This is a genomic window from Variovorax sp. 22077, from assembly GCF_052044195.1.
GTDB classification, from domain to species: domain Bacteria; phylum Pseudomonadota; class Gammaproteobacteria; order Burkholderiales; family Burkholderiaceae_C; genus Variovorax; species Variovorax atrisoli.
In genome coordinates, this window is the sequence record NZ_JBQEQC010000030.1 from 32686 (window position 1) to 74483 (window position 41798).

General features: G+C 67.0%; 34 protein-coding genes and 8 tRNA genes. 32 read left to right on the forward strand and 10 right to left on the reverse strand.

Annotated features, from left to right (window positions below):
* The 3 genes from ACTJLF_RS30685 to ACTJLF_RS30695 form a co-directional block, all read right to left on the reverse strand.
* On the reverse strand, positions 1-836 hold an 836-nt coding region (locus tag ACTJLF_RS30685), incomplete at its 3' end, for a hypothetical protein (RefSeq protein WP_440884556.1).
* 172 nt (positions 837-1008) lie between these two features.
* On the reverse strand, positions 1009-1539 hold the full coding sequence (locus ACTJLF_RS30690; protein WP_019658215.1) for an Lrp/AsnC family transcriptional regulator: 531 nt from the start codon (positions 1537-1539) through the stop codon (positions 1009-1011).
* Positions 1540-1669: 130 nt separating this feature from the next.
* Entirely contained in the window at positions 1670-2458 is a 789-nt protein-coding gene (locus ACTJLF_RS30695; RefSeq protein ID WP_354328094.1) for a DeoR/GlpR family DNA-binding transcription regulator, read from the reverse strand.
* A gap of 232 nt (positions 2459-2690) precedes the next feature.
* Between ACTJLF_RS30695 and deoC the strand changes: the two genes are divergently transcribed.
* From deoC to ACTJLF_RS30745, 10 genes are all read left to right on the forward strand, one after another.
* Positions 2691-3749 (forward strand): deoxyribose-phosphate aldolase, encoded by a 1059-nt coding sequence (gene deoC, locus ACTJLF_RS30700; protein ID WP_440884557.1) that lies wholly within the window; start codon positions 2691-2693, stop codon positions 3747-3749.
* A gap of 8 nt (positions 3750-3757) precedes the next feature.
* Positions 3758-6187: an aldehyde dehydrogenase family protein gene (locus tag ACTJLF_RS30705; RefSeq protein WP_440884558.1), complete on the forward strand. Its 2430-nt coding sequence runs from the start codon at positions 3758-3760 to the stop codon at positions 6185-6187.
* A gap of 121 nt (positions 6188-6308) precedes the next feature.
* The gene (locus tag ACTJLF_RS30710) at positions 6309-6761 is read left to right on the forward strand and encodes an RbsD/FucU family protein (protein WP_019658219.1); all 453 of its coding nucleotides are present in this window, start codon (positions 6309-6311) and stop codon (positions 6759-6761) included.
* A 5-nt stretch (positions 6762-6766) separates the two neighbouring features.
* Entirely contained in the window at positions 6767-7729 is a 963-nt protein-coding gene (locus ACTJLF_RS30715; protein ID WP_132756318.1) for a ribokinase, read from the forward strand.
* 26 nt (positions 7730-7755) lie between these two features.
* Positions 7756-8808 (forward strand): ABC transporter permease, encoded by a 1053-nt coding sequence (locus ACTJLF_RS30720; protein WP_019658221.1) that lies wholly within the window; start codon positions 7756-7758, stop codon positions 8806-8808.
* A 13-nt stretch (positions 8809-8821) separates the two neighbouring features.
* Positions 8822-9826, forward strand: coding sequence for a substrate-binding domain-containing protein (locus tag ACTJLF_RS30725; RefSeq protein WP_019658222.1), 1005 nt, complete (start codon positions 8822-8824; stop codon positions 9824-9826).
* A 13-nt stretch (positions 9827-9839) separates the two neighbouring features.
* Positions 9840-11429 (forward strand): sugar ABC transporter ATP-binding protein, encoded by a 1590-nt coding sequence (locus tag ACTJLF_RS30730; RefSeq protein WP_019658223.1) that lies wholly within the window; start codon positions 9840-9842, stop codon positions 11427-11429.
* Positions 11426-12478, forward strand: coding sequence for an ABC transporter permease (locus ACTJLF_RS30735; protein WP_440884559.1), 1053 nt, complete (start codon positions 11426-11428; stop codon positions 12476-12478). The genes ACTJLF_RS30730 and ACTJLF_RS30735 overlap by 4 nt, the downstream gene beginning before the upstream one ends.
* Before the next feature lie 69 nt (positions 12479-12547).
* Complete coding sequence (locus ACTJLF_RS30740) at positions 12548-13399, forward strand: helix-turn-helix domain-containing protein (RefSeq protein WP_440884560.1); 852 nt, start codon at positions 12548-12550, stop codon at positions 13397-13399.
* A gap of 157 nt (positions 13400-13556) precedes the next feature.
* Complete coding sequence (locus tag ACTJLF_RS30745; protein ID WP_440884561.1) at positions 13557-17165, forward strand: indolepyruvate ferredoxin oxidoreductase family protein; 3609 nt, start codon at positions 13557-13559, stop codon at positions 17163-17165.
* 10 nt (positions 17166-17175) lie between these two features.
* Here ACTJLF_RS30745 and ACTJLF_RS30750 read toward each other — a convergent pair whose 3' ends face one another.
* Complete coding sequence (locus ACTJLF_RS30750) at positions 17176-18129, reverse strand: phosphate acetyltransferase (protein ID WP_440884562.1); 954 nt, start codon at positions 18127-18129, stop codon at positions 17176-17178.
* A gap of 397 nt (positions 18130-18526) precedes the next feature.
* On the opposite strand from ACTJLF_RS30750, the gene ACTJLF_RS30755 reads away from it, so the two are divergent.
* The 18 genes from ACTJLF_RS30755 to ACTJLF_RS30840 all read left to right on the forward strand — a co-directional run bounded on the left by ACTJLF_RS30755 (position 18527) and on the right by ACTJLF_RS30840 (position 31729).
* A complete protein-coding gene (locus ACTJLF_RS30755) occupies positions 18527-19009 on the forward strand; it encodes an Hcp family type VI secretion system effector (RefSeq protein ID WP_019658228.1) in 483 nt (160 codons plus the stop codon).
* Positions 19010-19084: 75 nt separating this feature from the next.
* Positions 19085-22258 (forward strand): type VI secretion system Vgr family protein, encoded by a 3174-nt coding sequence (locus ACTJLF_RS30760; RefSeq protein ID WP_440884563.1) that lies wholly within the window; start codon positions 19085-19087, stop codon positions 22256-22258.
* A 3-nt stretch (positions 22259-22261) separates the two neighbouring features.
* Entirely contained in the window at positions 22262-22708 is a 447-nt protein-coding gene (locus ACTJLF_RS30765; protein ID WP_440884564.1) for a hypothetical protein, read from the forward strand.
* Between the two features lie 35 nt (positions 22709-22743).
* A complete protein-coding gene (locus ACTJLF_RS30770) occupies positions 22744-23187 on the forward strand; it encodes a DcrB-related protein (RefSeq protein WP_440884565.1) in 444 nt (147 codons plus the stop codon).
* A 6-nt stretch (positions 23188-23193) separates the two neighbouring features.
* Positions 23194-27618 (forward strand): RHS repeat-associated core domain-containing protein, encoded by a 4425-nt coding sequence (locus ACTJLF_RS30775; protein ID WP_440884566.1) that lies wholly within the window; start codon positions 23194-23196, stop codon positions 27616-27618.
* Between the two features lie 12 nt (positions 27619-27630).
* Positions 27631-28095, forward strand: a complete 465-nt coding sequence (locus tag ACTJLF_RS30780; protein ID WP_440884567.1) for a hypothetical protein — start codon at positions 27631-27633, stop codon at positions 28093-28095.
* On the forward strand, positions 28092-28430 hold the full coding sequence (locus ACTJLF_RS30785) for a hypothetical protein (RefSeq protein WP_440884568.1): 339 nt from the start codon (positions 28092-28094) through the stop codon (positions 28428-28430). The genes ACTJLF_RS30780 and ACTJLF_RS30785 overlap by 4 nt, the downstream gene beginning before the upstream one ends.
* Positions 28431-28559: 129 nt before the next feature.
* The gene (locus ACTJLF_RS30790) at positions 28560-28763 is read left to right on the forward strand and encodes a hypothetical protein (RefSeq protein ID WP_440884569.1); all 204 of its coding nucleotides are present in this window, start codon (positions 28560-28562) and stop codon (positions 28761-28763) included.
* A gap of 227 nt (positions 28764-28990) precedes the next feature.
* A complete protein-coding gene (locus ACTJLF_RS30795) occupies positions 28991-29200 on the forward strand; it encodes a hypothetical protein (protein WP_440884570.1) in 210 nt (69 codons plus the stop codon).
* Positions 29201-29372: 172 nt separating this feature from the next.
* Positions 29373-29449, forward strand: a tRNA-Leu gene (locus ACTJLF_RS30800).
* A gap of 6 nt (positions 29450-29455) precedes the next feature.
* Positions 29456-29533: transfer RNA gene (locus tag ACTJLF_RS30805), tRNA-Pro, on the forward strand.
* Between the two features lie 25 nt (positions 29534-29558).
* Positions 29559-29634, forward strand: a tRNA-Trp gene (locus ACTJLF_RS30810).
* A 12-nt stretch (positions 29635-29646) separates the two neighbouring features.
* A tRNA-Gln gene (locus ACTJLF_RS30815) sits at positions 29647-29722 on the forward strand.
* A 21-nt stretch (positions 29723-29743) separates the two neighbouring features.
* A tRNA-Asp gene (locus tag ACTJLF_RS30820) sits at positions 29744-29819 on the forward strand.
* 138 nt (positions 29820-29957) lie between these two features.
* Positions 29958-30031, forward strand: a tRNA-Arg gene (locus ACTJLF_RS30825).
* Between the two features lie 22 nt (positions 30032-30053).
* Positions 30054-30130, forward strand: a tRNA-Asn gene (locus tag ACTJLF_RS30830).
* A gap of 37 nt (positions 30131-30167) precedes the next feature.
* Positions 30168-30878, forward strand: a complete 711-nt coding sequence (locus ACTJLF_RS30835; RefSeq protein ID WP_440884571.1) for an SIR2 family NAD-dependent protein deacylase — start codon at positions 30168-30170, stop codon at positions 30876-30878.
* A 368-nt stretch (positions 30879-31246) separates the two neighbouring features.
* The gene (locus ACTJLF_RS30840; protein ID WP_126183392.1) at positions 31247-31729 is read left to right on the forward strand and encodes an Hcp family type VI secretion system effector; all 483 of its coding nucleotides are present in this window, start codon (positions 31247-31249) and stop codon (positions 31727-31729) included.
* Positions 31730-31926: 197 nt separating this feature from the next.
* On the opposite strand, the gene ACTJLF_RS30845 is transcribed toward ACTJLF_RS30840, so the two are convergent.
* The 6 genes from ACTJLF_RS30845 to ACTJLF_RS30870 all read right to left on the reverse strand — a co-directional run bounded on the left by ACTJLF_RS30845 (position 31927) and on the right by ACTJLF_RS30870 (position 38656).
* A tRNA-Thr gene (locus ACTJLF_RS30845) sits at positions 31927-32002 on the reverse strand.
* Positions 32003-32026: 24 nt separating this feature from the next.
* Positions 32027-33037 carry a class 1 fructose-bisphosphatase gene (locus tag ACTJLF_RS30850; RefSeq protein ID WP_019658239.1) on the reverse strand — a complete coding sequence of 337 codons (1011 nt, stop codon included), beginning with the start codon at positions 33035-33037 and terminating at the stop codon, positions 32027-32029.
* A gap of 130 nt (positions 33038-33167) precedes the next feature.
* Entirely contained in the window at positions 33168-35861 is a 2694-nt protein-coding gene (gene pepN / locus ACTJLF_RS30855) for an aminopeptidase N (RefSeq protein ID WP_132756294.1), read from the reverse strand.
* Positions 35848-36543: an HAD family hydrolase gene (locus ACTJLF_RS30860; RefSeq protein WP_440884572.1), complete on the reverse strand. Its 696-nt coding sequence runs from the start codon at positions 36541-36543 to the stop codon at positions 35848-35850. Before ACTJLF_RS30860 ends, pepN begins: the two co-directional genes overlap by 14 nt.
* Before the next feature lie 5 nt (positions 36544-36548).
* A protein-coding gene (gene prfB, locus ACTJLF_RS30865; RefSeq protein ID WP_099047499.1) for a peptide chain release factor 2 occupies positions 36549-37653 on the reverse strand; the annotation gives its coding sequence in 2 pieces (ribosomal slippage) (positions 36549-37571 and positions 37573-37653; 1104 coding nt in all).
* Positions 37654-37843: 190 nt separating this feature from the next.
* Positions 37844-38656: a MetQ/NlpA family ABC transporter substrate-binding protein gene (locus ACTJLF_RS30870; protein WP_440884573.1), complete on the reverse strand. Its 813-nt coding sequence runs from the start codon at positions 38654-38656 to the stop codon at positions 37844-37846.
* 250 nt (positions 38657-38906) lie between these two features.
* On the opposite strand from ACTJLF_RS30870, the gene ACTJLF_RS30875 reads away from it, so the two are divergent.
* From ACTJLF_RS30875 to ACTJLF_RS30890, 4 genes are read left to right on the forward strand one after another with little or no spacing between them, the layout of a single operon-like run.
* A complete protein-coding gene (locus tag ACTJLF_RS30875; RefSeq protein ID WP_019658243.1) occupies positions 38907-39779 on the forward strand; it encodes a methionine ABC transporter ATP-binding protein in 873 nt (290 codons plus the stop codon).
* On the forward strand, positions 39772-40434 hold the full coding sequence (locus ACTJLF_RS30880; protein ID WP_019658244.1) for a methionine ABC transporter permease: 663 nt from the start codon (positions 39772-39774) through the stop codon (positions 40432-40434). Before ACTJLF_RS30875 ends, ACTJLF_RS30880 begins: the two co-directional genes overlap by 8 nt.
* A 34-nt stretch (positions 40435-40468) precedes the next feature.
* The gene (locus ACTJLF_RS30885; RefSeq protein WP_440884574.1) at positions 40469-41296 is read left to right on the forward strand and encodes a MetQ/NlpA family ABC transporter substrate-binding protein; all 828 of its coding nucleotides are present in this window, start codon (positions 40469-40471) and stop codon (positions 41294-41296) included.
* Positions 41297-41320: 24 nt separating this feature from the next.
* Positions 41321-41671 (forward strand): hypothetical protein, encoded by a 351-nt coding sequence (locus tag ACTJLF_RS30890; RefSeq protein WP_354415579.1) that lies wholly within the window; start codon positions 41321-41323, stop codon positions 41669-41671.
* The last annotated feature ends 127 nt before the right edge of the window (positions 41672-41798 follow it).

Here is a 41798-nt window from a genome sequence, read left to right on the forward strand (position 1 = left end):
CGCTCTCCCCCCCCCCCCCTTGCTCTCCCCCCCCCCCCCCCCCCCCCCCCCCCCCACGCTGCGAACAGGAATGCCAGCGGCAGCACCACTGTCTGCAGAACGAACAGTGCAATGAGCTTCACGATCCGCTCGGCCCAGTCGGAGGCGGACTTCAGGATCTGTTCGTAGGTGGCCTTCAGGTCCGGCAGCTTGGGCAGCCAGCGTTCGATGCGGTCGCGCCAGCCTTCCTGCGCGGCCGGTGCCTCTTTCGTTGCATCCACCACGGCGGCGGGCGACTGCTCGATGCCCGACAGCGCGGCCTGGTAGTCGCTGGCCATGAACGTACGGTAGAGACCTTCATTGGCCACCGCGGCAAGCGGTACGGCGAAACGCACCAGCAGCAGGCCGATCAGCGCCGACTGCAGCCAGCGCGGCGAGCTGCCGCGCCGCCAGCGCCATGCGATCCAGGCCAGCGCCACGGCGCAGACCAGGTACGACATCAGATGGTGTGCGCCGATGTTCAGCAGCACCAGCTGGATGCCGAATGACACGCTGGCCGCGAGCATCACCGCCGCGAACTGCTCGATCAGTTCGTTCAGCGGCTTCAGTGCCTGACCCGGCGCGAAACTCACGCCCACGCCGCCCGGCGTGGCATCGACCTGCGTGCCCTGCGCAACCGACACCACTGCCCCGAGCGCGCGTGCTGCAGCGAAGGTGGTCAGTGCGCGCTTCAGTCCGTCGTTGACCTGGGCCCGCGCGGGCGCGTCGATCGGCGCGATCCAGCAGCCGGCGAACACCAGCACGGCGATGAGCAGGAGATAGGCGCGTTGCAGCAGAAGGGGCTTGGGCAGGGGCATGGTCGGTGTGCGATCGGGGCGGAGGATGCGGTCATTCTCCACACGACCCTCGGCACACGGTGCCGATGCCCTTGGGCGGCATCAGGGTCTGTCCACACCATTTCCGGGGGCGCGTTGGTGCCCCAACGCTCCTTGCTGCCCTTCGCGGCCCCGGGGATGGTTTGAACAGTCCCTAGCTTCTGCGCAAACCCGCGGCGCGGGGCTTGCCTGGCGTGCCCGGCAGCAGGTGGTCCAGCGGCAGCGCCGTCTCGGACTTGATCTCGCGCAGCACGATGCTCGAGCGCACGTGGGTCACGCCGGGCAGGCTGAACAGCACCTCGTGCAGGAAGCGCTCGTAGTGCTTCATGTCGGGCACGGTCACGTTGAGGATGTAGTCGGCGGGGCCGGTGGCCGAGACGCAGCGGATGATCTGCGGACTGGCGGCCACGGCCTCCTCGAAGCGCTGCACCATCGTCTCGCTGTGGCGATCGAGGTTCACCTCGGCCACGGCCGAGACGTGCAGGCCGACCAGCTCAGGATCGACCAGCGTGGTGTAGCCGCGGATGACGCCCGCGGCCTCCATGTCCTTGATGCGCTTCCAGCAGGGCGTGGGCGAGAGGCCGACGGCCTCGGAGATCTGCTGCACGGTCTGGCGTCCGTCGTGCTGCAGCGCGGAGAGGATCTTGAGGCAGTGCTCGTCGAGGGAAACGGTGCCGGTGTTCATCGCGGGATCGCAGGATCGCGGGTAGTGGGTGGGGTGCGCGGACCGGATGCCGGTCCGCGCCATCGTCGCGATTCTCCTTGATCGATGCGGCGGGGCAATGTCGTGCTTTGGCCGCTGCAGGGTGCTCGTTCTACGCGTCGGCTGCGCGCGCGAATTCCAGCGGCAGGTCCTTGAACTGCTTCTTCAGCGAAGGCTCCGGCGAGCCGCCGACCACGATGCGAGCGAAGGCATCGAGCGGGCTGAAGAAGGCGGGGCGCAGCGTGCCGAGCTTGCTTTCGTCGATGACCAGGAAGCTCTGCGACGCACTGCGGATGGCCGCCTGCTTCACCGGCACCTCGTGGAAGTTGGAGCAGCTCGCGCCGCGTTCCACGTCGATGCCGCCCGCCGAGATGAAGGCCTTGTTCACGCCCAGCCTGGCGAGGTACTGCAGCCCCTCGTCGGAGAAGAAGGTGGCGGAGGAGGGGTGGTACAGCCCGCCGAGCAGCATCAGCTGCGTGTTCGGGCGGCGGCTGAGCACCTGCGCGATGTTCGTGGAGTAACACACCACGCTCAGCGGCATCTCGGGCGGCAGCGCTTCCGCGAAATGGACCATGGTGGTGCCGCAGTCGATGAACAGGCTGTCGTGCGGCTGCACGAGTTCGGCGGCGCGCTCGCAGGCCAGGCGCTTGTTGGCGGCGTGCTGGTCGCTGGCTTCGTCGAGCGAGTAGCGCTCGGCGCCCGGCAGCGTCGTCGCAAGCACATAGCCGCCGAGTGCGGAGAGCGGAGATTCGGCCGACGCCAGGTCGCGGCGGATCGTCATCTCCGTCACGTCGAGCTGCTGCGCCGCCTGCTTGATCGGCAGCGGGCCGCCGGCCTCGACGAGTTCCTGCATCCTGGCCAGGCGCACGGCCCGGGCTTCGGCTCCGGCGGTTCTTCTCATGTTCGGTTTCCTCAGGTCCACCTGCCGGAGTATCGGGCATCGCATGTGGTTTCAATGTTGTTTGAAAAACATATTGCGCGGATAAATGTTGTTGTAATAACATTTGCGCCAACACGAACACCAAGGCCCGCCGCGATCCGATTCGATGCGACGAGGCTCGGAGACAAAAAGACATGCCCCCTGCCGTCCCGCCGCACCTGCGGCCCTTGCGCGCCACGGCGCCCGCCCATTCATGACTTCCACTTCCCTCGTTCGCCCCAGCGGCGCGGTGCGTTCGCGCCCGGCTTCGCCGACGGCCGCGCCCCGGACGCCCGCCGAGACGCCCGCGCCGACCCACACCGCTGCCGCGCGCAACTCCGCCCAGCCTTTCGATCTCGGCTGGATCGACGGCATCCGCTTCAACCTGTCAGCCGCCGAGCGCCGCGTGGCCACGCTGCCGGGCCGCCGCTCGGTCAAGAAGGACGCGCAGGCCGGCTGGCTGTTGAAGGCCATCACCTGCATCGACCTCACCACGCTCAGCGGCGACGACACCGCCGAACGCGTGAAGCGCCTCTGCGCCAAGGCCGTGACGCCGGTTCGGCCCGACCTGCTGGCCGCACTCGGTTTTGCCGATCGCAAGCTGCACACAGGCGCGGTGTGCGTCTATCACCGCTTCGTCTCCACGGCGGTCGAGGCACTGGCTGGCACCGGCATCCCGGTGGCGGCGGTGTCCACGGGCTTTCCGGCGGGGCTGATCCCGCATGAGCTCAAGCTCAAGGAGATCGAGGCCTCGGTGCGCGACGGCGCTTCGGAGATCGACATCGTCATCACCCGCGAGCACGTGCTCGCCGGCCAGTGGAAGAAGCTCTACGACGAGATGCTCGACTTCCGCCGCGCGGCGGGCGAGGCGCATGTGAAGGCGATCCTTGCGACCGGCGAGCTCAAGACGCTGCGCAACGTCGCGAAGGCCTCGATGGTCTGCATGATGGCCGGCGCCGATTTCATCAAGACCTCCACCGGCAAGGAGGGCGTGAACGCCACGCCGCTGGTCACGCTCGCGATGCTGCGGATGATCCGCCAGTACGAGGCCCGAACCGGCCTGCGCGTGGGCTACAAGCCCGCAGGCGGCGTCTCCACCGCGAAGACCGCGCTCGACTACCAGGTGCTCATGAAGGAGGAGCTGGGCCGCGACTGGCTCGAGCCCGACCTGTTCCGCATCGGCGCCTCCACGCTGCTGGCCGACATCGAGCGCCAGCTGGAGCACCACGTCACCGGCCGCTACTCGGCCTACAACCGCCACCCGATCGGATGAGCAGCCCGATGAGCAACAACAACAGCAGCAGCAACGTCGCACGCTACTTCGACACCATGGACTACGGCCCCGCGCCCGAGAGCGACACCGACGCGCGCGAATGGCTCGCGCGCCATGCCGAAGGCTTCGGCCATTTCATCGACGGGCGATTCACCCCCGCATCCGAAGGCGCGCATTTCGACACGGCCGAGCCGGCCACCGGCCAGCGCCTTGCAGGCATTGCGCAAGGTTCCGCGAAGGACGTGGATGCCGCGGTGGCTGCAGCGCGTGCCGCGCAGCCTGGCTGGTTCGCGCTCGGCGGCCATGGCCGCGCGCGGCATCTGTACGCGCTTGCCCGCATGGTGCAGCGCCATGCGCGCCTGCTGGCGGTGGTCGAGGCACTCGACAACGGCAAGCCGATCCGCGAGACGCGCGACCTCGACGTGCCCCTGGCCGCGCGCCACTTCTATCACCACGCCGGCTGGGCGCAGCTGCAGGAGCGCGAGTTCGCCGACCAGATGCCGTTGGGTGTTGTCGGCCAGATCATCCCGTGGAACTTCCCGCTGCTGATGCTCGCGTGGAAGATCGCGCCCGCGCTCGCGCTGGGCAACACCGTGGTGCTGAAGCCCGCCGAGTTCACGCCGCTGAGCGCACTGCTGTTCGCCGAACTCGCTGCGCAGGCGGGCCTGCCGCGCGGCGTGCTCAACGTGGTGACGGGCGACGGTGCCACCGGCGCTGCGCTGGTCGCGCACGAGGGCGTGGACAAGATCGCATTCACCGGCTCTACGGAAGTGGGGCGGCTCATCCGCACCGCCACGGCGGGCACGGGCAAGTCGCTCACGCTGGAGCTGGGCGGCAAGTCGCCGTTCATCGTGTTCGACGACGCGGACATCGACGCGGCGGTGGAGGGCGTGGTCGATGCGATCTGGTTCAACCAGGGCCAGGTGTGCTGCGCCGGTTCGCGGCTGCTGCTGCAGGAAGGCATCGCCGAAGAGTTCATCGTGCGGCTCAAGCGCCGCATGCAGACCCTGCGCGTGGGCTCGCCGCTGGACAAGGCGGTCGACATGGGCAGCCTGATCGACCCCACGCAGCTGGAGCGCGTGCGCTCGCTCGTGGCCACCGGCGTGCGCGAGGGCGCAAGCTGCTACCAGGCGCCGGGCGCGCTGCCGCCGGGCGGCAGCTTCTTTCCGCCGACGCTGCTGACGGGCGTGCAGCCGGCATCCACCGTCGCGACCGAGGAGATCTTCGGCCCCGTGCTGGTGACGATGACCTTCCGCACGCCCGACGAAGCCGTCGCGCTGGCCAACAACACGCGCTACGGCCTCGCAGCCAGCGTGTGGAGCGAGACCATCGGTCTCGCGCTGGGCATCGCGCCGCAGCTGCAGGCGGGCGTGGTGTGGGTCAACGCGACCAACCTGTTCGACGCGGGGGTGGGCTTCGGCGGTTATCGCGAATCGGGCTACGGCCGCGAGGGCGGAAGGGAGGGCTGCTACGAATACCTGAAGCCGCGCGCCTGGGCGCAGCGCAAGCCGCGCGCTGATGTCGATGCCGTGGCCGTCGTAGCGGCGAACGAAGCGGCAGATGCCAAGGATGAAACTCCGCTCGCATTGCCTGCCATCGACCGCACCGCCAAGCTCTTCATCGGCGGCAAGCAGGTTCGGCCCGACGGCGAACTCTCCAGCAGCGTCTTCGCCGCCAACGGCCAGCGCGCCGGCGAGGTGGGCACGGGCAACCGCAAGGACATCCGCAACGCGGTCGCCGCGGCACGCTCGGCTGCAAGCTGGTCGAGCGCGACGCCGCATCGGCGTGCGCAGGCGCTTTACTACCTCGCGGAGAACCTCTCGGCGCGCGCAGGCGAGTTCGCCGCGCGCATCGCGAGCCTGACCGGCGTTGCAGCGAAGGCCGCGCAGGCAGAGGTCGATGCATCGGTGAGCCGCCTCTTCGCCTACGGTGCCTGGGCCGACAAGTACGAAGGCACGGTGCATGTGCCGCCGCTGCGCGGCGTGGCGCTGGCCACGGTCGAGGCGATCGGCGTGGTGGGCGTGGTGTGCCCCGACGAGGCGCCGCTGCTGTCCTTCGTGAGCCTGCTGGCGCCCAACCTGGCCATGGGCAACCGCACGGTGATCGTGCCGGGCGAGAAGCACGCGCTGGTCGCCACCGACTTCTACCAGGTGCTCGAGACCTCCGACCTGCCGGGCGGCGTCGTCAACATCGTGACCGGCCCGGCCACGAGCCTCGTGCGCACGCTGGCGGAGCACGACGACGTCGACGCGCTCTGGGTCTTCGGTGACAAGGCACTGTCGCGCGATGCCGAGCGGCTGTCGGTCGGCAACCTCAAGCGCACCCTGGTCGACCACGGCCTGGCCACCGACTGGAGCGACCCGGCATCGGGCGAAGGCCCGGCGTTCCTGCGGCACGCCACGCAGGTCAAGAACATCTGGATTCCCTATGGCGAATGAGCGGGCAGCCGTCGTTCCTGTTATCGAAACCGAGGGAAATCCCCGAGAAGCAAACGTTTGCGCAAACGTTTTCTTTATCTAAGATCGCAACCGCGAAAGCCATACCAAATCAGGAGACCGCATGCTGAAGTCCATCCATCCGCTGCTCAACGCCGACGTGCTCTACGCCCTGCGCGCGATGGGTCACGGCGACGAGCTGGTGCTGTGCGACGCCAATTTCCCGGCCGACTCGGTCGCCCGCCAGACCTCGCTGGGCCGGCTGCTGCGCATCGACGGCGTGGGCACCACTGAGGCGGCGCGCGCCATCCTGTCGGTGCTGCCGCTGGACAACGCGGTGGACGATCCCGCGCGGCGCATGGAGATCATGGGCGCGCCCCATGAGATTCCGCCGGTGCAGCAGGAGATGCAGCGAGAGATCGACGCGGCGGAAGGGCGCCCGCGTCCGATGGGCTCCATCGAGCGCTTCGCTTTCTATGAAGCCGCGCGCCGCGCGTACTGCGTGATCGCCACCGGCGAGCGCCGCTTCTACGGCTGCTTCGTGTTCAAGAAGGGCGTGATCGCCCCCGAGGCCTGATCGCGATGAGCGCCGTTTCCTCGCATCAGAACCAGCGTCGGCAGCACGGCGTCGCCGTGCTCGGCATCTTCGTGGCCGACCTCGCCTTCCGCGCGGCCGACCTTCCGGGCGTGGGCCAGACCATCGCAGGCTCCGGCTTCGCGATGGGGCCCGGCGGCAAGGGCTCGAACCAGTCCGTGGCCGCCGCACGCGCCGGGGCGCAGGTGACCTTCATCTCCAAGCTCGGGCAGGACGCCTTCGGCGCCAACGCGCTCGAACTGTGGGCGCAGGAAGGCATCACGCCGCGCGTGCCGCAGGTGACCACGCAGCCGACCGGCGCGGCCTTCATCTACGTGCACGAGGTCACGGGCGACAACGCCATCATCGTGGTGCCCGGCGCCGCGGCGCTCATCGATTCGGCCGACGTCGATGCGGCCGCCGACGCCATCAGCGGTGCGCGCGTGTTCGTCACGCAGCTGGAGCAGCCGGCCGGCGCCGCGCAGCGCGGCCTGGAGCTCGCTCGGGCCGCGGGCACGGTGACGGTGTTCAACCCCGCGCCTGCGCTGCCCTTCGACGATGCGGTGTATGCGCTGTGCGACTACATCACGCCGAACGAGCACGAGGCGGCGGCGCTCAGCGGCATTGCCGTCGAGACCGTCGACGACGCACGGCGCGCAGGCGACTTCTTCCTCTCCAAGGGGGTGGGCTGTGCGCTCATCACGCTCGGCGAGAAGGGCGCGCTGCTGCACAGCGCGAAGGAATCGGTGCACCTGCCCGTGTTCCATGCCGGCGCGGTGAAGGAAACGGCCGGCGCGGGCGATGCCTTCAACGGCGGCTTCGCAGCCGCGCTGGCCGAGGGCGCGTCGCCGCTGGAAGCCGCACGCTTCGGCTCGGCCGTGGCCGCCATCTCCGTGACGCGCGCCGGTACCGCGCCCTCGATGCCCACGCGCGCCGAGGTGGATGCGCTGCTGAACCGCGCGGCGGCCTAAGCCGCAAGCCGCAAAGGAGCCTTTCCGTGAAATTCAGGTTTTCAGACCGCGAGCTCAACTTCCTGGTCGGCATCAACGTCGCGATCCTCGTGGTCGCCACGGTGCTGTCGAAGGGCGACTTCCTCGACGTCTACAACTTCCAGTCGATGGGCGGCCAGCTGCCCGAGCTCGGCCTGCTGGCCATGGGCGTGGCGCTGTCGATGATCTCCGGCAACGGCGGCATCGACCTCTCGGGCGTGGCGCTGGCCAATCTCTCGGGCGTGGTGGCGGCCACGCTGGCGCCGATGCTGGTCGATGCCGATGCGTCGCCGTGGCTCTACACCGGCACCTTCGCCGTGACCGCGCTCGCGGTCGGGCTCGCGGGCGGGCTGCTCAACGGCGTGCTGATCGCGCGTGCAGGCCTCACACCCATCCTGTGCACGCTGGGCACGCAGCTGCTCTACACCGGCTTCGCAGTGGTTCTCACTGGTGGCTCCAGCCTTCGCGTGGGCAATGCGGAGCCGCTCTCGGCCATCGGCAACGAGAACGTGCTGGGCGTGCCCATTCCGTTCGCGATCTTCATCGCGATGCTGCTGGCCGTGGCCTGGCTGCTCAAGCAGAGCCCCTTCGGCATCCGGCTCTTCCTGCTGGGCACCAACGCCAAGGCCGCGCGCTACGCGGGCATTCCGCAGGGGCGCATGCTGATCGCCACCTATGCGCTGTGCGGCGTGCTGGCGGCGGTGGCGGGCGTGATCATCGCTGGCCGCACGGCCAGCGTGAAGTCGGACTACGGCAACTCGTACCTGCTGATCGCCATCCTCATCACCGTGATGGCCGGCGTGCGGCCGCAGGGCGGCTACGGGCGCATGGTGTGCCTGTTCTTCTCGGCCGTGGCGCTGCAGCTGCTGTCGAGCACCTTCAACCTGCTGGGCATTTCCAACTTCTTCCGGGACTGCGCCTGGGGCCTGCTGCTGCTGTTCTTCCTGGCATCGGCACGCCTGAGCCTGGGCGACCTGCGCAGCTTCATCTCCGTTTCGCGCACCAGCGCACCGCCGCATCAGCCCCCTCCTGGCGCGACGCAGAGAACCACCGAGGGCTAGGAGACAAACGAACATGCTGAAGAAAACCAAGATCGCCTGCACCGTGCTGGCACTGGGCACCGTGGCCTTCGCCTCGGCGCTGCATGCGCAGGGCAAGCCGCAGGACATCGTCACCGTGGTGAAGATCACCGGCATCAGCTGGTTCAACCGCATGGAAGTGGGCGTGAAGGAGTTCGGCAGCAGCACGCCAGGCGTGGCCACGCGCCAGATCGGCCCGGCCCAGTCCGACGCCGCGCAGCAGCAGCGGCTGGTGGAAGACCTGGTGGCGAAGAAGGTCGACGCGATCGCAGTGGTGTCGATGGATCCGCCCACGCTGGAGCCGGTGCTCAAGCGCGCGATGGAACGCGGCATCAAGGTCGTCACGCACGAGGCCGACAACCAGAAGAACACCATGGTCGACATCGAGGCCTTCGACAACACGGCCTACGGCGCGCGCATCAACGAGCGCCTGGCCGCCTGCATGGGCCAGCAGGGCAAGTGGACCTCGCTGGTGGGTTCTCTTGGCAGCCAGTCGCAGGTGCAGTGGGCCGACGGTGGTGCGGCCAATGCCAAGAAGTACCCCAAGATGCAGCTGGTCGATGCCAAGAACGAGTCGCTCAACGACGCCGAGAAGGCCTACGGCAAGGCCAAGGAGATGCTGCGCAAGCACCCGGACCTGAAGGGCTTCCAGGGCTCGTCGTCGCTGGACGTGCTGGGCATCGGCCGCGCGGTGGAAGAGGCCGGCCTGCAGGGCAAGATCTGCGTCTTCGGCACGGGCCTGCCGAGCGAGGCGGCCAAGTTCCTCGAATCGGGCGCGGTCGGCGGCATCGCCTTCTGGGACCCGAAGGACGCCGGCCTCGTCATGAACAAGGCGGCCAAGATGCTGCTCGACGGCAAGACCATCACCGACGGCACCGACATGGGCGTGCCCGGCTACAACAAGGTCTCGGTGAAGAAGGGCCCGGGCGCCGGCATCATCGTCACCGGACAGGCCTGGGTCGAGGTCGACAAGCAGAACTACAAGAAGTACTCGTTCTGACGCGACGCACGCCATGACCCTGACCGCGCCTTCCACGCAAGCAAGTCAGCCCGGCGCCCAGAGTGCGGCCGGGCGCCGGGTGTTCCTCGAGGTGCAGGACGTGCACAAGCGCTTCGCGGGCGTGCACGCGCTGCGCGGCATCGACCTCGTCATCGAGGCCGGCGAGATCTACCACCTGCTCGGCGAGAACGGCTGCGGCAAGAGCACGCTGATCAAGATCATCTCGGGCGCGCAGCCGCCGAGCCAGGGACGCATCGTGATCGACGGGCAATCCCACGAATCGCTGTCACCGCTGCAGGCGCTCAGCCTGGGCATCGAGACGGTCTACCAGGACCTGTCCCTGCTGCCGAACATGAGCGTGGCGGAGAACGTCGCGCTCAGCGAGCAGCTCGTCGCCACCGGCGGCAGGCTGGCTCGCCGCTTCGACCGCAAGGCGCTGGCGGCCACGGCCGCGCGGGCTCTGGAGGCGGTGAAGCTGCCGACCGATGCGGCCTTCCTCGCGCGGCGGGTGGACGAGATGCCCATCGCCACGCGGCAGCTCGTGGCCATCGCGCGCGCGGTGGCCACGCGCGCACGCATGGTCATCATGGACGAGCCCACCACCTCGCTCACGCAGAAGGAGGTGGACAACCTCGTTCGCGTGGTGGAGGCGCTGCGCGAGCAGGGCGTGGCCGTGCTCTTCGTGAGCCACAAGCTCGACGAGTGCATGGCCATGGGCGGCCAGGCCATCGTGTTCCGCGACGGCACGAAGGTGGCGCAGGGCCCGATCCGCGATTTCACCAAGGCGCAGATCGCGCACTGGATGACCGGCAAGCACCTCGACGGCGAGCGCTACCGCCACGGCACGCACGGCGGAGACGAGCTGCTGAAGGTGGAGTCGCTCGGGCGCGGTGCGCAGTTCAGCGACGTGAGCTTCACGCTGCGCAAGGGCGAGATCCTCGGCGTGACCGGCCTGCTCGATTCCGGCCGCAACGAACTCGCGCTGGCGCTGGCCGGCGTGCAGGGCGCCGACCGCGGGCGCGTGCTGCTCGATGGCAGGCAGATCGTGCTGAAGACGCCCACCGATGGCATCCGCCAGGGCATCGGCTATGTGCCCGAAGACCGGCTCAGCGAGGGCCTCTTCCTCGACAAGCCGATCCGCGACAACATCGTGACCGCGGTGCTCGACCGGCTGCGTGGGCGCTTCGGCGCGCTCGACGCCAGTCAGTGCCAGGCGCTGGCCGAGCGCACCGTGAGCGACCTGCAGATCGCCACGCCCGACGTCGACCGGCCGGTGCAGTCGCTCTCGGGCGGCAACCAGCAGCGCGTGCTCATCGGTCGCTGGCTGGCCATCGGGCCGCGCGTGCTGATATTGCACGGCCCCACCGTGGGCGTGGACGTGGGCTCCAAGGACACCATCTACCGCATCGTGCAGCGGCTGGCCGAACAGGGCCTGGGCGTGATCCTGGTGAGCGACGACCTGCAGGAGCTGCTGCAGAACTGCGACCGCATCCTGCTGATGCGCAAGGGCCGCATCGCCAACGACTTCGACGCGCAGGGGCTCGCCGAGAGCGACCTCTACCACGCGCTGGTTTCCGACACACCTTCCCCCGCATTCTCATGACGGCTTCCACCATGCAAGCGCAGTCCGCACCGGCCGCGCCGGAATCGGCTCCGCACCCGCCGCAGGCGCGGGTCTCGCTGCGCGCCTGGCTCGCGCAGCGCCCCTCGGTCTTCACGCTCGCGCTGATCGTGCTGGCGAGCCTGGCCGTGGGCGCGATCAACCCGAGCTTCTTCCAGCTGCCGGTGCTGTTCGACATCGTGCGCGCCTGCACGGTGCTGGGCCTGTTCGCACTGGGCGTGCTGATCGTGCTGGCCGCCGGTGGCATCGACGTGTCGTTCGCGGCCATCGCCGCGCTCACGATGTACAGCATCACCAAGCTGGTGCTGAACTACTTCCCGGAAGCGCCCATCGCGCTGCTGCTGGTCGCGGGCGCCGCCAGCGGCGCGCTGCTGGGCGTGATCAACGGGCTGCTGGTGCACTGGCTGAAGGCACCGTCACTCATCGTCACCATCGGCACGCAGTACCTGTACCGCGGCATTCTGCTGACCTTCGTGGGCACCGTGTTCTTCATGAACGTGCCCGCGCCGATGGACGCCTTCGGCAAGCTGGCGCTGTGGCGCTTCGACACGCCGCAGGGCCTGCACGTGGTGCTGCCGGCCACAGTGCTGGTGCTGGTGTTCGCGGCGCTGCTGACCTGGTGGCTGCTGAACCGCACGCTGATCGGCCGGGCCGTCTATGCCATCGGCGGCAGCCTCGCGATCGCGGAGCGGCTGGGCTACAACCTGTGCACGGTGCACGTCTTCGTGTTCGCGTACGCGGGCTTCCTCTCGGGGCTGGCGGGCATCGTGCACGTGTCGAGCACGCGGCTGGCGAACCCCTTCGACCTGGTGGGCAACGAGCTGGACGTGATCGCGGCCGTGATCCTCGGCGGCGCGCGCATCACCGGCGGCAGCGGCACCGTGGGCGGCACGCTGCTGGGCGTGGTGCTGGTCACGCTGATCAACAACGTGCTGATCCTCGCGGGCGTTCCGAGCACCTGGCAGAAGGTGATCATCGGCGCCTTCATCCTGGTGGCCGGCGGCTTCTTCGCGATGCGCTCGCGCGACTGACCCTGCGGCGATGCGGCCGGTTGCCACGCTTGCGCACCGTCGCCACGAGGCCCTGTGGATCGCAATCGAATGTCCGACGCCAATGCCACTGTTCTCTGCGAGGAGCCGAGCCGGTTCGCGGGACGAGGCTTCGGCTCCGGCAGCTGCCTCCACGACCACGAACTGCACCTGATCGGGAGCGCCGCGGCGTGCCTGCGCGTCGGCAGCGGTGCGAGCGAGGAGACGCACACGCTCGCGCCCGGCGCGGTCTTGCTGCTCGGGCCCTTGCTGCCGCGCACGCTGAGGCCGGCGTATCGCGCGGAGCCGGACGACGGCCTTGTCCTGCGTTTCAGCGACGAGCCGCTGCGCCGAGGCGCGGTGATCTTTCCGGAGCTGTCGGACGTCGGGCCGCTTCTCTCGCGCGCCCGACAGGGCGTGCATTTCGTCGGCCTGGGAGCCGAGACCCTCTCCAGGCTGCGGCGCCTTTCGACACTGCACGGACTGGCGCGATTCTCGGCATTCACCGCCGTGCTGAACGAGCTCGCGCAGTGGACCGACTACCGGCTGCTGGCCCGAACCCTCGTGCACGCCGATGCGGCGGGGCCGGGCCGCGCGATGCACGTGCAGAAGGCGCTGGATCACATCCGGGACAACTATGCGCATCCGCTGTCGCTCTCGGAGGTCAGCGCCCTCGTGGGCACGAGCAGGACCGCGCTCTCGCGCAGCTTCCGCCGCGCGACCGGCAAGACCTTCACCGACTTCATCATCGGCCTGCGCCTCGCGAAGGCCTGCCGGCTGCTGACCTCCACGCGCCAGCACGTGAGCAGCATCTGCTACGAGGTGGGCTTCAACAACCTCTCGAACTTCAACCGCCACTTCCGGCGCCTGGAGGGCATGACGCCGGGCGAGTTCCGGGCCCGGCACGCAGGCGCTGGAAGATGAGGCAGCGCCGGAAGACGAGTGTTTTCTCTGGATCGGAAGAAAAGAAAAAGAAAATCATCTTTTCCGATCGATTCGAAGTGGAATCTTCTCGAAACAAGGGTCTGCGCTAGTGCATTGAAGAAGCACTTACCTGCGCCGCGGCAGAACAATCCCGGGCATGAATGCCCCACTCGATGCCACCGCGATCAGACGGCCCGGCTACCAACTCTCCGACAACATCTGGGCCGAATCCGGCTCGGTTTTCCTGACCGGCACGCAGGCGCTGATCCGCGTGCTCGTGATGCAGGGCCGGCGCGATGCGCAGCGCGGCCTGCACACCCAGGGCTTCATCAGCGGCTACCGCGGTTCGCCGCTGGGCATGGTGGACCAGGCGATCTGGAAGGCCGGCGAGCGCTTCAAGCAGACGGGCATCCGCTTCGTGCCGGCCGTCAACGAGGAACTCGCGGCCACGCAGGTGCTGGGCACGCAGCGCGTGGAATCGGACCCGGAGCGCACCGTCGATGGCGTCTTCGCCATGTGGTACGGCAAGGGCCCGGGCGTGGACCGGGCAGGCGATGCGCTCAAGCACGGCAACGCCTACGGCTCCTCGCCCCACGGCGGCGTGCTGGTGGTGGCTGGCGACGACCACGGCTGCGTGTCGTCGTCGATGCCGCACCAGAGCGATCACGCCTTCATGGCCTGGCGCATGCCCATCCTGCAGCCCTCCAGCGTGGCCGAGTATCTGGAGTTCGGCCTGTACGGCTACGAGCTCTCGCGCTATTCGGGCGCATGGGTCGGCATGGCGGCGCTGTCCGAGGTGGTGGAGAGCGCTGGCACCGTGGACCTCGACGCGATCAACGCCCGTGTCGACGCATGGGAAGACGCCGACGCGGTGAGCGCCGCCACCGGCCACCGCCCGCCGCCCGATGGCCTGCACTACCGCTGGCCCGACCTGCCGTCGCTGCGCATCGAGTCGCGCCTGGAAGACAAGCTCGCGGCGGTGGCCGCATTCACCCGGCGCAACAGCATCGACCGCCACGTGATCGTCAGCGAGCACGCCAAGGTCGGCATCGTCACCTGCGGCAAGGCGCACCACGATTTGATGGAAGTGCTGCGCCGGCTCGAGCTTTCGCCGGAGCAGCTGGCCCGCGCAGGCGTGCGGCTCTACAAGATCGGCCTGAGCTTTCCGGTGGAGCAGACGCGCATCAAGACCTTCGCGCAGGGGCTGGAAGAGATTCTCATCGTCGAGGAGAAGGGCGCGGTGGTCGAGACGCAGCTGCGCGACATCTTCTACAACGCGCCCCCCGAAGCGCGCCCCGTGCTCGTGGGCAAGCACGACCGCGAAGGCCAGCCGCTGGTGTCGGCGCTGGGCGAGCTGCGGCCATCGCGGCTCATCGAGCTGGTCGCGCACTGGCTGGCCGTTCACTTCCCCGAGAACCACGACCTGGGCGACCACCTGCAGCACGTGCGCGACTTCACGCCGCCCGAGCTGCTGGCCAACGCGAGCGACGCTGTCAAGCGCCTGCCGTACTTCTGCGCCGGCTGCCCGCACAACACCAGCACCAAGGTGCCCGAGGGATCGACGGCGCGCGCCGGCATCGGCTGCCACTTCATGGCGAACTGGATGGACCGCAGCACCGCGGGCCTCATCCAGATGGGCGGAGAGGGCGTGGACTGGATCTCGCACGCCATGTTCACCAGGACGCCGCACGTCTTCCAGAACCTGGGCGACGGCACGTACTACCACTCGGGCTACCTCGCGATTCGCCAGGCGGTGGCGGCCAAGGCCACGCTCACCTACAAGATCCTCTTCAACGACGCGGTCGCGATGACCGGCGGGCAGCCGGTCGACGGCGTCATCAGCGTGGATGCGATCGCGCGGCAGGTCGAATCGGAAGGGGTGAGCAAGGTGGTGGTGGTGAGCGATGCCATCGGCAAGTACGACGCCATCAAGGACCGCTTTCCCAGCGGCACCGAGTTCCACGACCGTGCCGCGCTCGACGACGTGCAGCGCCGGCTGCGCGAGATGGCGGGCGTGACGGTGCTCATCTACGAACAGACCTGCGCCGCCGAGAAGCGCCGCCGCCGCAAGAAGGGCGAACTTGCCGATCCGCCCAAGCGCCTGTTCATCAACGAGGCCGTGTGCGAAGGCTGCGGCGACTGCACCGTGCAGAGCAACTGCGTGGCCGTGCTGCCGCACGAGACGCCCATGGGCCGCAAGCGCAAGATCGACCAGACCAGCTGCAACAAGGACTACTCCTGCGCCAAGGGCTTCTGCCCCAGCTTCGTGGGCGTGACGGGCGGCAGCCTGCGCCGCAAGAGCGGGGCGCTCGCGGCGGGCCGCGATGCCTTCCTGCACCGCGTGGCCGCGCTGCCGCATCCGGCCGAACATGCATGGACCGGCCCGTACGACCTGCTCGTGACCGGCGTCGGCGGTACCGGCGTGGTGACCGTGGGTGCGGTGATCGCCATGGCCGCGCACCTCGAAGGCAAGGCCGCGAGCGTGCTCGACTTCATGGGCTTCGCGCAGAAGGGCGGCTCGGTGCTGAGCTTCGTGCGGCTGGCCGACTCGCGTGATCGCCTGCACCAGGTGCGCATCGACACGCAGCAGGCCGACGCCATCCTCGCCTGCGACGTGGTGGTGGGCGCATCGGCCGACGCGCTGCAGACCGTGCGCCACGGTCGCACCCGGGTGCTCGCGAACGTGCACGAGATTCCGGTGACCGAGTCGCTGCGCAACCCCGATGCGGACCTGCACGTCGACCTGCTGCTGGAGAAGATGCGCTTCGTGGCCGGCGAGGAGCAGGTCGAGACCTTCGACGCGCAGAGTCTGGCGGAAGAGTTCCTCGGCGACACGCTGGCAGCCAACATCGTCGCGGCCGGCTATGCATGGCAGCGCGGGCTGGTGCCGCTTAGCCTGGAGGCGCTGATGCATGCGATCGAGCTCAATGGCGTGGCGGTGGCCGCGAACCAGTCGGCCTTCTCGCTGGGGCGGCTCGCGGCCGGCAACCCCGAGGCGCTGGACGCGCTGCGCGCGGCGCCTGCCGATGCGCAGGCTTCTTCCGTCGACGAGCGACCGCTCGACGTGCTGATCGGCGAGGCGCGCCGGCATCTCACCGGCTATCAGAACGCCACATGGGCGGACCGCTTCGAGGCGCGCATCCGCAGCCTGCGCGAGCGCGAGGCCGCGTTGCAGGGCGGCGACCCGAGCCTGCCCTTCACGCGCAACGCGGCGCGCAGCCTGCTGAAGCTCATGAGCTACAAGGACGAGTACGAAGTGGCGCGGCTCTACACCGACGGCGCCTTCCTGCAGAAGCTCAACGAGCAGTTCGAGGGCGACCTGAAGCTCGAATTCCACATGGCCCCGCCGGTGCTCTCGCGCGGCGCGCACGGCAAGGCGCCTGCCAAGATCCGCATCGGAGGCTGGTTGCTGCCCGCATTGCGCTGGCTGGCGCATGGCAAGCGGCTGCGCGGTACGGCGTTCGATATCTTCGGCCGCACCGCGGAGCGGCGCATGGAGCGCCAACTCATTTCGCACTTCGACGGCCTGCTCGAAGCGATGGCGGGTGAACTCTCGGCGGGCAACCAGGCGACGGCTGCGCGCATCGCGGCGCTGCCGCTGTCGATCCGCGGCTTCGGCCACGTCAAGCTCGCGAACTTCGAGGCCGCGAAGATGCAGGAGGCCGAGCTGCTGCACCGCTTCGCGCCGGCGCGCTATCCGAAGCCGCAGAGGGAACCGTCCGCGGGGCAGATCAGGGGGATCGCGATCGTGGCCGGCGCACGCTGAGCCCCGGGGCTCAGCCCACCGCCTTGATGAGCTTGTCGCGCCCTGCCTTCGCGAGCATGGAGGCGACGGCGCACGAGGCGAGCCGGGCCGGTTCGGAGTCGGCCCGGCTCGTGAGGATCACCGGCACCTTCGTGCCCAGCACGATGCCCGCCGCATAAGCGCCGCCGAGGAAGGTCAGGCTCTTCGCGAGCATGTTGCCCGCGTCGAGGTCGGGCACGATGAGCACGTTGGCGCGACCCGCCACCGGCGAGACGATGCCCTTGATGCGCGCGGCCTCGGCGTCGATGGCGTTGTCCATCGCGAGCGGGCCGTCGAGCACCGCGCCGGTGATCTGGCCGCGATCGGCCATCTTGCACAGCACCGCGGCGTCGAGTGTGGAAGGCACCTTGGCGTTGACCGTCTCCGTCGCGGAAAGAATCGCGACGCGCACTGCCGGCATGTGCAGCGCGTGCGCAAGATCGATCGCGTTCTGCACGATGTCGGCCTTCTCCTCGAGCGTGGGCGCGATGTTGATGGCCGCGTCGGAAATGATCAGCGGCTGCGCGTGGCCCGGGATGTCCATCACGAAGCAATGGCTGATGCGACGCGAGGTGCGCAGGCCGCCTTCACGGCGCACGACGGCACCCATCAGTTCGTCGGTGTGCAGGCTGCCCTTCATCAGAGCATCGACCTCGCCGCGCAGCGCCATGGCCACAGCCGCATCGGCCGCGGCATGGCTGTGAGGCGCCGCGACGATCTCGATCCTGGACAGATCGATGCCCGCCTCTTGCGCGGCTGCCTCGATCTTCGCGCGCGGGCCCACGAGCGTCGGCACGATCAGGCCCAGCGACGCCGATGCCAGTGCAGCTTCCAGCGATGCGGCGTTGGCGGGATGCACTACCGCGACCCGCAGCGAGGGCAGGCCGCGCGCGGCGGCGATCAGGCGGTCGTAGTGCGGGTGGGCAGCGGATGTGGAAGAGGCCATTGGGGTTCCTGAGGGATGGGGCGGTCCGGGGGGACGGTTCGCCCGCAACAGTACAGGATGTGTCCCCCGGAACCAACGGCGCAGCGGCGGTCTGTTTCATGCCGCCGGCGTCACATGCGCTTGTTTCACATCTCGCGGTTGGCGATAGGTGACGGAGTCGATCGCCTCGACGCCGGTCCCGGGTAGTTCTTTTTACGCATGTCGTTTGGCACTGGCCGCGCCGGGAGGCGTCGATTAAGGTGCGGGCGCTGAAGCCTCGTGCTTGAAAAAGGCTGCCGCCGCTGTGTCACCGGTGCCGGCACCGCCTGGATGTGATTCGTTGCCGTCCTCCAGCAGGGAGGGCGGCTGGTTCCAATGTGCCCCGTTCGGGCACGCAATTTCCGAGGGAGTTGATCTCATGGCAGTAGACATGTTCATGCGCGTCGAAGGCGCGAACGGCGAATCGAAGGATTCGAACCACAAGGAGTGGACCGACATCAAGTCGTTCGCCTGGGGCGCCACGCAGCCCGGCAACATGGTCAGCGGCGGTGGAGGCGGTGTCGGCAAGGCCAGCTTCAACGACCTGCAGGTGCTGGCGCGCATCGACAAGGCGGCGCCCTCAGTGTTGAAGAACTGCGCGAGCGGCAAGCACCTGGGCAAGGTGGAAGTGTCGGTGTGCAAGGCCGGCGGCTCGCAGATCGAATACACGCGCGTGACGCTCGAGGAAGTGCTGGTCACCTCGGTGCAGTACACGGCCGAGCAGGGCTCCGATGCGGTGTTCGTGCAGTACTCGTTCCAGGCTGCGAAGGTGAAGCAGCAGTACTGGGAGCAGACCGACAAGGGCGGCAAGGGCGCCGAGACGGTGCTGGGCTGGAACATCAAGGAAAACAAGGAAGCCTGAGCTCTCTTTTGCCCGGCCGGTTTGCCGCTCGCGCGGCACGCGCCGGGCTCGCATTGACCAGGGAGCTTTCCAGGAATGACCCGCAGTTTCATCGCCCACAGCGTGCTGGGCGAGCGCCTGAAGTTCCGCTCGATGACGGGACAGGAGCGCATCTCCACGCTGTTCGAGCACCGCGTCCGGCTCATCAGCGACATGCCCAACATCCAGCCCCGCAGCATGCTGGGCGAGGACATGAGCATCGAGGTGAACCTCGCCACCGAACTCGGCGGCGCCGGCAGCCGCTTCCTGAGCGGCCAGGTCACGCGCTTCGCCTACATCGGCAAGGACGACGGCGACATGTGCGTGTACGAGGCCACGCTGCGCCCCTGGCTGTGGTACGCCACCCGCCGCTCCGATTTCAGGATATTCCAGTTCAAGGCCGCACCGCAGATCCTGCAGGAGGTGCTCGCGCCCTACGGCTTCGCCATCGACGCACGGCTGAGCGGCAACTACCGCACCTGGGACTACTGCGTGCAGTACTCGGAGAGCGACTTCAACTTCGCCAGCCGGCTCATGGAGCAGGAGGGCATCTACTATTTCTTCTCGCACGCGCAGGGCAGCCATCAGCTGGTGCTGTGCGACGGCGCCGATTCGCACACCGACCTGCCCAGCGGCCCGGTGAGGGTGCCTTATCACGCGGGCGTGCTCGCCGCGCAGATCCTCGAGCAGGACTTCATCGACAGCTGGAGCCATTCGGAGGACATCGCATCGGGCAACTTCGCGGCCGACGACTACGACTTCAGGAAGCCCAACGCCGAGATCGACACCGTACGCCAGCAGCCGGCCGGCCACAGCCGCGACAGCTTCGAGATCTACGACTGGCCCGGCGGCTACACCGAGCTGGCCGACGGCGAGAACTACGCACGCCTGCGGCTGGAGCAGCTCGCGGGGCGCCGCGAACTGGTGAGCGCCGAGGGCAACCTGCGCCACATGGCGCCCGGCTACCTGTTCGAGCTGGCGCGCCACCCCAACGCGCAGGAGAACCGCCGCTACCTGATCGAGGCCGTGACCTACGACTTCCAGGAGAACGCGCTGCGCGTGGTCGGCGCGGCGGACGCGGTCTACAGCGAGTCGACCAGCAGCACCAGCTATCGCCAGAGCTTCGAGGTACTGCCCGACAGCGCGCCGTACCGCCCCGCACGCGTCACGCCGAAGCCGCGCACCACCGGGCCGCAGACCGCGGTGGTGGTCGGCCCCGAGGGCGAGGAGATCCACACCGACCAGTACGGCCGCATCAAGGTGCAGTTTCACTGGGACCGCTACGGCAAGCGCGACGAGAACTCCTCGTGCTGGATCCGCGTCTCGCAGACCTGGGCCGGCAGCAACTACGGCGCGATGCACATCCCGCGCATCGGCCAGGAGGTGATCGTCGATTTCCTCAACGGCGACCCCGACCATCCGATCGTCACAGGCTGCGTCTACAACGCCGCGCAGATGCCGCCGTGGGAGCTGCCGCGCCACAAGACCCAGACCGGCTTCCAGACCCACTGGAGCAAGGGCGGCGGCGGCAAGCACATGCTGCGCTTCGAGGACAGCCGCGGCACCGAGCACATCGAGCTGTCGACCGACCACGGCAACACCCACCTGCACATGGGCTACCTGATGAACCAGGGCTCCGGCGTGCAGCGCAGCTACGGCTTCGAGTTGCGCACCAACGAGTGGGGCTCCATCCGCGCCGACAAGGGCCTGCTGCTGACCACCTACACGCAGGACTTCGCGCAGAAGACCTCGCGCGACAACCCCGATGGCCACGAGCAGATGGGCGCCACGCTCGCGCAGAGCAACGCGCTCATGCAGGCGGCTGGGCAGGCCGTGGCCGCGACCAAATCGCTCGTGAGCGCGATGGCCCAGGGCAAGAACCAGACGCTCTCGGGGCTGGTGCAGGGCGTGCAGTCGCTCGGCGGCATGTCGCAGGCTGTCGCGGCGCTGGCGGCAGGCGGATCGCCAGAGGCCGGCGTCTCGGACGATCCCGACCCGGCCATGGCCGACGCGCAGCAGATGCTCGACCTCTCGCGCAAGATCGACAAGCCCGTGGTCTCCATCGTCAGCCCCGAGGGACAGACGATGATCAGCCCCCGGCCCATCGTGGTGAGTTCGGGGCAGAGCGTGTCGATGCGCTCCGTCTCGGCGCTGACCATGACCACCGGCGCCCAGCTCACGCAGCTCGCCGCCAAGGGCATGCTCACGCAGGTGAGCGAGGGCGGGCAGATCAACGTGGTGTCCGATGGCGACATCGTCTCGCATGCGGGCGCTGGTGCGATCAACCTGGTGTCGAAGACCGACGCCTCCGTCACCTCCACCGCGGCCAACGCGAACCTCACCGGGCAGAAGTCGGTGGTGATCCAGGCGGCGGAGCAGGACGTGTTCGTCACCGCCAAGACCAGCATCTCGCTGATCTGCGGCAAGTCGTCGATCGTCCTGCTGGCGGACGGCACGGTGCAGATCAACGGCGTGAAGGGCCTGGTCAACTTCACGGACAACCTGGACCAGCGGGGCGGGAAGATCTTCCTGAACTGCGATGCGCCGATCGGCAGCCAGGCCGAAGAAGCCGTGGCGGAGGAGGACGTGCCAGTGGCGCCCGCGGCCGCTGCCACGTCTGCGCAAGCCTCTGAGCATGCCCTGCCCGCGGCGTCGCCGCCGGGCTATGTGACCACCGGCCTCGGCAAGGGCGTCGATGCGATTGCAGCGCGGTCACCCACGTTGCAGCGGCAGCTCAAGTTCCTGCAGGGCGACAAGTGGTCCATCAGCTACGGGCCTGCGGGCGGGGGCACCTATGCCAATACCAATTCGGGCATCAAGAAGATCGTGATCGACGGTGCCTATCAGAAAGACCCGTACAAGACTGCCGCGTCGCTGTCGCACGAGGTCGGGCACGCGATGTATTCGTACAGCTTCAAGCCCGATATTTCCTCGAAGGCCGCGTACGTCAACGGCATGCTCGGTTCCGAGGGTGAGGCTGCGCTGAATCAGATCCAGGTGCGGCGCGAGGTCTGGCGCGCGGCCAAGGTCGACATCCTCAAGGGGGCCAACCCCGCAAATGTGGAAGCCTTCAACGATGCCTACAACATCTGGGCGAAGGGGGGCACCCGCGAGGCTGCGAGGGCCGCGGCCGGCAAGTACTACGGCACGCTCACCACATCGACCACCGGCGAGCAGTACACGCAGTACTACGGCAACGGCTATGACAAGAAATATGCCGGCAAGCACTGAACCATGAATCCACAAGCTACGACGACCCTCACGCTCTGGCAGACCATCGATACGCTGGCTGCGCAGTTGCCGTTCTCCACGCAGAACGTGGGCCGCACGTTGTCGACCACCCTCAGCGACACGCTTGCCGCTGGCGGCAACGTATTCCAGTTCTTCGAAGGCTCGCCCGTGCGCCTCGCGGACGGCACCGAGCTGGCGCGCATCGACCTTCGCATCAAGCGCGAAGACGCAAGCAAGGGGTTTCTGGTGCTGGAGCTGAAGGGGCGCTGCGTGCCGCTGGGCGAAGTGCGCCAGCACTACGCCGCGCTCGAGATCACCGACGTGCCGCGCGGCCGTTCGCTCGACGAGGCGACCACTTTCACGGCAACGCCCGAGTGGGGCCGGCTGTCTTTCGGCTTCACCGAGCGCAACCCGGACTGCCTGGCTTTCGTGGCCTTCGATCCCGTATAGAACACCCGCATGGAACACTGCAAGAAAGCAGCCCGATGAAGTACCACGTTCAGGAAGGCCAGTTCGACATCCCCGAAGACGGCCGCATCGACCGCTCGATGAACGTCCTCGCGATGCCCGACGGCTCCGGCACCACGCTCATCGTGAGCCGCGACGCGTTGCGAACGCAGGAAACCCTGGCGCAGTTCGTCACGCGGCAGATGAACGACCTGACGCGCCAGGTGAGCCAGCTCAAGGAGGTGTCTCGCACCGACATCGCCGTGGGTCCGGCCATCGCGAGCCTGCATGCCATCGAGCTCGTGACCCAGTTCAAGCAGAACGGCCAGGCATTGCATCAGCGCCAGGCCGTGTTCCTGCTGCCGCAGGCCCCGGGCGGCAGGAGCGTGCTGATCCTCACGGCCAGCAGCCCCGTGCCCTTCGATGCCGAGGCGATCGCGCTGTGGCGGCGCGTGCTCGAGAGTTTCCAGCCGAGGGCCTGAGGCGCCATGGACGGCAAACCGGCTGCCCGGCTGCATGACCCCATCGCCCACACCAACGCGCATGCGCGCTTCTGGGCCAAGTTCGCGGGCGGACTGATCGGCGGCATCGCCGTGGGCTTCGCAGTGGGCGTGGCGGCGGCCGCGGTGGTCGGCACCGGCGGCCTCGCTGGGCCGCTGGTGGCGGGCGCGGTGGTCGTGGGCGCGCGCATGGCCGGCGGCTACGTCGGTGCGAGCCTGGGCGAATCGATCGCCGATGCGCTGGTGCCCGAGACGCTCACCGTCACCGGGATGATCACCAGCGGATCGTCGGACGTGTTCATCGGCGGCAAGGCCCTGGGCGCGGCCCGGGCGTCGCCTGATGCTCCCATGGACACGGTGAGTTGCAAGAACGACTCGCCGCAGATTCTTCTTGCCGAGGGTGCGGAGACCGTGTTCATCAACATGGGCGTGGCCTCGCGCAAGGACGACCACACCGAGTGCGGCGCCAAGGTGAGCGACGGGGCGCCCACGGTCTTCATCGGCGGCCCGACAGCGCGCGTGCGCGATGTGGCCGACGAGGTGCCGCTCATCTCCAAGGTGCTGGTGACCATCTTCAACGTGGTCATGATCTACCGCGGCCTGCGCTGCCTGCCCAAGCTCGCGCGGCAGGGCAAGAACGCGCTGCCTTGCCTGATCGAAGGGGCGGTGGGGCTTGGCATGGGCATCCACGGCATGGTCAGCTCCTTCGGCAATCCGGTGCACGCGGCCACCGGCGGCAAGTTCCTGGGCGGCGAGAGCGAACTCGACTTCAGCCTGCCGGGGCCGCTGCCCATTGCATGGCAGCGCTTCTACAGCAGCCACGACCTGCGCCGCGACGGCCCGCTGGGGCAGGGCTGGAACCTGCCCTATTCGATGGAACTGCGGCTGGGCAGCGACGACGAAGGCCTGCCTGTCGTCACGCTCATCGACGAGCAGGGCCGGCCGATGGTGCTGCCCGACATCGAGCCCGGCACGCGCCAGTACAGCCTGCGCGACGGGCTCGACCTGTGCCGCACCGAAGGCGGCCACTACTTCATCCACGTGCCGGGCGGGCTTTTCTTCCTGTTCGAGCCGCCGGCTGAAGGCGCGGCGCGCGCGCAGACGCTGAGGCTCGTGCGGCTCGAAGACCGCAACGGCAACTTCATCGACCTGCGCCACGACGCGCTGGGCCGGCTGGCCGAGCTGACCGACAGCACCGGGCGCCTGCTGGCGCTCGACTACCCGGGCGACAGCCGCCGCCTGGCGGCAGTGCGCCTGGCCGCTGGCGCACCGGGCGAGCTGCCCGGCCTGCTGGTGGCATACAGGCACGACGCCGAAGGCCGCCTGATCGACGTGACCGACCGCAACGGCGCGGTGGTGCGCCGCTTCGGCTACGAGGCCCAAGGCCTCATGAGCTTCCATGCCGACGCGGCGGGGCTGGAGTGCCATTACGAGTGGCGCGGCGAGGCTGGCGACGCGCACGTGGTCCGCCACTGGACCAACGACGGCGAGAGCTACACCGTGCGCCGCATGCCGCCTGCTGCGGACGACGAATTGGCCCTTGGCGAGACACTGGTCGTCGACCAGCTCGGCCGCGAATTCGCCTGGCACTGGAAGTCCGACCATCAGGTCACCGACTACATCGACGCGGCCGGCCGCCAGTGGCATGCGGAGTACAACGATCTGCGCCAGCTCGTCGCCATCACCGAGCCCGGCGGCGCCACCACGCGCTGCAGCTACGACCCCATGGGCTTCATGAGCAGCCGCACCGATGCGCTGGGCCGCACGCAAAGCACCGGCTGGACCGAGCTCGGCGAGCCCTGGCGCCAGACCCTGGCGGACGGCAGCACCTGGACCTACGCCTACAGCGACCAGGGCAACTTGGTGCGCGAGACCGACCCGCTTGGCTGCACCACCGAGTACGCCTACGACAGGCGCGGCCTGCCCATCGTCGTCACCGACGCCAAGGGCGGCACCAACCGCATGGCCTGGAACGAATGCGCGCAGCTGGTCTCGCTGACCGACTGTTCCGGCAAGACCACGCGCTATACCTACGACGGCTGGGGCCACCTGCAGACCGTGACCGATGCCATGGGCCAGCGCACGCGGCTGACGCACGACGCCATGGGGCGGCTGCTGTCGGTGTCGCAGCCCGACCTGAGCCACCAGTCGTTCCGCCGAGATGCGGCCGGCCGCATCGTCGCCGCCACCGATGCGCTGAGCCGCAGCACGCAATTCGCACTCGGCCTGCGCGGCCAGCCACTGGTGCGACAGGACGCCGAGGGACGCCGCATCGCGTGGCACTACGACAGCGCCCAGCGCCTGCAGGCGCTCGTCAACGAGAACGGCCTGCACTTCGAGTTCGTGCGAGACGCCGCCGACCGCGTGGTGGAAGAGCGGCGGGTGGGCGGCACGCGCGTACATGTGGAATACGACGCCAACGGCTGGCCGGTGTGCATCACCCATGTGCCGGGCATTGGCGACGACGACCTCGCATTGCAAGATGGCGCCGAGCCGCATCGCCCGGCCGGCCCCCTGCGCACCGAACTGCTGCGCGACGCCGTGGGCCGCCTCGTCGAGAAACGCACCGGGAGCCACCACTACCGCTACAGCTACGACCAACTGGACCGGCTGACCGAGGCGATCAAGCTGGAGGCGCCACAACCCGGCACCAACGGCGAAGCACGCGTGCTGCACCGCACCGTGTTCGCCTACGACAAGCTGGGCCGGCTGATCGAAGAGACGGCCGTCGACGAGCTCAGCGGCGAAACCCACACCCTGCGCCACACGCACGACGAACTCGGCAACCGCACGCAGACCGTGCTGCCCACCATCGCGTCGCAGCCGGGCGTGCAGCGTGCGTTGAACTACCTGTACTACGGTTCCGGCCACCTGCATCAGGTCAACTTGTCGCAGCAGCACGGCGATGCACCCGAGGTGCACCAGCTCATCAGCGACATCGAGCGCGACGACCTGCACCGCGAAGTGGCGCGCAGCCAGGGTGCGCTGCACACCCGATTCGCGCTGGACCCACTGGGCCGGCGGGCCGCGTCGTGGTGTCGCCCCGGCGGACTGGATTCGGCATTCACTACGCAAGACCCGAGCTGGCGCCAGGCCATCGACGCCACGGGCACCCCCGGGGCCCGCCTGCTCGACGGTCTGATGAAGGAATACAGCTACGACCCCGTGGGTGAGTTGCGGCAGAGCCGGCATTCGCTGCAGGGCACGACGGGGCACAGATACGACGCCACCGGCCGCATCGAAGAGAGCGTGCGCAGCGCGGCCAACAGCGAGCGCTTTGCCTACGACCCAGCAGGCAACCTGCTCGACGCATCAACCGCGCCCGGCTACGTGCGCGACAACCTCGTGCGCGTGTTCGAGGACAAGCGCTACAGCTACGACGGCCACGGCCGGCTGGTGCGCAAGCTGTCGGGCAGGCACACCGACCAGCGCTTCGAATGGGATGACGAAAGCCGCCTCGTGGCTGTGCACACCACGCGGCGGCCGTGCACGCCCGAAGCCACCACGCAGGTCACGCGCTTCGACTACGACGCGATCGGGCGGCGCGTGGCCAAGCACGATGCGTTCGGCAGTACGCGGTTTGTCTGGGAGGGGATGCGGCTGATCGAGGAGCGGCGCGGCTCGCAAGTGACGAGCCACGTTTACGAGCCTGGCAGTTACATGCCGCTGGCGCGGCTCGATGCCGCCGCTGGCGAGGCTGGTGCCGCTGCACCTGCGAACATCTTCCACCTTCACACGGATCAGGCCGGCCTGCCTGAGGAACTGACGGATCAGGCCGGCCGGATATGCTGGCGAGCGAGCTATCGCACGTGGGGCGGTGCTGTGACCGAGCAGTGGGAGTCCACTTTGCTCGACGGCCGCGCCGCCTCCCCTGCGAACAAGGCACTGCCAAGAATCGAGCAGAACATGCGATTCCAGGGCCAGTACCTGGACCGCGACATCGGCCTGCACTACAACACCTTCCGTTTCTATGACCCCGACATTGGCCGCTTCATCAGCCCGGACCCCATCGGCCTTGCTGGCGGGAACAATCTGCAGAGCTATGCGCCCAATCCTGTGTCGTGGATCGACCCGTGGGGCTGGGCGCCCAAGGCACCTTTGTCCCTGCCCGATGGCTACAGGGCAAGAATCGACCGATTCAACACGAGTACTGGTTCGTCTTTCGAGATACACGTGTACAAACCCAACGGGACCGAAGCTGGCATCTACGGGCCAGACGGCTTCTTCAACAAGCACGGTACTGTCGGCGCCGAAGTGAAGGTCACGCCGAAGGTATCCAACGTGCTGAACGGCATCGCCGTCGATGAATTGAGAAAGATAGGAAAACTGCCTGCTCTGGGAACACCCAACAGCCGCGTAGCGGCCAGAGAGTATTCGGAGCGCGTGCGCAAGAGCGGGCTTTCAGGATGTTGATCATCAAGCACCATGAAAATCATCAAGTTCAGTGAAACCAGCGACGGCTACTCCATGGATAGCTCCGCCTATCCGGCCTATGTACGGCAGGTAAGCAGCCTGGTGCCGACGGACGCTCTCGAATTCATGAGTGCAGCGTGGCACTATGAGCATCGGGACGAGCGATGCCCGCACGATGCAAGGCTGGAGCAGTTGCTCGTACGAGAGTTCGAAGACGGCGACTTCCGGGCGAATGACATCGAGATGCAACTGGCCGGAGCGCATGGGAATCGCATCACGCTGCACTATCGCGACGTGCAGTCCTATGCGGTCGAGAAAACCAAGAGCGATTGGCCCGCTGGCGACCGGTCCCACGGCGATTGGCTCATCGATGAAATGCTGGTGCTCGAGGACGGCTTTCTTAGTCACGAGATCGTCTTCACGAACTCGGTAATCAAGGTCAAGCACAGGGATCTCAAGTACACAGTGGTGCCATGACCACAACGGCCCTCAGCAAACTGTTGGCGCACTGGACGGCGCAGCCGACCGTGATACCGCTGCAGGAAGAGCTGTGCCTGATCCGCGCTATACGCGCGCTGGACATCACCGACATCGCGAAGGATCTGGCGTCGTTCATCTCGCTCATCGAGATCGTCCAGCGGTCGCATGCGAGCAACGGAATCTTCGAGATGACCGAGGCCGACGAAGTGCACACCGTCGGCTTCTTCCAGTGGCTCGAGAGCCTGGAAAACAAGCTTGGCGTGCCGTTGGCAACGCACGCCGATGGCCTGGACCTGACCTGCGCCGAACTGGCGAAACGGATGCCCCGATAGAGTGCCGAATGCTGGACCTCTACTTCGTCGAGCCGACCTGCGGCACTTGCCGAAAGACCCCCGTGGCCTTGAGCATGCGGGCTCTGTTGATATGGATGCGCATCGCGCAATCGGAGCCCTCTTGGACAGATGTGCCCAGAAGGCGTAAACCTCGACTACTTCGACGATTCGCTGCTGCGCGCCGAGCAGGTCGTGACCATGCTCGAGGTATTCACCGTCAACGCCCCTGAAGCTGGCGCTCAACACGCGCAGATCGCGGCCTTCAAGTCGACGCACGCGATCTTGACCCAAGCGAAGGCGCAGGGCATGGGGCTCGCGGCGTTCTGCGACTGACATTCAACTCCATGAGCGCATGGCGCCTACACCGCCGTCATTGGTTGCGGACGCCCTTTTTGAAGCCCACAGACAGTGCGGAGGGCTACGCGGCACTCATCGTCGCATTGAAGGCGTCGCTGTCCGCCGCTCGCAGCAACGGTGCTTGAAAAAAGTTTGTCCAAGCAGTTGACGATTGTGTAAAGACTATTTACAGTCCATCCCACTCAACGCCAACAGGACCCAACGTGAAAGCCGCAACGATCCGCATCTACAGCACTTGCCCCGCATCGGGCAACGTGTTCGTGCGCATCGCTTCGCACGATGGCTTCGGCCTGCAGCCGCTGCTGCAGCAGCAGCAATTCAATCAACTCCCGTATCCGACGTCCATGCCGCAGGCCAATCTGTGGCCGTGCGATTACCAGGATCAGGTGCAACCGGGTGGAGGGCGCGCATAGGCGCAGACCTCCCAAGCTCTCTCTCGAACAGAAGAGGCCCGGACACCGCGAGGTTCCGGGCCTCTTCGTTTTCATGCCATTCGTTCACGAGCAGCGATCGTGCTGCCCGCACAAGGTTCGGCCCTTGTGAGTGCTCCTTAAAAATTCGCAACAGCCAATGGTTTTCTTTTCAGCCCCGGTGACGCAACTGGTAGACGTGTCCGCCTTAGAAGCGGAATTCTGGGAGTTCGAGTCTCCCCTGGGGCACCAATTTTTCTGGGTGTAGTGTCAATCTGGTAGACGGCCTGCCTTGGAAGCAGGAGGCTGCAGGTTCAAATCCTGCCACTCAGACCATCTTTTCTCTTTCGCTTTTTCTTGTGCGTGTGTAGCTCAACTGGCAGAGCACTGGACTCCAAACCCAACGGTTGAAGGTTCGAATCCTTCCGCGCGCGCCAACCGATTTTTGCCAGCCCTTCGCCTAGTGGTCCAAGGCACCGGGTTTTGATCCCGGGATCCAAGGTTCGAATCCTTGAGGGCTTGCCAGCTTTCTCTTTTCCTTCTTTCGTTCCGCTAACTCAGTGGCCAGAGTGCCTCCCTGTCCAGGAGGAAGCCAGGGGTTCGATTCCCCTGCGGAACGCCATTCGTCAAACGACTTTTGCTTTCGATGGATCGTGAGCAGCACTGGCGACTGCAGCGGGCTGTAACCCCGTCTCCTTCGGGAAAACTTCGTTCGACTCGAAGACGATCCACCAACGACGCCATCATCAGGCGTGATTCCGGCGTGATGGCAAGGCGACAGTGCCGCGGATTGCGAATCCGTCCAGCCCGGTTCGACTCCGCTTCGCGCCTCCATCCACATCCTTCAATCCACTTTTCCCCGGTAGCTCAGCTGGTAGATGCGGCGCACTGTTAATGCGCAGGTCACACGTTCGATCCGTGTTCGGGGAGCCACAATTCAACGGCAGCCACACAGAAGGAGCACCGAAGCATGAAACCCCAGGTCCAGCCGAACAAGATCGTCGTGCTCTCGGGCTCCGGTGTGAGTGCCGAGAGCGGCCTGCCTACGTTCCGCGACGCCAAGGGCCTGTGGAACAGCTACTCTTGGCAGGAGCTTGCGAGCCCCGAAGGCTGGCAGCAGCACCCGGAGGCGGTGCTGGCCTTCTACAACGAGCGGCGCGAGAAGGCGTGGCAGGCGCAGCCCAACGCGGCGCACATGGCGATCGCGTCGCTCGAGCAGGCCTACGAAGTCGTGATCGTCACGCAGAACGTCGATGCGCTGCATGAGCGTGCCGGGTCGCGCAACGTGGTGCACCTGCACGGGCAACTTGCCTATGCGCGTGGCACCTCCGAGCCCGAGCCGAAGCGCTATCGCATCGATGGCGATCCCATTGCCATGGGACAACTCTGTGAAGACGGCACCCAGCTGCGGCCCGACATCGTGTGGTTCGGTGAAGCGGTGCAGCACTTCGAGGAGGCCGAAGAGCACGTGGCGACTGCGGCACGCGTGCTTGTCGTCGGCACCTCGCTCACGGTCTATCCGGCGGCATCGCTCGTGCAGTATGCGGACCGCAGCGCGCAGAAGGTGCTCGTCGCACTCGACATGGAGGAGGTGCCGCGAGGCTTCACCTTCATGCAGGGCAGGGCAGCCGAACTGGTGCCGGTGCTGGCCGCGAGGTGGTTGAGCGAGGTGTCCTCGTAGCCTCTTCCAGCACCTGCGATCAAGGGCCCGCCATCGTTTCGATGGCGGGCCTTTTGCATTTGGCGAGAAGCGGGCGAATGAACTGCTTTGGTTCTCTGGTGCAACGCCCTGGCTGATTTCTGATTAACCCTTTTTGATTGCCTCTTCGAGGCACGTGAAAAGTGATTCGTGAGAAATGGCGCGATCAGGACAGGAATTCATCCGAATTCAATCCACTTGTCACGGTCCGGTCCGAACATCGCAGGCGGTTGGCCCGGAAGGCGGCACGACACGAGTGCCGCCATGACCGGATTTCAATCTTGCCGCTGCAGTGGCGGCAAATCTCCACGGTGCCCGGAGGGGGCGCCACAACAAAGGAACGATCAATCATGGCAGTAGACATGTTCATGCGCGTAGAGGGCGCGAACGGCGAATCGAAGGACTCGAACCACAAGGAGTGGACCGACATCAAGTCGTTCGCATGGGGCGCCACGCAGCCCGGCAACATGGTCAGCGGCGGTGGAGGCGGTGTCGGCAAGGCCAGCTTCAACGACCTGCAGGTGCTGGCGCGCATCGACAAGGCGGCGCCCTCAGTGTTGAAGAACTGCGCGAGCGGCAAGCACCTGGGCAAGGTGGAAGTGTCGGTGTGCAAGGCCGGCGGCTCGCAGATCGAATACACGCGCGTGACGCTCGAGGAAGTGCTGGTCACCTCGGTGCAGTACACGGCCGAGCAGGGCTCCGATGCGGTGTTCGTGCAGTACTCGTTCCAGGCTGCGAAGGTGAAGCAGCAGTACTGGGAACAGACCGACAAGGGCGGCAAGGGTGCCGAGACGGTGCTGGGCTGGAACATCAAGGAAAACAGGGAAGCCTGAACCCTCCTTGTGCGAAACGGGAGCGCGAGGCTTCCGTTTCATCGGGCCGCAGGAGGCGGTCCGTCGCACCGACTTTCGTGCGTTGATTCGAATTCCAGGAAGAGCGGGCAACCCGCATTGAGGGGCCCATCGTCTGGAAGGCTTCAGAGCCGCAAACAAAAAGCCCCGCTATCGAAAAAATAGCGGGGCTTTTGATTTGGTGCCGGAGAGATGAATCGAACACCCGACCTTCTCATTACGAATGAGCTGCTCTACCGACTGAGCTACACCGGCGAAGCCTCAGATTATAGCCAAAAATCAGGCCTTCTCGGCGTGGTACTGCGTCAAACGCTCTACTTCGTTTCTAGAACCCAACATCACGCTCACGCGCTCGTGCAGTTTGGTGGGCTGCAGATCCAGGATGCGCTGCTTGCCGTTGGTGGCCGCGCCGCCTGCCTGCTCGACCAGCCAGCTCATTGGGTTGGCTTCGTACATCAGGCGCAGCTTGCCGGCCTTTTCGGGCTCGCGCTTGTCCCACGGGTACATGAAGACGCCGCCGCGCATCAGGATGCGGTGCACGTCGGCCACCATGCTGGCGATCCAGCGCATGTTGAAGTCCTTGCCGCGCGGGCCTTCCTTGCCGGCCAGGCATTCGTCGATGTAGCGCTTCACGGGCTCGTCCCAGTGGCGCATGTTGCTCATGTTGATTGCGAATTCCTTGGTGTCGGGCGGGATCTGGATGTCTTCCTGCGTCAGCACGAAGCTGCCCTGTTCGCGGTCGAGAGTGAACATGGCCACGCCGTTGCCCACGGTCAGCACCAGGGTGGTCTGCGGGCCGTAGATGCAGTAGCCGGCGGCCACCTGCTGGGTGCCCGCCTGCAGGAAGTCGGCTTCCTGCACGCCGGGGTGGTCGTCGGGCTTCTTCAGCACGCTGAAGATGGTGCCGATGCTGACGTTCACGTCGATGTTGCTGCTGCCGTCGAGCGGGTCGAACATGAGCAGGTACTCGCCCTGCGGGTAGCGGTTCGGCACTACGTAGATGCTGTCCATTTCCTCGCTGGCCATGGCCGCGAGATGGCCGCCCCATTCGTTGGCCTCGATGAGCACTTCGTTGGCGATGATGTCCAGCTTCTTCTGGATTTCGCCCTGCACGTTCTCGCTCTCGGCCGTGCCGAGCACGCCGCCCAGCGCGCCCTTGTTGACGGCCTGGCTGATGCTCTTGCAGGCGCGCGCGACCACTTCGAGCAGCAGGCGCAGCTGGCCGGGAATGAGGCCGTCGGCGCGCTGCTGTTCGACGAGGTAGCGGGTGAGGGAAATCTTCTGGGCCATGGGATCTGTCCTATGCAATGTTGAGGGTCTGTTCGCGAAACACCGCGGAACCGGCTTTGCCGGGCCGCAGGTGTTGCCCCCTGCAAGGGGGGGCGAATCGACGCGAAGTGCGCGCAGCCTGGGGGTGTGCTCAGTTTCCTGCCAGGGCGCGGGTCACGACTTCATGCGTGTCCTTGCTCAGGTCGGGCTTGGCGGCCACGCGGGCAATGGCTTCGCGCGCGGCGCTGCGGTACGGCTCGGCCAGCTTGCTCCAGCGGTCGAGCGCGCGTGCGAGGCGGGCGGCGACCTGCGGGTTGATGGCGTCGAGCTCGATCACGCGCTCGCTCCAGAACACGTAGCCGGCCGCGTCGGGGCGGTGGAAGGCACCGGGGTTGGCGCTGCAGTAGCTGAAGATCACGCTGCGCGCGCGGTTCGGGTTCTTCAGCGAGAAGTCGGGGTGCTTCATCAGCTGCTTCACCAGCGGCAGGATGTCGCCGCCGCGGTCGGGCGCGCCGGCCTGCAGCGAGAACCACTTGTCGATGACCAGCGCCTCGTCCTTGAAGATGGCGTGGAAGCGAGCGAGCGCCTGCGCCGCCAGCGTGTGGCCCGACGCGACCAAAGCGTTGAGCGCGTTGAAGCGGTCGGTCATGTTGCCCGCGTCCTTGAAGCGCTGCAGCGTCTTGCCCGGCCACACGACGTCGCCCGAGGAGCGCGCCGCCAGGCACAGGAAATTGAGCGCCATGCCCGCCAGCGCGCGGCGGCCCGAGGAGGTCGGATCGGGGCTGTAGGCGCCGGTGTCGTGGTTCTCCTCGTACGCCCATTGCCAGTCGGCGAAGAGGGCGGTGGCCAGCTGGGCGCGCATGGCTTCGCGCACCAGGTGCACGCGCTGCGGATCGACCACGTCGAGCTGCTCGGCGATGTAGGTTTCCGACGGCAGCGTGAGCACCAGTTCCTTGAAGGCGGCGTCGAGCTGCGGGTTGCGCAGCACGCTGCGCATGGCGTCGATGTACGCCTCGTTCAGCACCGGCGTGGTGTCGGTGGCCAGCGCGGCAATGCCGTTCAGCGCGGCGCGCAGGCCAAGGCGCTGGCCGGCTTCCCAGCGGTTGAACGGATCGGGGTCGTTGGCCAGCAGGGTCAGCAGCTGGGCGTCGGTGTACTCGAAGTCGAGGATCACCGGTGCGCTGAAGCCGCGCAGGATGGAGGGCACCGGCTCGGCGTCGAGGCCCACGAAGGTGATCTGCTCGCCGGCGCGCGACAGCACCTGGGTGCGGGTGCCGCGCGTCACGTCGCTTTCGCCTTCGAGCTGCAACGGCAGTTCGCGGCCGCTGGCGTCGAGCAGGCCGATGTTCACCGGAATGACGAACGGCTCCTTGGTCGGCTGGCCCGGCGTGGGCGGGCAGCTCTGCACCACGCTCAGGGTGTAGCTGCGGTTCTGCGCGTCGTACACGCCGTGGGCGGCGAGGCGCGGCGTGCCGGCCTGGCTGTACCAGCGCTTGAACTGGGGCAGCAGGCGTGCGAGTTCCGATTCAGGGTTGGCGTCGGCGATCGCCTGCGCGAAGTCGTCGCAGGTCACGGCCTGGCCGTCGTGGCGCTCGAAGTAGAGCGTGATGCCCTTCTCGAAGCCCTTGCGGCCGACCAGCGTCTGCATCATGCGCACCACCTCGGCACCCTTCTCGTAGATGGTGACGGTGTAGAAGTTGCTGATCTCGATGTAGCTGTCGGGCCGCACCGGGTGGGCCATGGGGCCTGCGTCCTCGGGGAACTGGGCGGTGCGCAGCACGCGCACGTCCTCGATGCGCTTGACGGCGCGTGCCGATGCGTCGGCGCACAGGTCCTGGCTGAATTCCTGGTCGCGGAAGACGGTGAGGCCTTCCTTCAGCGAGAGCTGGAACCAGTCGCGGCAGGTCACGCGGTCGCCGCTCCAGTTGTGGAAGTACTCGTGGCCGACCACGCTCTCGATGTTGCTGTAGTCGGCGTCGGTGGCGGTGGCCTGGTTGGCCAGAACGTACTTCGTGTTGAAGATGTTCAGGCCCTTGTTCTCCATGGCGCCCATGTTGAAGTCGCTGGTGGCGACGATCATGAAGCGGTCGAGGTCCAGCGGCAGGCCGAAGCGGGCCTCGTCCCACAGCACCGAGTTGATGAGCGAATTCATCGCGTGCTCGGTCTTGTCGAGGTCGCCGGCGCGCACGTACACCTGCAGCAGGTGTTCCTTGCCGCTGCGCGCCTTGATGCGCTGCTCGCGCGCCACCAGCTTGCCCGCCACCAGGGCGAACAGGTAGCTGGGTTTCTTGAACGGGTCGACCCACTTCGCGAAGTGGCGGCCCTCGGGCAGCTCGCCTTGTTCGACGAGGTTGCCGTTCGACAGCAACACCGGGTACGCGGCCTTGGCGGCGCGCAGGGTGACGGTGTAGCTCGCCATCACGTCCGGACGGTCGAGGAAGTAGGTGATGCGGCGGAAGCCCTCGGCCTCGCACTGCGTGAAGAAGGTGTCCTCGCTCACGAACAGGCCCATCAGCTTGGTGTTCTTGATGGGGCAGCAGGTGGTGAAGATCTCGAGCTCGAACGCATCGGGCAGCCCGTCGATGACGAGCTGGTCGCCTTCCATGCGGAACGACGCGCCCTGGCCGTTGACCAGCACGCGCGCCAGGTTCAGCTCGTCGCCGTCCAGGCGCAGCGGCTGCACCGGCACATCGGGGTTGCGGCGCATCTGCATGCGATTGAGCACGCGGGTCTTGGCGGGGTCGAGGTCGAAGGTCAGGTCGACGGTGTCGATCCAGTAGGCCGGAGCGGCGTAGTCTTCGCGGCGGATGGCGATCGGTTGGCCTTGTGCGTCACGTAGCAGCATCGAGGGTCTCCAGAAATTTCGAATGGGCGAGTTCGTCGTAGTCGCGAACCGCGGCGATCACATGAGGGCCCGCCAGCTCGGCTGCGGTATGGGTGCTGCATACGGCCACGGCGCGCATGCCGCCGCGGCGGGCAGCCTCGATGCCGAAGGGGGCGTCCTCGAAGACGATGCAGCGCTCGGGTGCAACGCCGATGCGGCGCGCGGTTTCCAGGAAGATGGCGGGCGTGGGCTTGCCGGTGAAACCCTCGTCGCCGCCCACGATGGCCAGCGGCAGCGGGTCCATTTTCAGGCGCGACATGGCGAACTCGATGTTGTGCCGGTCGCCGGCCGTGCCGACGGCCACCTTCAAGCCGCGTGCAACCGCCGCCTTGGCGAAGGCCGTGAAGCCCGCCACCTCGGTGAAGTTGTCGCTGAACATCGCGCGGTAGATCTCTTCCTTCTCGTGCACCAGTGCCAGGCACTCCTCGTCGGAGAGCTCGCGCTGGAACAGTTCGCGCATGCACTCGGCGCCGGTGCGGCCCGTGGTGCGCGCGAGGATGTCGCTCACGTCGAGTTTCAGGCCGTGGCGCGCCACGAATTCGACCCACGACCGCGCATGCCAGGGCATGGAGTCGATCATGGTGCCGTCCATGTCGAAGATGAAGGCTTCGACCTTGCCACCCTTCAGGCTTTGCAGGCTCATCGGTATCACACGCCCTGCTTGAGGGAGGCCTCGATGAACACGTCGAGGTCGCCGTCGAGCACCTTCTGCGTGGCCGAGACCTCGACGTTGGTGCGCAGGTCCTTGATGCGGCTGTTGTCCAGCACGTAGCTGCGGATCTGGTGGCCCCAGCCCACGTCGGTCTTGCTGTCTTCCAGCTTCTGCTGTTCTTCCTGGCGCTTGCGCATCTCGTGGTCGTACAGGCGCGAGCGCAGGCGCTTCCAGGCCACGTCGCGGTTGCTGTGCTGGCTGCGGCCGTCCTGGCACTGCACCACGATGCCGGTCGGGATGTGCGTCAGGCGCACGGCCGAGTCGGTCTTGTTGATGTGCTGGCCGCCGGCACCGCTCGCGCGGAAGGTGTCGGTGCGCACGTCGGCCGGGTTGATCTCGATCTCGATGGAGTCGTCGATCTCCGGGTAGACGAAGATGCTGGCGAAGCTGGTGTGGCGCCCGCCCGAGGAGTCGAAGGGCGACTTGCGCACGAGGCGGTGCACGCCGGTCTCGGTGCGCAGCAGGCCGAAGGCGTAGTCGCCTTCGACCTTGATGGTGGCGCTCTTGATACCGGCGGTGTCGCCGGGGGTTTCGTCCTCGAGCTGGGCCTTGAAGCCCTTGCGCTCGGCGTACTTCGTGTACTGGCGCAGCAGCATGCTGGCCCAGTCGCAGGCCTCGGTGCCGCCGGCGCCGGCCTGGATGTCGATGAAGGCGTTCAGCGGGTCGGCCGGGTTGTTGAACATCCGGCGGAATTCGAGCTGCTTGATGTCGGCTTCGAGCGCGGCGGCGTCATCCGCGATGGCCTGCAGGCCGGCGATGTCGCCGTCTTCCTTCGACATCTCGTAGAGCTCGGTGTTGTCGGCCAGGCCGCTGGTGAGCCGGTCGAGCGTGACGACCACGTCGTCGAGCGACTTCTTTTCCTTGCCCAGTTCCTGGGCCTTCTTCGGGTCGTTCCAGACGTTGGGATCTTCGAGCGATGCGTTGACCGTCCTCAGGCGTTCGGCTTTGGCATCGTAGTCAAAGATACCTCCGTAAATCGACCGTCCGGGCGCTCAGGTCCGCGAGCATCGCGCCGATTTGGTTGATCTGTTCTGCGTCCATGGGGTGTCCTGACTGTGTTCGGGGGAAACCGGGCATTTTCTCATGCTCCGGTGTTCCGCCGAGGAGGGCACCGTATTGCTCCTTTCCCTCTCTGGGGGAAGGGCGGATGGGGGCGGGCAGAGCGTTCCATGCGAGCGCCGCTTGCCCCCACCCCGGCCCTCCCCCAGCGGGGGAGGGAGAAAGACCGGATTCAGAACGCCGGAACCAGCGATCCCTTGAACTGCGTCTCGATGAAGCTCTTCACCTCCGGCGACTGGTAGGCCGCCACGAGGCGCTTGGCCCAGGGCTTGTCCTTGTCGGCGCGGCGCACCGCGATCAGGTTGGCGTAGGGGCTCTTGGGCGATTCCTTGATCACCGCGTCCTTGTTCAGCGACAGGCCGGCCTTCTCGGCGTAGTCGTTGTTGATGGAGGCGATGGTCAGGTCGTCCAGCGAGCGCGGCAGCTGGGCGGCGTCGAGGGCCACCAGCTTCAGCTTCTTGGGGTTGGTCACCACGTCCAGCGGGGTGGCGTTGTTGTTCTTCACCGCCTCGGGCTTCAGCGTGATGAGGCCTGCCGACTGAAGCAGCAGCAGGGCGCGGTTGCCGTTGGACGGGTCGTTCTGGATGCCGACCGAGGCGCCGTCGGGCAGCTGGTCGATGGACTTGATCTTGCGCGAGTAGAAGCCCAGCGGCGCGGTGATGGTCAGGCCCACGGGCACGATGTCGAAGCCGCGCGCCTTGTTCTGGTTGTCCAGGAAGGGCTGGTGCTGGAAGGCATTGGCGTCGAGGTCGCCCGAGGCCAGGGCGGCATTGGGCAGCTGGTAGTCGTTGAACACCACGACCTGGATGTTCAGGCCGTCCTTGGCGGCGACCTTCTTGACCACCTCGAAGATCTGCTCGCCGTTGCCGACGGAGACGCCGACCTTGATCGAGTTCTTGTCCTGCGCGAATGCGCCGGAGCCTGCGAAGAGGGCGGCTGCCAGGGTGGCGAGGGCGAAGGTGCGGCGGCGGAAATTGGTATGCATGTGCTTGCGCGAATCGAAAAAAACGAAGGCGCGAATGTGGCATTGCCCGATGCCGAAGGGAACGAACCAATGCTCATATCCATATGGCCCATATGGCGACGGAAAGCGGTGTAGGGGGTGCCCTTATGCGCTTTGGTGCATAAGCAAGCGCCGATTTGTTCGTTCCCTTTCGCTGCGTTTCTTTTCATACTCGGCACCTTTCTGCGAACCTCGCGACCTGCGCCACCCGCGCGGGCCGCGCTTCTTCTCCATGACCCACCCTACGCCTGACCAGGGCCGCGGCGATCACGCGGCGCCAGTCATCCGTCTCCAATCGGTGCAGAAATCCTTCGCCTTGCCCAACGGCGAGGTGTTCGACGCCGTGCAGTCGCTGTCGCTCGACATCCAGCAGGGCGACGTGTTCGGCCTGATCGGCAAGAGCGGCGCCGGCAAGTCCACGCTGCTGCGCCTCATCAACCTGCTGGAGCGGCCCGACGCGGGCCGCGTCTTCGTCGGCGGTCGCGACCTCACCACGCTCTCGCGCAGCGAGCTGCGCGACACGCGCCAGAACATCGGCATGATCTTCCAGCAGTTCAACCTGCTGCAGAACGCCACGGTGTTCGACAACGTGGCCTTCCCGCTGAAGATCCACGGCCGCCACTCCAAGGCCGAAATCGACGCGCGCGTGCGCGAGTGCCTGGCCCTGGTCGGCCTGGCGGAGAAGATCGACACCTACCCGGCCCAGCTCTCCGGCGGCCAGAAGCAGCGCGTGGCCATCGCCCGCGCGCTGGCGCCGCGCCCGCAGGTGCTGCTGTGCGACGAGCCCACCTCGGCGCTCGACTCCGAAACCACGCGCTCCCTGCTGGAGACGCTGCGCGACATCAACCAGAAGATCGGCGTGACCATCGTGATCGTCACGCACGAGCTGTCGGTGGTCGAGGTGCTGTGCCGCAACGTGGCCATTCTTGAAAAGGGTCGGCTGGTGGAGCAGTTCGCGGTCGATGCGGCCGGCGAGGCAGAACGCAAGACCGCGCTGGGCCGCGAGATCGACGAGCTGGTGCGCCGCCGCGAGCGCGATGCGCGCGAATCCCGCGCGGCGCAACCGTCCGCCCAGGCGGGCGCGCAGGAGCTGGCCTATGTTTGAGAACATCGCTCCCATCCTCCCGGAGCTCTGGGTCGCCACCGGCCAGACCTTCCTGATGCTGGCCATCGGCCTGTCGGCGGCCGTGCTGATCGGCGGTCCGCTGGGCATCCTGCTGTTCCTGCTGGGGCCGGGCCAGTCGCTGGAGAACAAGCCGGCGTTCCTGGTGCTCAACTGGCTGGTGAACACGGTGCGCTCGTTCCCCTTCATCATCCTGCTGGTGGCGCTGGTGCCGTTCACGCGGGTGATCGCGGGCACCTCGATCGGGCCGCTGGCGGCCGCGGTGCCGCTGTCGTTCGCGGCCATTCCCTACCTGGCGCGGCTGGTCGACCAGTGCCTGCGCGAAGTGCCGCGCGGCGTGATCGAGGCGGCACACGCCATGGGCGCGACCGAGCTCCAGATCGTCTGGCGCGTGCTCCTGGTCGAGGCCCGCTCCGGCCTGGTGCTGGCGCTGACCGTGCTGGCCGTGAGCTTCCTTTCCTATTCGGCCGTGGCCGGCGTGGTGGGCGGCGGCGGCATCGGCGACCTGGCCATCCGCTACGGCTACTACCGTTTCCAGACCGACGTGATGGTGCTCACCGTGGCGCTGCTCGTCGTGCTGGTACAGATCCTGCAATTCGCCGGCAACGCCACGGCACGCAGGCTCGACAAGCGTTGATCTTTCTTTCTTCCTCTCTCGTTTTTCCAATCTCATGAAGACCGTTTTCCTGCGCCGTTCCGTTCTCGCCCTGTCGCTGGCAGCCCTTTCGCTGGGCGGCCTCTCGCTGCAGGCCCATGCGCAAGACCTCGCCAAGAAGAACCTGGTGATCGGCGGCACCGCCGGCTCCAACGCCGACCAGCTCAAGCAGGGCATCGTGCCCATCCTCGAGAAGAAGGGCTACAAGGTGAAGCTGGTCGAGTTCAACGACTACGTCCAGCCCAACCTCGCGCTGGCCCAGGGCTCGCTCGACGCCAACTTCTTCCAGCATCAGGTCTACCTGAAGAAGTTTGCGGCTGACCAGAAGCTCGACCTCGCCGAACTGGTGCAGGGCCCGATCGCGCCGATGGGCGTGTACTCGACCAAGCGCAAGACGCTGGCCGACGTGAAGGAAGGCGATCGCGTGACGCTGCCGAACGACCCGAGCAACCTGGCCCGCGCGCTGGTGCTGCTGGAGCAGAACAAGCTGCTCACTCTGAAGACCGGCATCGATCCGCTGCGCGCCACCGAGAAGGACGTGGCCGAGAACCCGAAGAAGCTGAAGTTCATTCCGCTCGAAGCCGCCCAACTGCCGCGCTCGCTCGGCGATACCGAGTACGCCATCGTCAACGGCAACTTCGCGATCTCCTCGGGCCTGAAGCTCACCGAAGCCGTGGTGCTCGAAAAGACGCCCGACTACTACCTGAATGTGGTCGCCGTGAAGACCGCCGACAAGAACACCCAGTGGGCCAAGGACATCGCCGATGCCTACCGCTCGAAGGAGTTCAAGGCGGTGGTCGACAGCAAGTTCCAGGGCTACGCCAAGCCCAGCTTCCTGCAGTAATCCTCCTTTCAAGAAAGGCTCCCCATGCCCGTTCTGGCCGTATTCGATGCTCAGGGAAGCTGGCGCGACACGCATGTGTGCGACGGCTGGATCACCGAACACCTGGCCGGGCAGGGCGTGAGCTGGGGGCGCGGCAAGAAGAAGGGGCAGCGCGTGCTTGATAGCGCGGGGCTGTTCTATGTTCCGACTCCGGACGGTTATCTGGGGCTGCTCCTGGAGGCTGGTGAGTGGGCTTCCATTCCTGCCGGCAAGCAGCATTTCTTCGATGCGGGTGAAGCCGAATCTCTCGAAGGATTGCCGGCCTCGCTGCCGCTGTTCGAGGCCTTCGTCGAGGAAGTCCTGGCCCTCACTGGAAACGACGCCGACGAAGAGTGAGGCGGGCGGTCCGGGGCGCGTGCCCAGGCCGCCGGGTACTCCCCTCCGCGAATGTCCCCCGGGGCCTGCGGCCCTCCTCCTGATATTGTTCATCCGCTCCCGTAGCGCTGAAGGGAGCCCGTTCGGT

Coding starts and splice junctions, on each gene's coding strand:
- ACTJLF_RS30690 (WP_019658215.1), bottom strand. CDS start 1,539: ATGAACACCGGCACCGTTTCCCTCGACGAGCACTGCCTCAAGATCCTC.
- ACTJLF_RS30695 (WP_354328094.1), bottom strand. CDS start 2,458: ATGAGAAGAACCGCCGGAGCCGAAGCCCGGGCCGTGCGCCTGGCCAGG.
- deoC (WP_440884557.1), top strand. CDS start 2,691: ATGACTTCCACTTCCCTCGTTCGCCCCAGCGGCGCGGTGCGTTCGCGC.
- ACTJLF_RS30705 (WP_440884558.1), top strand. CDS start 3,758: ATGAGCAACAACAACAGCAGCAGCAACGTCGCACGCTACTTCGACACC.
- ACTJLF_RS30710 (WP_019658219.1), top strand. CDS start 6,309: ATGCTGAAGTCCATCCATCCGCTGCTCAACGCCGACGTGCTCTACGCC.
- ACTJLF_RS30715 (WP_132756318.1), top strand. CDS start 6,767: ATGAGCGCCGTTTCCTCGCATCAGAACCAGCGTCGGCAGCACGGCGTC.
- ACTJLF_RS30725 (WP_019658222.1), top strand. CDS start 8,822: ATGCTGAAGAAAACCAAGATCGCCTGCACCGTGCTGGCACTGGGCACC.
- ACTJLF_RS30730 (WP_019658223.1), top strand. CDS start 9,840: ATGACCCTGACCGCGCCTTCCACGCAAGCAAGTCAGCCCGGCGCCCAG.
- ACTJLF_RS30735 (WP_440884559.1), top strand. CDS start 11,426: ATGACGGCTTCCACCATGCAAGCGCAGTCCGCACCGGCCGCGCCGGAA.
- ACTJLF_RS30740 (WP_440884560.1), top strand. CDS start 12,548: ATGTCCGACGCCAATGCCACTGTTCTCTGCGAGGAGCCGAGCCGGTTC.
- ACTJLF_RS30745 (WP_440884561.1), top strand. CDS start 13,557: ATGAATGCCCCACTCGATGCCACCGCGATCAGACGGCCCGGCTACCAA.
- ACTJLF_RS30750 (WP_440884562.1), bottom strand. CDS start 18,129: ATGGCCTCTTCCACATCCGCTGCCCACCCGCACTACGACCGCCTGATC.
- ACTJLF_RS30755 (WP_019658228.1), top strand. CDS start 18,527: ATGGCAGTAGACATGTTCATGCGCGTCGAAGGCGCGAACGGCGAATCG.
- ACTJLF_RS30760 (WP_440884563.1), top strand. CDS start 19,085: ATGACCCGCAGTTTCATCGCCCACAGCGTGCTGGGCGAGCGCCTGAAG.
- ACTJLF_RS30765 (WP_440884564.1), top strand. CDS start 22,262: ATGAATCCACAAGCTACGACGACCCTCACGCTCTGGCAGACCATCGAT.
- ACTJLF_RS30770 (WP_440884565.1), top strand. CDS start 22,744: ATGAAGTACCACGTTCAGGAAGGCCAGTTCGACATCCCCGAAGACGGC.
- ACTJLF_RS30775 (WP_440884566.1), top strand. CDS start 23,194: ATGGACGGCAAACCGGCTGCCCGGCTGCATGACCCCATCGCCCACACC.
- ACTJLF_RS30780 (WP_440884567.1), top strand. CDS start 27,631: ATGAAAATCATCAAGTTCAGTGAAACCAGCGACGGCTACTCCATGGAT.
- ACTJLF_RS30785 (WP_440884568.1), top strand. CDS start 28,092: ATGACCACAACGGCCCTCAGCAAACTGTTGGCGCACTGGACGGCGCAG.
- ACTJLF_RS30790 (WP_440884569.1), top strand. CDS start 28,560: ATGTGCCCAGAAGGCGTAAACCTCGACTACTTCGACGATTCGCTGCTG.
- ACTJLF_RS30835 (WP_440884571.1), top strand. CDS start 30,168: ATGAAACCCCAGGTCCAGCCGAACAAGATCGTCGTGCTCTCGGGCTCC.
- ACTJLF_RS30840 (WP_126183392.1), top strand. CDS start 31,247: ATGGCAGTAGACATGTTCATGCGCGTAGAGGGCGCGAACGGCGAATCG.
- ACTJLF_RS30850 (WP_019658239.1), bottom strand. CDS start 33,037: ATGGCCCAGAAGATTTCCCTCACCCGCTACCTCGTCGAACAGCAGCGC.
- pepN (WP_132756294.1), bottom strand. CDS start 35,861: ATGCTGCTACGTGACGCACAAGGCCAACCGATCGCCATCCGCCGCGAA.
- ACTJLF_RS30860 (WP_440884572.1), bottom strand. CDS start 36,543: ATGAGCCTGCAAAGCCTGAAGGGTGGCAAGGTCGAAGCCTTCATCTTC.
- ACTJLF_RS30870 (WP_440884573.1), bottom strand. CDS start 38,656: ATGCATACCAATTTCCGCCGCCGCACCTTCGCCCTCGCCACCCTGGCA.
- ACTJLF_RS30875 (WP_019658243.1), top strand. CDS start 38,907: ATGACCCACCCTACGCCTGACCAGGGCCGCGGCGATCACGCGGCGCCA.
- ACTJLF_RS30880 (WP_019658244.1), top strand. CDS start 39,772: ATGTTTGAGAACATCGCTCCCATCCTCCCGGAGCTCTGGGTCGCCACC.
- ACTJLF_RS30885 (WP_440884574.1), top strand. CDS start 40,469: ATGAAGACCGTTTTCCTGCGCCGTTCCGTTCTCGCCCTGTCGCTGGCA.
- ACTJLF_RS30890 (WP_354415579.1), top strand. CDS start 41,321: ATGCCCGTTCTGGCCGTATTCGATGCTCAGGGAAGCTGGCGCGACACG.